Raw genomic sequence first — 57,671 nt, 5'->3', positions numbered from 1 at the left:
TCTTCATCCCCGGCGGGCGGATGTTCCGCGACCTGACCCGCCTGTCGGCCGCCGGCATCCCCACCATCGCCCTGGTATTCGGCAACTCCACCGCCGGTGGTGCCTACATTCCCGGCATGTCCGACCACGTGGTGATGATCAAGGAACGCTCGAAGGTGTTCCTCGCCGGCCCGCCGCTGGTGAAGATGGCCACCGGCGAGGAGTCAGACGACGAATCGCTGGGCGGGGCCGAAATGCATTCCCGCGTATCCGGTTTGGCGGATTACTTCGCCGTCGACGAGCTGGACGCCATCCGCATCGGCCGCCGTATCGTCGCCCGGCTCAACTGGCGCAAAGAGGGCCCGGCGCCCGGGCCGGTCATCGATCCGTTGTTCGACGCCGAAGAGCTGATCGGCATCGTGCCCGCGGATCTGCGCATCCCGTTCGACCCACGCGAGGTGATCGCCCGCATCGTCGACGGCTCCGAATTCGACGAATTCAAGGCCATGTACGGGTCATCGCTGGTGACGGGATGGGCCCGCCTGCACGGCTACCCGCTGGGCATCCTGGCCAACGCGCGCGGCGTGCTGTTCAGCGATGAATCGCAGAAGGCGACCCAGTTCATCCAGCTGGCCAACCGCTCCAACACTCCACTGTTGTTCCTGCACAACACCACCGGCTACATGGTGGGCAGGGACTACGAAGAGGGCGGGATGATCAAGCACGGCTCGATGATGATCAACGCGGTCTCCAACTCGACCGTCCCGCACATCTCGCTGTTGATCGGCGCCTCCTACGGCGCCGGCCATTACGGCATGTGCGGGCGGGCCTATGACCCCCGGTTCCTGTTCGCCTGGCCCAGCGCCAAGTCCGCGGTGATGGGCGGCGCCCAGCTGGCGGGTGTCTTGTCGATCGTGGCGCGGGCCGCCGCCGAAGCCCGCGGCCAGCAGGTCGACGAGGACGCCGACGCCGCAATGCGAGCCGCCGTCGAGGGGCAGATCGAGGCCGAGTCGCTACCGCTGGTCCTGTCCGGGATGCTGTACGACGACGGGGTGATCGACCCGCGCGACACCCGCACCGTGTTGGGAATGTGTCTGTCCGCCATCGCAAATGGCCCGATCAAGGGGACGTCGAACTTCGGCGTCTTCCGGATGTGAGCCCCATGGTCACTCGAGTGCTGGTCGCCAACCGGGGCGAGATCGCCCGACGGGTGTTCGCCACCTGCCGGCGGCTGGGCCTGGGCACCGTCGCGGTCTACACCGACCCGGATGCCGCCGCGCCGCACGTCGCCGAGGCCGACGCCCGGGTCCGGCTGCCGAAGACCAACGACTACCTCAACGCGGAGGCGATCATCGCCGCCGCCCGCGCCGCGGGCGCCGACGCCGTGCATCCGGGATACGGGTTCCTCTCGGAGAACGCCGAATTCGCCGCCGCCGTGCAGGCCGCGGGCCTGACCTGGATCGGGCCGCCGGTGGACGCGGTGCGGGCGATGGGCTCCAAGATCGAGTCCAAGAAGCTTATGGCCGCCGCCGGAGTTCCGGTGCTCGACGAGCTCGACCCCGACACGGTCACCGAGGCGCAGCTGCCGGTGCTGGTCAAGGCCTCCGCCGGCGGCGGCGGCCGCGGGATGCGGGTCGTCCGCGAATTGGGCTCTCTCGCAAGCGAAGTAGAGGCGGCCCGCCGGGAGGCGCAATCCGCGTTCGGCGACCCGACCGTGTTTTGCGAGCGCTACCTGCCCACCGGGCACCACATCGAGGTGCAGGTGATGGCCGACGCCCACGGCACCGTCTGGTCCGTCGGGGAACGCGAATGCTCCATTCAGCGCCGGCACCAGAAGATCATCGAGGAGGCCCCCTCCCCCTTGGTCGAGCGCACACCCGGCATGCGGGCCAAGCTGTTCGACGCGGCCCGACTGGCCGCCGAGGCCATCGGCTACACGGGCGCCGGGACGGTTGAATTCCTCGCCGACGATGACGGCGATTTCTTTTTCCTCGAAATGAACACCCGGCTGCAGGTCGAGCACCCGGTGACCGAGGAGACCACCGGGCTCGACCTCGTCGAACTGCAGATCACCGTCGCCGACGGCGGTCGGCTCGACACCGAACCCCCGCCCGCGCAGGGCCATTCGATCGAGGCCCGCCTCTACGCCGAGGATCCCGCACAGGGCTGGCAGCCGCAGGCGGGCCGCGTGCACACCGTCGACGTGCCCGGCGTCGGTGCGCGGTTCACCACGTTGGCGCGCCGGACCGGCATCCGGCTCGATTCGGGCATCGCCGCCGGATCCACGGTGTCCATCCACTACGACCCGATGCTGGCCAAGGTCATCTCCTACGCGCCGACGCGCCGCCAAGCGGCGCTGGTGCTGGCCGACGCGCTCGCCCGCACCCGCCTGCACGGCCTGCGCACCAACCGCGAGTTGCTGGTCAACGTCCTGCGCCACCCCGCCTTTCTCGACGGCGCCACGGACACCGCGTTTTTCGACACACACGGCTTGGAGAAGCTGTCCGCCCCCCTGGCCGACGCCGCCACCGTCCGGTTGTCCGCGATCGCGGCCGCGCTCTCCGACGCCGCGCACAACCGCGCGGCCGCGCCCGTCCTGGGCACGCTGCCCAGCGGCTGGCGAAACCTGCCGTCCGGCTACCAGGTGAAGACCTACCGCGATGCCGACGGCGGTGAGCACCGCGTCGAATACCGCTTCACCAGAACCGGATTGCGGTTGTCCGACGACGAACAGGTCCAGCTCGTCTCGGCCACGCCCGACGAGGTGGTGCTGGCCGACGGCTCCGGGGTGGCGCGCGCCCTCACGGTCGCGCGCTACGGTGACGACGTCTACGTCGACTCGGCGCGCGGGCCCGTGCACCTGGTCGCGCTGCCGCGTTTCCCGGAACCGGGTTCGGCCGTCGAACAGGGGTCCCTGGTGGCGCCGATGCCCGGCAACGTGATTCGGATCGGTGCCGCGGCCGGCGACACCGTCGAGGCCGGCCAGGCGTTGATCTGGCTCGAGGCGATGAAGATGGAACACACCATCACCGCACCGACCGACGGGGTGCTCGTCGAACTCAACGTCAAGACCGGTCAGCAAGTCGAGGTGGGCGCCGTCCTGGCAAGGGTGGAAGCGCCGCAAGCAGAAGGAGATCCAGCATGACCGACACCAGCTTCATCGAGAGCGAGGAGCGGCGGGCCCTGCGCAAGTCGGTGGCCGCCTGGGCCGCCAACTACGGCAGTGAGTACTACCTGAAGAAGGCCCGCGCGCAGCAGCACACCGACGAATTGTGGTCGGAGGCAGGCAAACTCGGTTTCCTCGGGGTGAACCTGCCCGAGGAGTACGGCGGCGGCGGCGCCGGCATGTACGAGCTGTCGCTGGTGATGGAGGAGATGGCGGCGGCGGGCAGCGCGCTGCTGCTGATGGTGGTATCGCCGGCGATCAACGGCACGATCATCAGCAAGTTCGGCACCGACGAGCAGAAGAAACGCTGGATTCCCGGCATCGCCGACGGCACCCTGACGATGGCCTTCGCCATCACCGAGCCCGACGCCGGGTCCAACTCGCACAAGATCACCACCACCGCCCGGCGCGACGGCGGCGACTGGATCCTCAAAGGACAGAAGGTGTACATCTCCGGCATCGACCAGGCGCAGGCCGTCCTGGTGGTGGGCCGCACCGAGGAGGCCAAGACCGGCAAGCTGCGTCCCGCGCTGTTTGTGGTGCCCACCGACGCCCCCGGATTCACTTACACGCCAATCGAAATGGAGCTGATCAGTCCCGAGCGGCAGTTCCAGGTGTTCCTCGACGACGTCCGGCTGCCGGCCGACGCGCTGGTGGGTTCGGAGGACGCCGCGATCGCGCAGCTCTTCGCGGGGCTGAATCCCGAACGGATCATGGGCGCCGCCAGCTCGGTCGGTATGGGTCGGTTCGCGCTCGAAAAGGCCGCCGACTATGTCAAGACCCGCCAGGTGTGGGGCACGCCGATCGGGGCGCACCAGGGGCTGTCGCACCCGTTGGCGCAGTGCCACATCGAGGTGCAACTGGCCAAGCTGATGATGCAGAAGGCCGCCGCGCTGTATGACAGCGGTGACGACGCGGGCGCGGCGGAGGCGGCCAACATGGCGAAATATGCTGCGGCCGAAGCGGCCACCCGCTCGGTGGACCAGGCCGTGCAGTCGATGGGCGGCAACGGGCTGACCAAGGAGTACGGCGTTGCCGCCATGCTCGCCTCGGCGCGGCTGGGCCGCATCGCCCCCGTCAGCCGGGAGATGGTGCTGAACTTCGTGGCGCAGACATCGCTGGGTCTGCCCCGGTCGTACTGATGGAGACGCTGGTCGAATACGCCGGTCCCGCCGACAGCGGCGGACCGTTCGCGCGCCTGACGCTGAACTCGCCCCACAACCGCAACGCGCTGTCGACCGCGCTCGTCGAGCAGTTGCACCGGGGCCTGCGCGACGCCGCGGCGGACCCGGCCGTGCGCGCGGTGGTGTTGGGGCACACCGGCAACACGTTCTGCGCCGGGGCCGACCTCGGGGAGGCCAGCGGCGGCAGCCCATTCGACCTCGCTCTCGCCCGCGCCCGGGAATTGACGGCGGTGTTGCGGGCCATCGTGTCCTCGCCGCGGCCGGTGATCGCCGCGATCAATGGGCACGTCCGCGCCGGCGGGTTCGGGCTCGTCGGCGCGTGTGACATCGCCGTCGCCGGCCCGCGCAGCACCTTCGCCCTGACCGAGGCCCGCATCGGCGTCGCGCCGGCGATCATCTCGCTGACGCTGCTGCCGAAACTGGCGCCGCGCGCCGCGGCGCGCTACTACCTGACCGGCGAGACGTTTGACGCCGGCGCCGCGGCGGAGATCGGGCTGATCACGATGGCCGCCGAGGACGTCGACACCGCGGTCGGTGGACTGCTCGCCGACGCGGGCCGCGGTTCGCCGCAGGGGTTGGCGGCCTCCAAGGCGCTGACGACGGCCGCGGTGCTGGAGGGGTTCGACCGCGACGCGGAACGGCTGGCCGAGGAATCGGCCCGCCTCTTCGTGTCCGACGAAGCCCGCGAAGGCATGCTGGCGTTCCTGCAGAAGCGCGCCCCTAGCTGGGCAAGTTAGCCAGGTGTCAAACAACCGCCCCCGCGTGGACGCGGCGGCGCGGGGCAACATTGCAGTTTGACCAATCCTCTTGCGGCAATAGCCGGACGTCGTAGGCTCGTGGGTGATGAGCAACTCTGCACAACCCGATGCGAACGACACGCGCGACGAATCGTCGCGCGCGGCCGACACCGATCGCATCCAGATCGCGCAGTTGCTGGCCTACGCGGCCGAGCAGGGCCGCCTGCAGCTCAAGGACTACGAAGACCGCTTGACCAAGGCCTATGCCGCGACAACGTACGCGGAACTGGACCAGCTGCGGGCCGACCTGCCGGGCGCACCGGTCAACCCGCGCCGGGGCGGCAAGCCCAACCCGGCGCCGTCCACACTGCTGCTGGCCCTGCTGAGCGGCTTCGAGCGGCGGGGTCGATGGAACGTGCCCAAGAAGCTCACCACCTTCACGCTGTGGGGCAGCGGGGTGGTCGATCTGCGCTACGCCGACTTCACCTCGACCGAGGTCGACATCCACGCGATGTCCATCATGGGCGTGCAGAACATTTTGCTGCCGCCCGAAGTCAACGTCGAAATCCACGGCCGCGGGGTGATGGGCAACTTCGACCGCAGCGTCCTCGGCCAGGGCACGCCCGGCGCACCGACGGTGCGAATTCGCGGCTGGTCGCTTTGGGGCGGTGTCGGCATTCTCCGCAAGGCGCGCCGGCCGCGCGGGTAGCCGCGCGTCTCAGCTCGGCACGTAGTCGAACTTGTCGGGGTTGGGCCCGTTGCGTCCCGACTCGCCCTTGTCCAGGGCTGAAATCGCGTCCATGTCGGAATCGTCCAACTCGAAGTCGAAAAGCTCGAAGTTTTCTTTGACCCGCTCCGGGGTCACCGACTTCGGAAAGACGATGTCGCCCCGCTGAATGTGCCAGCGCAACACCACCTGCGCCGCCGACTTACCCCGGGCATCGGCGATGCGGTTGATCACCGGGTCATCGAGCACCTTGCCCTGCGCGATGGGCGCCCACGCCTCGGTGGCGATGCCGTGCTCGCGTCCGTACGCCCGGACCTCCTTATTACCGAAGTACGGATGAAGCTCGATCTGGTTGACCGACGGCACCGTGTCGGTTTCGCTGGCGAGCCGTTCCAGGTGCGCCACTTGGAAATTCGAGACACCGATGCTGCGGGCGCGCCCGTCCCGGGCGAACTCCTCGAAGACCTTCCAAGTCGAGACGAAGTCGCCGTCGTACAGCGTCGGCAGCGGCCAGTGGATGAGAAACAGGTCCACGTAATCGGATTCCAGCGCCTTCAGCGTGCGGTCGAACGCGCGGCGCGCGTCGTCGGGTTTGTGAAAACCGTTGTTGAGCTTGCTGGTGACGAAGACGTCGGCGCGATCCAGTCCGGCATCGCGAATGCCTTGTCCCACTTCGGCTTCGTTGCCGTACATCTCGGCGGTGTCGATGTGTCGGTAGCCGATCTCCAGCGCGGTCTTGACCGCCGCGGCTGTCTCGTCGGGCTTGATCTGGAACACCCCGAAGCCAAGCTGCGGGATGCTGACACCATTGTTGAGTTCGATCGTCGGAACCTTGCTCATGCGTCTCCTCCTTCTCGCTCCGTGTACCCGGTCGAGTGAGCACCTATCCCTGGGATCAGCGGCGGCGGGACCGGAGGTAGTCACCCACCACCGCCGCACCCAGGCCGTCGAGGTCGGGTACCACGACGCGACCCTCGACGCGCCGGGCGACCTGGTCGATGAAGCGGGCCAGGCCGGGGTCGCTGCCCAAGCGGAAGATGGTGATCTGCGCGCCGAGGCGGGCCATATCGTCGAACCCGCGCACGGTGTGCGCGATCGTCCGCGGATGCGGCGGGTAGTCGAAGAACACGGTAGTGCCTTCGCCCTCGAAGTCCTCCAGGTGAGCCGTGGGCTCGCCATCGGTCACCACCAGCACGACGGGCTGCGCGTTGGGATGCCGTCGCAGGTGACGACCCGCCAGCGCCAACGCGTGATGCAGGTTGGTGCCCTGCTCGTAGACGCCCTCCAGACCGGTGAGCTCGGCGGCCGTCACCGTCCGCGCGTACCGTCCAAACGCGATGATCTGCAGGGCATCCGAACGAAATCGCGTGCACACCAGATGGTTGAGCGCCAGCGCCGTCTGCTTCATCGGCAGCCACCGATTCTCCATCACCATCGAGAACGACGTGTCGACCAGCAGCGCCACCGCGGCCTGGGTGCGCGTCTCCGTCTCGGACACCTCGACGTCGTCGACCGTGATGTTCAGCGATCCGGCGGCGCCGTCCAGCGTGGCGGTGCCCGCACGCCTCAGCACCGCGTTGGTCAGGGTGCGGGAGATGTTCCACGGCTCGGTGTCGCCGAACTGCCAGGGCCGGGTGGCACCGGTCAGTTCACCGGCCGCGCCCGCCCGCCGATGGTCCCGCTCACCGCGTCGGCCGGAAAGCTGTTGCGCCACATCGCGCAACGCCGTCTCGCCGAGCCGGCGCATGGCCTTGGGTGAAAGCCGCCACTGGCCGTCGGAACCGCGGTCCAGGAAGCCCTGATTGACCAGGGCGCGTTCCAATTCGGCGAGGGTGCGGGCGTCGACGGCGGCCTGGTCCCCGAGTTGGCGCGCCAGCGCGTCGAGATCGACGTCGTCCATGGTGGCGCCCGGGTAGCTCTGCGAAAGCTGCTCGGCCAGTTGCTCGAGCTCCGCGATGTCGGCCAGCGCCTGGGTGCCCTCACCCATGCCGAACGGATTGTCGCCGGAGAACTGCTCGGACCCCGTCCAGTCCTCCCCCGGCCGGGCGGCCTGCAGGTGCGCGTCGAGCCGGTTCAGCGCCTGCACCAGCGAGGGCGACCCGAATGCCTGCTGCGCCAAGGCATCCAGCTCGGCGCGCTGATCGGGGCTCAGGCTGTTGCGGAAGCGTTGCGCGGCGGCTGCGCGCTTGGCCAGCGAGTCCAGCAGCTCGTCGACATTGCGCGGGTTCTCCGGGAAGAACTCGCCGTGCTTGTCCATGAATTCGTCGAAGTCCTGCTGGGTGTCGTCACCGCGGGCGTGCTTGTCGAGCAGCTCGTTGAGGTCGTTCAGCATCTCGTTGACGCGCTGACGGTCCTCGTCGGTGGCGCCCTGCAGCGCCTCCTTCATGCCGGCGAAGCGCTGATCGAGCATCTCGCGTCCGAGCAGATCCTTGATCTGGTCGTACTTTTCGCGGGCCTCGTTGCTGCGCCAGTTGTAGTCGGAGAGCTCCTGGACGGCCTTGGCGGGTGAGGCGGGCAGCGCGTCGAGCTGCAGTTCGCCGAAGCGGGCGTCGTCGTCGAGTGCCCGCGCCAGTTCCTTGCGCTCGGCCAGCACGGCCTCGTCGAGCAGCTTCTTGATCTCCTGCAAGGTGCCGTCCAAGTTGTTGCGACGCAACAACTCCCGTCGCCGCCGGTTCGCCTCGGCCGCCAGCCGGTCGGCGCCGGTCATGTTCTTGTTGCCGCGGCGCAACAGCTCGGACAACGCGCGGCGCGGCGACGTGCCGGCCATGACGTCCTGGCCGATCTGCTCGAGGGCCTCGCGCAGGTCCACCGGCGGGGCCAGCGGGTCGGGCCCGCCGGTGTACGCCGAGTACCTGGAGGAGTGACCCCTCGAAACAGGGTTAGCCATAGACGGTTTGGCCCTCCCCGGACACCTTGTCGATGCGCTTGGCCAGATAGAGCGCCTCCAGCGCTAGCTCCAGCGCTGCGGCGCGCTCGCCCTCGGACTGGGCGTTGACCTTGGCCGCGATCTTGTCCACCACCGGCAGGGCCGGAACCGCGGCCAGCACGTCCTTGGCCGACACCCGCTCGCCCGTCGTGACCGCCGAGCCGCCCTCGACCGCGGACACCAACGATCCGACATCGATGCCGCCGAGCACCCGCGACGCGGTATCGGCCGTCGCGCGGCGCAGCAGGTGTTCGAGCACGGCCTGCTCGCGGCCCTCCTCGCCGGACTCGAATTCCAGCTTGCCGCGCAGCACGTCGATCACCGTGCCGAGGTCCACCACCCGGGCCACCGGGTCGGTCTCCCCCAGCACCGCGCCGCGATGCCGGGCGGCCGCCGCCACGGTCTCGGCCGCCGCGATCGCGAACCGCGCCGACACCCCGGAGCGTTGGTCGACGGAGTTGGACTCCCGCAGGTACCGGGCGAACCGGGCGATCACCTGCATCAGGTAGTCGGGCACCTGCGCGGACAGGTGCGCCTCCTGGACGATGACCCCGACCTCCGCCTCGAGCTCCAGCGGGTAGTGGGTGCGGATCTCCGCGCCGAACCGGTCCTTGAGCGGGGTGATGATGCGGCCGCGGTTGGTGTAGTCCTCGGGGTTGGCGCTGGCGACCACCAACACGTCCAGCGGCAGGCGCAGGGTGTACCCGCGGACCTGGATGTCGCGCTCCTCCATCACGTTGAGCATCGACACCTGAATGCGCTCGGCGAGGTCGGGGAGCTCGTTGACCGCGACGATGCCGCGGTGGGCGCGGGGGATCAACCCGTAGGCGATGGTTTCCGGGTCGCCGAGGCTGCGGCCCTCGGCCACCTTGATCGGGTCGATGTCGCCGACCAGGTCGGCGACGCTGGTGTCGGGGGTGGCCAGCTTCTCGGTGTACCGCTCGCTGCGGTGCCGCCACTCGATCGGCAGGTCGTCGCCCAGCGTCGCGGCCTTGCGGATGGATTCCGGTGTGATCGGCGAATAGGGATGCTCGCCCAGTTCGGCCCCGGCGATCACCGGCGTCCACTCGTCGAGCAGGCCGACGAGGGCCCGCAGCAGCCTCGTCTTGCCCTGGCCGCGCTCGCCGAGCAGGACGAAGTCGTGACCCGCGATGAGTGCCCGCTCCAGCTGGGGCAGCACGGTGTCGTCGAAACCCAGGATCCCCGGCCAGACCTCGTCACCCTCGGCCAACGCCGTCAGCAGGTTTTCCCGGATTTCCTGTTTGACTCCCCGCTCGCGGTGACCGGCGGCACGCAGTTCGCCGACGGTGCGGGGCAGATTGCTGGGTGATGGCACCACTCCACGCTACGCGTTGCCCAACCGGCTCACGCGCTGAGCGTTCAGTGGGCGAAGTGGCGGGCCCCGGTGAGATACAACGTGACGCCGGCGTTGGCTGCCGCCGCCGTCACCTCCTCGTCGCGCACCGACCCGCCCGGGTGCACGATCGCCTTCACCCCGGCGGCGGTCAGCGTCTCGAGGCCGTCGGGGAACGGGAAGAACGCGTCCGAGGCCGCGACCGCGCCGCGCACCCGGTCGCCGCCGCGTTCGACCGCCAACCGGGCGGCGTCGACCCGGTTCACCTGGCCCATGCCGACGCCGATGGTCGCGCCGCCGCCGGCGATCACGATGGCGTTCGACTTGACCGCGCGGCACGCGCGCCACGCGAAGACCAGGTCCGTCAACGTGGCCGGATCGGCCGGTGATCCGGTCGCCAGCGTCCAGTTCGCCGGGTTGTCGCCGTGCGCGTCGAGCTCGTCGCGTTGCTGCACCAGCAGCCCGCCGCTGATGGGCCGCAGCTCAGTGCCGCCCGTCAGCGGCTCGGAGGCCACCAGCACCCGGACGTTCTTCTTGCGCGTCAGGGCCTCCAGCGCCCCGGGCGCGTAGGCGGGGGCGATGATCACCTCCGTGAAGATGGTGCTCACGTACTCGGCCATCTCGAGGCTGACCTCGGTGTTGGCGGCGATGACGCCGCCGAAGGCGCTCAGCGGGTCGCATTCGTGGGCCTTGCGGTGCGCGTCGGCCACCGATTCCGACGAGATGGCGATCCCGCAGGGGTTGGCGTGCTTGATGATGGCGACACAGGTCTGTTCATGGTCGAAGGCGGCCCGCCAGGCCGCGTCCGCGTCGGTGAAGTTGTTGTAGGACATCTCTTTTCCGTGCAGCTGCTCGGCCTGCGCCAGGCCCGGCCAGGCGCCGGGGTCGCTGTAGAGCGCCGCCTGCTGGTGCGGGTTCTCCCCGTAGCGCAGCATTGTCGAGCGACTCCAGCTGCGCCCCAACCACTTTGGGAACGCCGTCGGGGGATGCTCGGGCGCCAGCGTCGACTCCATCCACCCCGCCACCGCGATGTCGTATTCCGCGGTGTGCGCAAACGCCAGCGCGGCCAGCTTTTTGCGCTCGGCGAGGGTGAAGCCGCCGTGGCGCACCGCCGCCAGCACGCCGTCATAGCCGCGCGGGTCGGTGATCACCGCCACGCTGGGGTGGTTCTTCGCGGCCGCGCGGACCATCGACGGGCCGCCGATGTCGATCTGCTCGACGCACTCGTCGATGCTGGCGCCCGAGTCGACGGTCTCGCTGAACGGATACAGGTTGACGACGACCAGTTCGAACGCCGCGATCCCGAGTTCCTCGAGCGCCGCGGCGTGTTCCGGTTTGCGCAGATCCGCCAGCAGGCCGGCGTGCACCCGCGGGTGCAGCGTCTTGACCCGGCCGTCGAGCACCTCGGGGAAGCCGGTCAGCTCCTCGACCCGGGTGACCGGAATGCCTTTGTCGGCAATGGTCTTCGCCGTCGACCCGGTCGAGACGATCTCTACGCCCGCGTCCGCCAGTCCCCGGGCGAGTTCGACGAGCCCGGTCTTGTCGTAGACGCTGATCAACGCGCGGCGGATCGGCCTTTTCGCCGTCTCCGGCCAGTCGTCGGTGCTCATCGATTGGTCGCCTTTCGTCCGATCGTCGCTGTTCTCCCGACCAGGGTCAGGCCGCCGGTCGCGATCTCGGCCACCACGTCCACCAGGAGCTTCCGTTCGGTGACCTTGATGCGTTCGTGCAGGGTCTCCTCGCTGTCACCGTCGAGCACCGGCACGGATTGCTGCGCCAGGATCGGCCCGGTGTCGGTCCCGGCATCCACCAGGTGCACCGTACAGCCTGTGACCTTGACGCCGTAGGCCAACGCGTCGGCCACGCCGTGTGCGCCCGGGAAGGCCGGCAACAGCGCGGGGTGGGTGTTGATGATCCGCCCGTAGAACCGGGAAAGAAATTGCGGCCCAAGTATTTTCATGAAGCCCGCGGACACCACCAAATCCGGGGAGTGCGCGGCGGTGGCTTCGGTGATGGCCGCGTCCCAGGCGCCCCGGTCGGAATGATCGCCGAGCCGGGCCGTGAAGGTGGGTAGCGCCGCCCCCGCGGCGATCTCGGTGGCCAGGCAATCGCGGTCGGCGCCGACCGCGACCACGCGGGCCGGGTAGTCGCCGACGGCGGCCTCGAGTAGGGAGCTCAACAACGAGCCGGTGCCCGATGCCAGCACCACCACCCGTGCCGGCGCACTCGGGGGCACCTGAAGCTGTTCGGCCACAGGGACAGAGCCTAGTGGGAGCTACTCGCCGGTCTCGCGGTCGGGCGCGGTCGGCTTCGCCTCGTCGGGGGGCGGCCCGTCGTCGTCGCCCACCGGGGCGTCGTCGTCGCTGACCGGCGCGTCGTGCTCGGCGACATCGTCCGGGTCGGGAACACCGGTCGGCGCCTCGTCGTCCGGCCCTTCGAACGCCTCCGCGAAGTCCGCCGGTTCCTGCGGCGGCGCGGGCTTGGGCCGCCGCGGCCGCGCCCGGATGCCCCCGCTCATCACCACCGTGATCCCGCCGACGACCGCGAACCAGAAGAACACCCCGCCCAGCAGGGTCCCCTGGTCGACGCCGACGTCACCGAAGTTTCCCAGCCGGCCGCTGCCGCCGTAGGCGAGCAGGGACATCGCCAGCGCCCCGATCACCGACGCGACCAGAAGCTTGGCCATCGCGGGGATCAGCGGCAGCGCCCGCCGGGCGCACTGCTGCCCGACGGCCACCCCGGCCGAGGCGCCGATGATCAGCAGCGCCACCCATACCGGCCCGAGCGGCGGCCGGGGGGTCGCGGCCAGGATCGGCAGCGCCGGAATGTCGCCACCGAAGACGGTGAACGAACTGAACGCCGCGAAGCCCACATGAGCGCTGGACCCGACCGCCATCGCCGCGGTGCCCACAATGACGTTGGGCGCGTACAAGATCGACAGCACCGTGAGGCTGAACTGCCCGAAGATCGAATCGGTGATGCCGTAAAGGTCCTGCATCGTTGCCCAATGCACCACCAGCGAGCCCGCGGTCACCAGGCCGGAAAGCCCGAGCAGCGCGAGCACCCCGGCCGACGCGGCGCGCAGCGCATCGCCCAGCCAAAGCGGCAGCGACGCCGCCGCCAACGCCCGCCGCCCCACCCGCGACCACAGGCCGATCGCGGCGCCGAGGGCGTGCACGACGAGCACGCTGGCGAATGCGCGCAGGGCGCTGGGCGTCTGCAGCTCGGTGATCACCGACGACGCGTCGTGAATGACCGCCAGAGCGATGGCCGCGATCAGCAGCGGCCCGCCCAGCGCCGACGCGACGACCCAGCGGATCACCAGCCAGGAGGAATACGGGGAGGTGGCCCGGGCGGTGCTGCGCGCGGTCGCCCAGATCATCAGCAGCACCGGCAGCAACGGCATGACGCCCAGCTCGCGGCCGCCGATCGAGATCGGCACCTGGTGCACGCCGAGCCACATGCTGGCGATCGCGCCCAGCGCACCGGTCATGTCGCTGTTGGCGATCAACAGCTGCAATAGCGTGACGGCGGCGATGATGACCAGGGCCACCACCGCCGGGCCGAACGCGACCCGGACGAGGTCACGCGCCTGGCGAGCGCCCGCCGGCCGGTTGTCCGCGCCTTCCGACACCCTCTTCACTCTTTGGCGTACGTCCCGACTAGCCGCGAGGGCGCACGGTTAGGAGGGCGCTGGACCAGACGGCGACGAGGGCGGCTGCTGCTCCTGGCCGTAGGGCTGCTGGCCGCCGCCCTGTCCAGAGTAATTGGGCGCCGAACCCTCGGAACCGGCCGCGGGCGGCGGGCTGAAGCTGGGAAAGCCGGTGGGCGGCGTGTTGGGTCCTTGCTGCGCGGCCGGCTGGGGGCCCGACTGCGGCTGGGCGCCGAAGCCGCCGGTCTGCACCGCGGTCTGAGTCGGGGCCTGGCTGGGCTGGTAGCCGCCGTACTGCGATCCGTAGCCGGGGTGCTGGGGCGACTGCTGCTGACCGTAATAGGGCTGCTGGCCGTACTGGCCGTACTGCCCGTACTGGCCGTACTGGGCGTAGGGGTCGTATTTCGGCCGGGGTGCCGGCGCGGTGATGACGCCGGCCTCCAGCAGGACGGCGACGACGGCGGCGATCGCCTGCAGCACGCTGCACGCCACCAGCGGCCACATCGCCCAGCCGATCGAGACGCCGGTGGGCAGGTTGATCGTCTCGGTGATGGCCAACAACGCACCCAAAACCGCGATGACCGCGACGATTCCGGTGTAGCTCTTGGCCTTGGGCACCAGGCTCAGCCCCGCGAGCAGCGCGGCCAGGAGCGCGACGATGACGGCGGTGCCCGCGTCGCCGGCGCGTCCGCCGACGCCCGGGCCCAGGTCGGCGCCGATGGTGAACGTCGGCCCGAAGTTCAGCAGATACACCGCCAGGCCCAGCACTACCACCGCGATGGTCAGGTAGAGCGGGAGCTTCGACGTGCCGTCGTCGTCCTTGGTGAACGACGGCGTGCCGCCGGTGTAGGAGCCGCCGGGCTGCGCGGGCGGGTATCCGGGGCTACCGGGCGAGTAGGTCATTGGCTCCTCCTGTTGCTGTGCCTTTGAAGTGCCGGTGCGGCCACCGCGGTTGCATCGCGGCGCTGTGCTTGCGGGCGCGCCGTTCCGTAACCGCCGTGCCCGGCGGGTGCGTCGCGACGCGATCGATCAACCACGCTAGCGCACTTCCGAACGCCCGCGCCGTGACCACCGGCTTGGGCACCGATCCATGCCGTCAGGGCGGCCGCTTGCTCCGCGGAGGTAGAACACGTTCTAATTCTCTGCATGGATTACGGGCTTGTGCTTTTTACCAGCGACCGTGGCATCTCCCCGGCGGCGGCCGCGAAGCTTGCCGACGAACACGGCTTCACCACCTTCTACGTGCCGGAACACACCCACATCCCGGTCAAGCGGGAGGCGGCCCATCCGACGACGGGTGACGAATCGCTGCCCGACGACCGCTACATGCGGACACTAGACCCATGGGTAAGCCTGGGCGCGGCCTGCGCCGTGACGTCGCGGGTGCGACTGTCCACCGCGGTGGCGCTGCCCGTCGAACATGACCCGATCACGTTGGCGAAAAGCATTGCCACGCTCGATCATTTGTCCGGCGGGCGGGTGAGCCTCGGCGTCGGATTCGGATGGAACACCGACGAGCTCGCCGACCACGGCGTGCCGCCCGCCCGGCGCCGCACGATGTTGCGCGAATACATCGAGGCGATGCGCGAGCTGTGGACCAAGGAGGAGGCCGCCTACGACGGCGAGTTCGTGAAGTTCGGGCCGAGCTGGGCGTGGCCCAAGCCCGTGCAGGCCCACATTCCCGTGCTGGTCGGCGCGGCCGGCACGGAGAAGAACTTCAAATGGATCGCCCGCAGCGCCGACGGCTGGATCACCACCCCGCGCGACTTCGACATCGACGAGCCGGTGAAGTTGCTGCAGGACACCTGGGCGGCGGCCGGCCGCGACGGCGCCCCGCAGATCGTGGCGCTGGACTTCAAGCCGGTGCCCGAGAAGCTCGCCAAGTGGGCCGAGCTCGGGGTGACCGAGGTGCTGTTCGGCCTACCGGACCGCTCGGAGGACGAGGTCGCCGCCTACGTCGAGCGGCTGGCCGGCAAGCTGGCCGCCCTGGTCTGACGCCGGGTCGGATCCGCGAGGCATAAACCACGGCCGGGCCTACCCCAGCGAAGCCCGGTTGCCGTTGTCGGTTGACCACACGAAGATCTCCGCGCCGAGGGGGTCGCCGTCGCACATCAACGCCACGAGATCGTCGTCGTCGGTGGTGGCCATGAATCGCGTGTTGTCCGCGGCGAGCCTGCCGACGATGATGCCGGTGCGGACCGGCCAGTCGTAGCGCACGGAGTACGTCTCGATGGTTGCCGCACCGTCGGCCTTCTTCGTGACGGCGACCTTCGGGAGTGCGGCGATCTGCGTTCTCAGCTCCGCGCAGTTGTCGCTGCGCCAGTCCACCGGCGTGGTCGAGTAAATACCGACCGAGTACTTGCTCATGATGCCGCCATTGGCGCCGACGAACCCGAATTGCCCTGGCCTGTCCCGCATCTGGGTGACCGTCTCGGCGATACCATGCAGCGAATAGCTGTTGCCGGGGCCGCCGAAATACGGCAATCCGCCGGTCAGGGTCAGGCCGCGCGGGTCGTCGCCGGCGATGCCCAGGGCTTCGCAGATGACGAACACCGGAAACGGAAAGCAGCTGTACAGATCGAAGGTGGCGACGTCGTCGACGCCGATTCCGGCCACCCGCAGCGCTTCGCGCGCCGCATGGACGGCGGCCGGGCTGGCGCCCAGGTCGGCGCGATCGAGCATCGCCTGCTCGACCATGTCCGAGTGGCCGTGCAGATAGACCCAGTTGTCCTCGGCCACCCCGAGGCTCCTCGCCGCCTGGACCGACATCAACACCGCCGCGGCGCCCTGATTGACCTGATCGCGGGCGACGAGCAGACGCGGGTACGGGTCACTGATCATCCTGTTGTCGTCGGTGATCGTGATGATCTCCTCGATCGACCGCTCGACCGGTGATGACGAAAACGGGTTCTTGGCAGCCACTTTCGACATCGGGGCGAACAGTTCGGCCATTTCGCGCCGGTAGTCGGCCACGCTGCGCCCAAGGCGGGCGCGGCGGGCATTCTCCAGAAGCCCGTACTGCACGGGGGCGCCGGTCAGGCCGTGCTGGATCGTGTACTCGTCGATGTAGCTGGAGATCTGGTGACCCCGGTCCTCCAGCTGACCCTCGACGTGCTCGGTGAAGTCGGGCTTGTCATCACGGTTGGCGAAGTAACGAGCCGTCGACCCCGGCTCCGAGCCCATGATCAGCACGACTTCGGCGTCGCCGGCCACGATGGCATTGCCCGCCTCGGTGACAAGCTTCTGCGGACCCTGCCCCCCGACCGGTTCGAGCACCACGCGGGCCGGGTCGCCGCCCAGCCGGTTCATCACCGAACGCGGGTAGTTGTTGGACCTGCCCAGCGTCGCCGGCATCGGTCCGGAGATCTCGAATTGCCGCAGCCCGAAGATGGTGTCGACGGCCTTGGCGACGCCTTTGGCGCCGGTATCCGCAAGAGCCGCTCGCGCGGCCGCGGTCGCGAGATCGACCGCCGACATGCCCCGATAGTCGGGATCGTCGATGCGCTCGGTGAACTGGCCGACCCCGACGAGCACCGGAGTACGCGGATCCACCGGCATGACGAACCTCCTGGCAACTGTTAGTTCGACAGGCTAACGGATGGCTGAGGCCGAAACGAAACCGTGGCCAGTTCGCGGATTCGCGATCTGACCACGGTCCCAGTGGGTAACTACAGGCTCTGCAGGATCTCCCGGGCCAGGGCCGCGGTCTCCGACGGGGTCTTACCGACCTTGACGCCGGCCGCCTCCAGGGCCTCCTTCTTGGCGGCCGCGGTGCCCGACGAGCCGGACACGATGGCGCCGGCGTGGCCCATCGTCTTGCCCTCCGGCGCGGTGAATCCCGCGACATAGCCGACGACCGGCTTGGAGACGTTGGCCTTGATGTAGTCGGCGGCCCGCTCCTCGGCGTCCCCGCCGATCTCGCCGATCATCACGATGACCTTTGTGTCGGGGTCCTTCTCGAAGGCCTCGATGGCGTCGATGTGCGTCGTCCCGATCACCGGGTCACCGCCGATGCCGATCGACGTGGTGAACCCGAAATCGCGCAGCTCGTACATCATTTGGTAGGTCAGGGTGCCCGACTTGGACACCAGCCCGACCGGTCCCGGACCGGTGATGTTGGCCGGGGTGATACCCGCCAGCGCCTCGCCCGGCGTGATGATGCCGGGACAGTTCGGCCCGATGATGCGGGTCTTCTGCCCCTTATCGACGTTGTAGGCCCACGCAAAAGCGGTGTCCTGCACCGGGATTCCCTCGGTGATGACGACCAGCAGCGGGATCTCGGCGTCGATCGCCTCGATGATCGCGTCCTTGGCGAATTTCGGCGGCACGAAGACCACGGAAACGTTGGCGCCGGTCTCCTTCATCGCCTCCGCGACGGTGGCGAACACCGGCAGTTCGACGTCCTTGCCGACTGGGTCGACGTGCGAGACCGTGGTGCCCGCCTTGCGGGCGTTCACGCCACCGACCACCTGGGTGCCGGCCTTCAGCATCAGCGCGGTGTGCTTGGTGCCCTCGCCGCCGGTGATGCCCTGGACGATGACCTTGGAATCCTTGTTCAGGAAGATCGACATGTGTTGGCTCCCTTACTTGTTCGCCAGCTCGGCGGCTTTGTCGGCTCCGGCGTCCATCGTGTCGGCCTGGATCACCAGCGGGTGGTTGGCCGCGGCCAGGATGCGCCGGCCTTCGTCGACGTTGTTGCCATCCAGCCGCACCACGAGCGGCTTGTTGGCCTCGTCACCGAGCATGTTGAGGGCGGTCACGATGCCGTTGGCGACGGCGTCGCACGAGGTGATGCCGCCGAACACGTTGACGAACACGCTCTTGACCTGCTTGTCGTTCAGGATGACGTCCAGCCCCGCCGCCATCACCTCGGCCGACGCGCCGCCACCGATGTCGAGGAAGTTGGCCGGCTTCACTCCGCCGTGCTTCTCGCCCGCGTAGGCGACGACGTCGAGGGTCGACATGACCAGGCCGGCGCCGTTGCCGATGATGCCGACGGCGCCGTCGAGCTTGACGTAGTTGAGGTCGTGCTCCTTGGCCTTGAGCTCGAGCGGGTCGGTGGCGTCGCGGTCCTCGAACTCGGCGTGGCCGGGCTGGCGGAAGTCGGCGTTGGCGTCCAGGGTGACCTTGCCGTCCAGCGCCAGGATCCGGTCGTCGGGGGTGCGCACCAGCGGATTGACCTCGACCAGCGTGGCGTCCTCGGCGACGAAGAGCTCCCAGAGCTTCTGGATGGTGATCGCGGCGGCGTCGAGCACCTCTGCGGGCAGGTGGCCCTGTTCGGCGATGGAGCGCGCGGTCGCCAGGTCGACCCCCTGGACGGCGTCCACCGGGACCTTGGCCAGCCGCTCGGGCTTGGTGGCGGCGACCTCCTCGATTTCCATGCCGCCCTCGACCGAGCACATCGCGAGGTAGGTGCGGTTGGCGCGGTCGAGCAGGAAGGAGATGTAGTACTCCTCGGCGATGTCGCTGGCCTCGGCGACCAACAGCTTCTTGACGACGTGGCCCTTCATGTCGAGACCGAGGATGTTCTTGGCGTGTTCGTAGGCGTCGTCCGGGGTCGCCGCGTATTTGACGCCGCCCGCCTTGCCGCGCCCACCGACCTTGACCTGCGCCTTGACCATTACCGGCGCGCCGACCTCGGTGGCGATTTCCTTCGCGCCCTCTGCGGTGTCGGTCACCCGCCCCGGCGTGGTCGGTACGTTGTGCTTGACGAACAATTCTTTGGCTTGATACTCGAAAAGGTCCATGGGCTCTCTGTCTTCGCTCGACTCAACTGCTAGGCCTCTTGATGGGCGGTGCCGCGTTCGGCAACTCGCACGGACGAACTGTATCCACTGGCCAACCGGCTCTTACGGGCGCGTCCGGCGATGTGGCACAGCTCACGGCGTAGCGGCGTACCCGGTTCGTGACCCAAATCACAATTTCGACCGGATTGCGCGACGAGGTTGCCAGTTCCGCGAGTCAGCGGATACCGTCCTAGGGTCCAGATAACGTTATGGTCACGATACGAGGACATTTCAGCTTGTCCCAGCACCGTTTGGCACCTTTTGCTGCCGAAACAGCAGGCGTGGTGAGGGTTGGTCGTGCCGCCGGCGGCCGGGGTATCGAGCCCCATCGGAACGAAGTCACCGAAATCCTCCCACTCGACGGCTTCGACTTCGACGACCTCGATTGGCGTGACGAGGCGGGCGATCTCGGCGACCTCGACTACAGCAACGACTCCACGTTCGACAACGCGGCGCAGGTGCTGCTGGCCCCCGAGCTCGACGACCTGAACGACGACGACGAACCGTCCCCCCGGTGGCTGGCCGCACCCGTGACCGAGGTGCTGCCGCGCGTGGCCATCGCACCCGCCGCCGCGCCGCGGCTCGGACGCGCGCACACCACCGACGTGGTCGGGGTGGCACGGCAGGGCGGGCAGCATCGCAAGCAACCGACCAGCGCGGCCCGGGGTCGCCTGCTGATCTCCGCGATGGCCGCCGGCGCTGCCGCCGCTGCGGCCCACACCGCCACCAGCCACGCCGACACCCCCAAGACCGAGGCCGTGCTGACCGCGAACGCGTCGGCGCTCACCGGCGGCTCCGGCAACAACACCATTCGCGGCGCCCAGGTGGTCGCCCTCGAGCCGGCCGCGACCGCCGCGCTGCACAACCAGGAGCTCGCCAAGGGCGTCGCGTTCGCCAACGACCGCGCCCAGCGCGAGGCGCGGTTGCAGCAGCCGCTCTACGTGATGCCGACCAAGGGCATCTTCACCTCCAACTTCGGTTACCGCTGGGGGGTGCTGCACGCCGGCATCGACCTGGCCAACTCCATCGGGACGCCGATCTACGCGGTGTCCGACGGCGTGGTCATCGATGCCGGTCCCGCCGCCGGCTACGGGGCGCTGGTCAAGCTGCGCCACGCCGACGGCACGGTGACCCTCTACGGCCACGTCAACACCACCCTCGTCAGCGTCGGCCAGCGCGTGATGGCCGGCGACCAGATCGCCACCATGGGCAACCGGGGCAACTCCACCGGTCCGCACCTGCATTTCGAGGTGCTCCAGGGCGGCACCGAACGCATCGATCCCGTGCCATGGTTGGCTAAGCGGGGTCTTATGGTCGGTAACTACGCTGGTTGAGGTGACCGCGCCGAACCAGCCACCTCCCGGTCCGCAACCGCCCGAGTCGACGTCGCCGTCGGACTCCAAGACGCGGATCATCCGCCGTGCACCCACCGGACCGCTTCCCATCGCGCCGGAGTCACCGACCACCCATATTCCGCCGCAACCGCCGCCCTATGCCGCTCCCGGCGCCGGGCCCCGACCCGCTCTGGCGGGCGAGCCGGGCGGCCGGACGGCCGCCGCCGCGTGCGCCGTCAGCATCGTCAGCGGCTGGGCGACCTCGGTGGTGGCGACCGACCTGATCGCCGGCTGGTGGCGGTCCGACCGGCTGTTCTGCACCGCCGTCGCGTTTCTGGCCCTGGTGTTCGCCGCGGCCACCATTTCGGGCGTGATCATGTTGCTGCAGCGCCGGCCCTTTGGGCGCTGGCTCATCGTGGTCGGCGCGGTGGTCGCGGTGTTGACCTACATCGGGGTGTTCATCGCCGGCGCCCGCGTCGCGTGGATCGTGCACCTGCTGCCGCTACTGCCGATCGCCAGCGTGGTGCTGGCCCTGCACCCGCGAACCAAGCGCTGGCTGGAGGCCTAGCGGGCCCGGCGCCCGCGGCTGCTAGAGCTTGCTGATCGGGGCGTGGTTGTGCATCAGCTTGACCCGCCCCGCGCTGCCGAAGTCGATGAGCGACATGGCCGATTCGCCCACCCCGGACACTTCCTCGACGCGGCCCAGCCCGTACTTGTCGTGCGTCACCCGGTCGCCGGGCTCGAGCACCAGCAGCGGGCGCTTGCCCGCGCCCGACCGGGTAGGCGCGGCGCGCGGCGCGCCGAATCGGCCCGCGCCGCTCACCGGCGCGCTGAACGACGGGGCCGGCGCGGTGCGCCGCCACTCGATGAGTTCCTGCGGAACCTCGCGCAGGAAGCGCGATTCCGGGTTCAGCATCGGCTGCCCCCAAGACGACCGGACGATGGCCCTGCTCAGGTAGAGCCGCTGGCGGGCGCGGGTGATGCCGACGTAGGCCAGCCGCCGCTCCTCGGACAGTTCCGTCGGATCGTCCAGCGCCCGCATGTGCGGGAACATGCCGTCCTCCCAGCCGGTGACGAACACCACCGGGAACTCCAGACCCTTGGCGGTGTGCAACGTCATCAGGGTGACCATGCCGGCGCCGTCGTCGGGGATGTCGTCGCTGTCGGAAACCAGCGAAACCCGCTCCAGAAACTCCGCCAGCACACCGGTGTCCGGCACGTCTTCGTCGTCGGGCGCCTGCAACGACTCGTCCAACGCGGCCGCGTTGGCCCTGTCGGTGCTGAATTCGTGTGCGACGCTGACGAGTTCGTTGAGGTTGTCCAGGCGGGCCAGGTCCTGGGGATCGGTGGAGGACTCCAGCTCGCGGCGGTATCCGGTGCGCTCCAGCACCGACTCGACCAGGTCACCGAGATCCTCGTCGAGGCGGCCCCTGAGCTCGTCGAGCAGTTCGACGAAACCGGCGATCGCCTTCTCCGCGCGCGAATTCAGCATCGGCACTTTGCCTTCGGCGGCGGCCACCAGCGCGTCGGCGAAACTGGCGCCGGTGTTCTCGGCGTACACCGCGACGCAGGCCTCGGCGCGATCCCCGATGCCACGGCGCGGGGTGTTGAGGATGCGTCGCAGGCTGACCGCATCGCCGGGGTTGTCCAGCACCCGCAGATAGGCGACGATGTCGCGGATCTCCTTGCGCTCGTAAAAGCGCACTCCCCCAACGACTTTGTACGGAATGCCCGCGCGGATGAACACCTCTTCGAACGACCGCGACGAGTTGTTGGTGCGGTAGAACACCGCCACGTCGTTGTAGGTGATCTCGCCGCGGTCGGCGAGCGCGTCGATCTCCTCGGCGACGAACCTGGCCTCGTCGTGCTCGTTGTCCGCGACGTAGCCGACGATCAACTCGCCGGCGCCGGCGTCGGTCCACAGCCGTTTCTCCCGGCGCCCGGAGTTGCGGGCGATCACCGAGTTGGCCGCCGAGAGGATGTTCTGCGTCGAGCGGTAATTCTGTTCCAGCAGAATGGTTGTCGCGTCCGGGTAGTCGCGCTCGAAGTCCTCGATGTTGCGGATGGTGGCGCCGCGGAAGGCATAGATCGACTGATCGGCGTCGCCGACCACACATAACTCCGCCGGGGACACATCGTCGGCCGATTCCGTGACGCCGTGACCGACGAGTTCGCGCACCAGGACGTACTGCGCATGGTTGGTGTCCTGGTATTCGTCGACGAGGACATGGCGGAATCGACGCCGGTAGTGCTGGGCGATCTGCGGGAAGGCCCGCAGCACGGCGACGGTTTCGCCGATCAGGTCGTCGAAGTCCAACGCGTTGGCCGCGCGCAGCCGCCGCTGGTATTCGCCGTACACGGAGGCCACGGTGCGAACCAGGTCGTCGGACTCATCCGTCAGTTTGGCCACGGCGTCCGCGGGATCGATCAGCTCGTTCTTCAGATTGGAGATGGCGTTGGCCAGCAGCCGGGGCGAGTAGCGCTTGATGTCGAGCCCCATGTCCCGCCCGATCATCTGCAGCAGCCGGCGGGAATCGTCGGCGTCGTAGATGGAGAAGTTGGAGTTGAGGCCCTCGATCAACGACGCCTGGTTGCGCAGGATCCGCACACACGTCGAGTGGAAGGTGGACACCCACATGGCGCGGGCCCGGTTGCCCACCAGCCGCACCACCCGCTCGCGCATCTCCGCGGCGGCCTTGTTGGTGAAGGTGATGGCCAGGATCTGGCCGACCCCGACTCCGCGCGCCGCGATCAGGTAGGCGATGCGGCGGGTGAGCACCGCGGTCTTGCCCGAGCCCGCCCCGGCCACGATCAGCAGCGGCGAACCCTCGTGCACCACCGCCTGGCGCTGTTGCGGGTTGAGGCCTTCCAGCAGCTGATCTGCTTCGGAGGCCAGATTGGGATCGGTTACGTACACACTCATGTTGGTCCAAACTTACCGCCGCCCACCGACGCAACGCGCCCAGGCGTGAGACCAGGCTAGTGCCCCGAGCGGCCTTCGCCCGCCAAATCCGCCCATCGGAAATGGCGTGTTTCGCGTGGTAATGCCCGGCCCTTTCAAATTGGCGACGCAATTACACGCGAGTACAAAAAGCCGCGCTAAACGCATCCGAGTTTCTCGCCGGCGCTGACGGGGTGGAATCGAAATGGGCGCGAACTTCGCGCATTGTTAAGGGAATCCACAACGGCACGCCACCGCGGCGCCCGCGGAAGGCGGCCTCGGAAGCCGGCGCGGCGCCCGGATGTAATCACCAGTTCACGCATACATTTTTGCGCGTAAGCCGTTTTTAGTGGCACACTCGTTTTGTGCTCAACGCGCAGTGCCGTCGGCAGGCCTTCACCCCGAACTGCCGCCGATTTTTCTACGGGTACCGGTTCGCGGTCCCCGTGGTCTAGCTGCTTCACCTGAGCCCCGTGGTCCGCTTCGGCGAAATCGGGGCTCGTCTCTTCTTGTGAGGCCCGAAACCGGATGAGACCACAACCCCCACATCCCGACAATGCGGAGTTAGCAGAGATGAAGGTTGACACGGTGGAAACCCCACAGACCGCCGCCGAAGAGTTGAGCATCGACGACCTGCGCCACGAGATCGACCGGTTGGACGCCGAGATCCTCGCCGCGGTGAAGCGGCGCACCGAGGTTTCGCAGGCGATCGGCAAGGTACGGATGGCGTCCGGCGGCACGCGGCTCGTGCACAGCCGCGAGATGAAGGTGATCGAGCGCTACAGCGAGCTGGGTCCCGACGGCAAGGACCTCGCGATCCTGCTGCTGAGGTTGGGCAGGGGCCGGCTCGGCCACTGAGGTGCCCCCAACGCCGCGCTTGCGACCGTCACTAGGGTCGAAAGCATGAGCTCCCTGCAAAGCCTGCCCGACATCACCGCCACCCCAGCGTGGGACGCCCTGCGCAGGCATCACGAACAAATCGGCGCGACCCATCTGCGCAAGTTGTTCGACGAGGATCCCGACCGCGGCCGCGACCTCACCGTCTCGGTGGGCGACCTCTACATCGACTACAGCAAACACCGCATCACCCGAGAGACGCTGCGGCTACTGATCGATCTGGCACGGACGGCTAACCTCGAAGACCGTCGCGACGAGATGTTCGCCGGCGCCCACATCAACGTCTCGGAGGACCGGGCGGTGCTGCACACCGCGCTGCGGCTGCCCCGGGACGCCGAGCTGATCGTCGACGGCCACAACGTGGTCGAGGACGTGCACGAGGTACTCGACCGGATGGGCGACTTCACCGACCGGTTACGCAGCGGTGAATGGACCGGGGCGACCGGGAAAAGAATCAGCACGGTGGTCAACATCGGCATCGGCGGTTCGGATCTGGGTCCGGTGATGGTCTACCAGGCGCTGCGCCACTACGCCGACGCCGGGATTTCGGCCCGGTTCGTCTCCAACGTCGACCCGGCCGACCTGATCGCCACCCTGGCCGACTTAGACCCTGCCACAACGCTTTTCATCGTCGCATCGAAAACGTTCTCCACACTGGAAACGCTGACCAACGCGACCGCCGCGCGCCGCTGGCTCACCGACGCCCTCGGCGACGCCGCGGTGTCCAAGCACTTCGTGGCGGTTTCCACCAACAAGCGCCTGGTCGACGACTTCGGCATCAACACCGACAACATGTTCGGCTTCTGGGACTGGGTCGGCGGACGGTACTCGGTCGATTCGGCGATCGGCCTGTCGGTGATGGCGGCCATCGGTAAGGAGGCCTTCGCCGATTTCCTGTCCGGATTCCACATCGTAGACCGGCATTTCAAGACCGCCCCGCTGGAATCGAACGCGCCCGCGCTGCTGGGGCTGATCGGGCTGTGGTACTCGAACTTCATGGGCGCGCAGTCACGCGCGGTGCTGCCCTACTCCAACGACCTGGCGCGGTTCGCCGCGTATCTGCAACAGCTGACCATGGAGTCCAATGGCAAATCCACCCGCGCCGACGGCACGCCCGTCACCACCGACACCGGCGAAATCTTCTGGGGCGAGCCGGGAACCAACGGCCAGCATGCGTTCTACCAATTGCTGCACCAGGGCACCCGGTTGGTGCCGGCCGACTTCATCGGCTTCAGCCAGCCCCTCGACGACCTGCCCACCGTCGAGGGCACCGGCAGCATGCACGACCTGCTGATGAGCAACTTCTTCGCCCAGACGCAGGTGCTGGCGTTCGGCAAGACCGCCGAGGAGATCGCCGACGAAGGCACGCCGGCCGACATCGTGCCGCACAAGGTGATGCCCGGCAACCGGCCGACGACCTCGATCCTGGCCGACCGCCTCACGCCGTCGGTGCTGGGCCAGCTGATCGCGCTCTATGAGCACCAGGTCTTCACCGAGGGCGTGGTGTGGGGCATCGATTCGTTCGATCAGTGGGGCGTCGAGCTGGGCAAGACGCAGGCCAAGGCGCTGCTGCCGGTGATCACGTCGGACGACTCACCGGCGCCGCAGTCGGACAGCTCGACCGACGCGCTGGTCCGCCGCTACCGGACCGAACGCGGCCGCACCAGCTAGGCGAACCACTTGGTGAGCGGGGGCGGCAGCACCCGCATCACCTGCACCAGCGGGGCCCACGGCCACCATGGCACCGCCGCCCGGCCGGGCTCGCGTTCCATGGCGGCGACGAGCGCGTTCACACCAGTCTCGTTGTCCACCATCAGCATTGTGCTGTTGGACTTGGCGGTCATCTCCGACTCGATATAGCCGGGCTCGATGACGGAAACCTTGATGGGGCCCTTGGCGTATTCGGCGCGCAGGGATTCACCCAGCGAGCTCAGCCCGGCCTTGCTCGCGGCGTAGGCGGCCTTGACGCCCGGCACCCCCTTGTTGCCGAGCACCGAGGAGATCAGCACCAGGTGGCCCGAGCCCGCGTCGTTGAACATTTCCAGCGCGGTCTCGATCTGCACCAGTGCGGCCACCAGATTGGTCTCGATGGTGGCCTTGTTGGCCCACAGCTTGCCCGAGCCGAGCTTCGCGCCCTTGCCGATGCCGGCGTTGACGATGATCCGATCGATCCCGCCGAGCTCGTCGCGCAGTTCGCCGAAGACCTTGGGCACCTGCTCGTGGTCGTTGACGTCCAGCGCGGCCACGGCGATCTTGATGCCCGGATACTTTTGCGACAGTTCGGCTTTCAGCTCGTCGAGCCGGTCGGTGCGCCGGGCGCACAGCGCCAAGTCGCGGCCCTTGGCGGCGAAGGCGCGAGCCATGCCGGCGCCCAGTCCGGAGCTGGCTCCCGTGATGAGGATCTTCTGACGAGTCACCCGGGCAGCATATCGACAGGTGTCAACTCGCGGGCCGCCGCCTACTTGAGCAGCCGCGACATCCGCCGGTCGGCCAGCACCTTGCCCCCGGTCTGGCAGGTGGGGCAGTACTGAAAAGACTTGTCCGCGAAGGAAACTTCGCGCACGGTGTCCCCGCACACCGGGCAGGGCAGGCCGGTGCGGGCGTGCACCCGCAGGCCGGAACGCTTCTCGCCCTTGAGCGTGGCCGCCCCCTGGCCCACGGAGCGGGTCACCGCGTCGCGCAGCACCGACACCATCGCGTCGTGCAGCGTGGCGAGCTGCTCGTCGGTCAGCTTGCCCGCGGTGGCGAACGGGGAGATCTTGGCGACGTGCAGGATTTCGTCGCTGTAGGCGTTGCCGATGCCGGCGATCACCTTCTGATCCGTGATGACGGTCTTGATCCGCCCGGTGTTTCCGGCCAACAGGCCGGCGAGGTCGTCGGCGCTGAGTTCCAGCGCGTCGGGCCCGAGGGCGGCGATCCCCGGCACCAGCTGCGGATCGTCGACGAGCCAGACGGCCAGCCGCTTTTGGGTGCCGGCCTCGGTGAGGTCGAAACCGGGCGCCTCGCCGGGCGTGCCCAGGTGCACGCGCAGCGCGATCGGGCCCTTACCCGGTCGTAGCGGCGCGGCGGCCAGCTTTTCCGACCACCGCAACCACCCCGCCCGCGACAGGTGTGCGATCAGGTACAGCTCGCCGGCCTGCAGTCCGAGGTACTTGCCCCAGCGGTGGGCCCCCGTCACGGTTTGGCCGTGCAGCGCGCTGATGGGTGGGTCGAAGGTTTTCAGCACGGACAGCGCGCCGACGTCGACGCGTCCGATCGTCAGGCCGACGGCGTGGCGGCGCAGATGGTCGGCCAGCGCTTCGACCTCGGGCAGTTCGGGCACGCTCTTCAGTCTGCCGGTCGCAGTAAATAGGTGTCCATGATCCAGCCGTGCCGCGCGCGGGCTTGCGCCCGCAGCTCCGCGATGCGCGTCGCGACCTCGCCGATCGTTCCCGCCACCAACAGCTCGTCGTCGGTGCCCAGGTAGGCGCCCCACCAGATCCGGGTGTCGGGCGGGCACGCCGCAAAGGAGCACTCGGCGTCGAGCATGACGACCGCGGAGCCGGCCAGCCCGTGCGCGCGCAGCTTCCTGCCGGTGGTGATCAGGACCGGCTCGCCGACCTCATTGAGCGGGATGCGGTGCCGGGCGGTCAGCGCCTGCACCGCGGTGATTCCGGGGATGACGTCGAAGGTGAAGTCGAGCTGCGCACCGACGGCGTCCAGGATGCGCAGCGCGCTGTCGTAGAGCGAGGGATCGCCCCAGGCCAGGAAGGCGCCGACGCCGTCGGGTCCCAGTTCGGCGGCGATGGCCGCTGCCCAGACCCGCGCCCGCGCCGCGTGCCAGTCCGAAACCGCCTCGCGGTAGTCGGCGTCGGTCGCCCGTTCGGGGTCGGGCAGCTCGACGAAGCGGTAGCCGGGCTCGCGGATGAATCGGGCGCAGACGGCCCGGCGCAGCGCCACCAGGTCGCTCTTGCGCTCGCCCTTGTCCATCGCGAAGAACACCTGGGTGTCGTTGAGCGCCTCGATCGCCTGGACGGTCAGGTAGTCGGGGTCGCCGGCGCCGATGCCGATGACGTGGATGTGCCGGCCCACGAAAACCTCCTCCTCGCTGAGCCCAGATTGCCGAATCGATATCGAAAGGGCCTAGTCGGGACCAAAAGTACCCAGTACCATGGGTACCGTCTGCAGCACCCAATGAAGGGACGCCAGCGAGAATGACTACTGCGGTAAAACCGGATGGGCCCAGCCGGGAGGAGTTCTCGGAGCGTCTGCTGAAGGGCTCGGTCAAGAAGTCTTACGAGCCGGTCGTCGACATCGACTGGGACGCCCCGCTGGATCCCGACAAGTTCTACCTGCCGCCTCGGCTGGTGTCGCTGTACGGCACGCCGATGTGGGACGAGATGACCCGCGAACAGCAGATCGAGCTGTCGCGTCAGGAGTTGGTCAACACCCTGTCGGCCGGGATCTGGTTCGAGAACATGCTCAATCAGTCGTTGCTGCGGACGATCCTGCACGAGGACCCGACCAGCCGGTCGACGCACTACAAGCTGACCGAGCTCGGCGACGAGACCCGACACATGGTCATGTTCGGTAAGGCCATCGAGCGCATTGGCGCAAAGCCGGTGCGCCCCGGGCGGTTTCACCGCACGATCATCAACGCGCTGCCCCTGGCCTTCCAGCGCGGCTCGATGCTGTGGGTGGCGGCGCTGATCGGTGAGGAGATCTTCGATTCGCTGCAGCGGCAGATGATGGACGACCCGGAGTTACAGCCGATCATCCAGCGGCTCATGCGAATTCACGTCACCGAGGAAGCGCGCCACATCCAGTTCGCCCGCGACGGCGCGCGCAAGCGCGTCGCCGAGATGCCGCGCCTCAACCGGTGGTTCATGGCCAACATCAACGGGCTGGGCGGGTACTTCTTCAATTACCTGTTCAGCAACCCCATCCCGTACGCGCGCACGGGCCTGGACCCGAAGCGGGCGCGGCGGGCCGCGCGGACCAGCCCGCATCGCCGCGACATGCAGGTCGCCGGCTTCGCCCCGCTGGCGGCGTTCCTGACCGAAGTGGGGCTGCTGGGCCCCCTCGCACGCCGCGGCTGGAAGCGCAGCAGGTTTCTGTGACGCGGCCGCCCGGCCCCGGCGAGCCCCGCCACCCGATCGCCGTCCTCGGCGCGCCCGACGGCCCCCGCTCGGCGTTGCTGGCGGCCGGCCTCACCGACTTCGTCGTCGTTCCCTCGGCAGTCCAATGCACGTTCGACGACGCCACCGATACCTGGCTGTTGACCACGGCCGACGGGGAGGACGTGCAGGCGCGGGCCGTCGTCGCCGCCGGCCCGGCGCCGTTCGTGCCCTGGCTGCCGGACATCGCGGGCCGCGATGAGTTCCTTGGCGCGTCGTTTCACGCCGCCGCCTGGGACCCGGATTTCGATCCGTCCGGCAAGCGCATCGCCGTCGTCGGCGTCGACGCCACGGCCGGCCACCACATCCGCGGGCTGATCGAATCGGCGGCGTCGGTCACCGTCTTCGCGCACTCGCCGCGCCGCGTTGTCACCGAACTCCCGCGGTGGCCGACCCGCGCCAAACGCTGGCTGCGGCGCCGCATCCGGCCGGCCGCCGAGCTCCCGGCTTTGGCCGCCGCGCCGATCGACGCGGTGACCGCGACGGGCCTGCGCACCCGCGACGGCGTCGAGCACCACCTCGACGCGATCGTCTACGGCACCGGGTTCTCGATCGCCGACGAACTGCCCGATCGGGCCCTCGTCGGTTCCGGCGGGCTGACCCTCCGGCGGGCGTGGCGCGACGGCATGGAGCCGTTCTACGGGGTGGCGGTGTGCGGATTTCCCAACTACTTCTTCCTCACCGGCCCCGACACCGACGCGCAGGCCCGCTACCTCGCCGAGTGCCTGCGGCTGATGGAGCGCACGTCCAGCAGCCGCATCGAGGTGCGCGCCAGCAGCCTGCGGGTGTTCAACGACCGCGCCCAGCTGGCACCCGACCGGCCTCCCGCGGCCGCGGCGGTCTTCGACGTGTCGGCGAGCGCACCCGAGCGCGACGACACCTATCACGGGGCGGCGACGCTGGAGATCGCCGGCGCCCGTCATCCGGTCCGGGTGCGGCTCGCCGGCCACCTCGACCCGATCGACGGCCGCTACCACTGGCAGGGAACGGTGTCCGGTTCGCCGTCGCGGCCGCTGCCCGACGATGCGCTCAAGCAAGCACGGACCGCGACGCTGACGGTCGGCCGGAGCAGCGCCGCCGCGCGCATCGTCGAACAAACGCCGTGGGGCACGCACTCGATCGCCGGCGTGGGCGCGCCGCCGTACGCATCCCGCTGACCTCTTTTCGCCTGCTTATCGCGATATTTTCCGGGCGTTTGGGGACCCCCGTAACGGGGTAACCCCGGCGAGTGCGCGTGCTGCGCAGCGAATTCGAACGATATGTTCGGTGCGGTAGAGGCGGGGGCCTCGAACGGGTGGGGACTCGCACGCGCCTCACTCATACCGCGCCCCCTGCGTTGCGCGCTCGGGGCGCCGCGCCCGTGGGCTGCTCTTTCCGTTGGCGTCTTGGCCGCTGCACCCGAATTAGACTTTTGCCGCTGAGGGCGGATACTCAAGCAGTCGGCCCGGCAGCGATTCGAGGAGCAGCGATGGAACCCGACGGCAGGACCCAGGTGGGCAGCCGCGTTGCGACGTCCCATCCGTCGTCGCCCGCCCGGGTATTCGAGCGCCTCGACACCACGCGGTCCGGCCACGGAGAGGGGTCGCGGTGGCGAGCTCGGTAGCTGAGTCCCCCAGCACGCTGGCCGTCGCGACACGGACGGACGAATCGGTCACCGTGCTGACCGTCGACGGCGTGCTCGACACCACCAACTCCGCGGCCCTGCGCGACCACATCCTGCAGGCCACGCTGGACGAACCCGCCGCCGTCGTCGTCAACATCTCGGCGCTCAAGGTGATAGCCGAACTGGCGTGGTCGACCTTCATCGGGGCGCACTGGCAAGTCCGCAGCAACCCCAATGTGCCGATCGTGTTGGTCTGCGCGCACCGCGGCACCCGCGAGGCGATCGCCCGCAGCGGCGTCGCCTACTTCATGCCGGTCTACTCGACCGAGAAGGCGGCGATGAAGGCACTGGGTCAGCAGAGCCGGCGGGCGGTGCGCCGCGCCGACGCGCAGTTGCCAGCCGACCTGACCAGCCTGCGCGAATCACGGCGCCTGGTCCGCGAATGGCTGACCGCCTGGTCGCAGTCCACGCTCATCCCCGTCGCGCTGGTCGTGGTCAACGTGTTCGTCGAGAACGTGCTGGAGCACACCGCGAGCATGCCCGTGATGCGGATCGAGAGCCACGGCGCGACCGCGACCATCGCGGTGTCCGACAGCAGCCACGCCCCGGCGCTGCGGCTGCCGTCGCCGGGCCCCGGCATCGACGTCTCCGGCCTGGCGATCGTCGATGCGTTGTCCCGGGCGTGGGGCAGCACCCCCACCTCGTCCGGCAAGACGGTGTGGGCGGTCATCGGCCCCGAAAACCAGCTCTGACGCCTTATTGTCTGGGAACCCGCGCACGGGTAGAACTAGAACACGTTCTAATCTCGTGTGACGACCCGTTCCAGGAAGGCGGATGACGTGCGGTTCACCTACGCGGAGGCGATGACCGACCACCGGTACTACATCCCGCTGGCCCAGGCGGCCGAGGCGGCGGGTTATCACGCGATGACGATCGCCGACAGCATCGCCTATCCCTTCGAGTCCGACTCGAAGTACCCGTACACGCCGGACGGCGACCGCGAATTTCTGGACGGCAAGGAGTTCATCGAAACCTTCGTGCTGACAGCGGCTTTGGGCGCGGTGACGACGAAGTTGCACTTCAATTTCTTCGTCCTCAAGCTGCCCATCCGGCCGCCGGCGCTGGTGGCCAAGCAGATCGGCTCGTTGGCGGCGATGACCAACAACCGGGTGGGTTTCGGCGTCGGCACCAGCCCCTGGCCGGAGGACTACGAGCTGCTGGGTGTCCCGTTCGCCAAGCGCGGCAAGCGCATGGACGAATGCATCGAGATCATTCAGGGCCTCACCACGGGTGACTACTTCGAGTTCCACGGCGAGTTCTACGACATCCCGAAGACCAAGATGACGCCGGCGCCCACCCAGCCGATCCCGATCCTGATCGGTGGGCACGCCGACGCGGCGCTGCGCCGCGCCGCGCGGCTGGACGGCTGGATGCACGGCGGCGGGGACCCGGAGGAACTCGACGGGCTGATCGCCAAGCTCAAGCGGTATCGGGAGGAAGCCGGCAAGACCGGGCCGTTCCAGATTCACGTCATCTCGGTCGACGCCTACACCGTCGACGGCATCAAACGCCTCGAGGACAAGGGCGTCACCGACGCCATCGTCGGCTTCCGCATTCCCTACATCAAGGGCAAGGACACCGAGCCGCTGGAGACCAAGATCCGCAATCTGGAGATGTTCGCCGAGAACGTGATCGCGAAGGTCTAGCGGCGGTCGCGAGCGCGGCCGCCATCAGGCCGGGCGGAGCGGGCCGCCGCCATCAAACCCGGCCGCTTATAGCGGGTCCCACTTCGGGGCCCGTTTCTCCCGGTGCGCCATGGCCGCCTCGACGGGATTGTTGGTGAAACCGCTGAGGATCTGGGTGCGGTTCTCGATCTCGATGGCGTGGCGCAAGCTCGGCGCGTCCAGCGCCGCGTTGAGGCCGATCTTGGTCTGCCACACGCCGTAGGCGTTGTTATCGGCGATCGAGCGGGCCACCTTCAGCGCGGCCGCCATCAGCTCGTCGGCGGCCACCACCTCGTGCACCAACTTGATGCGGTAGGCCTCGGCCGCGTCGATGATCCGTCCGGACAGCATGAGTTCGCGCGCCACCCCCGCGCCGACGATCTTCGGCAGGAGGTAGCTGGTGCCCATGTCCATCGACGAGAAGCCCGCCTTGATGAACGCGGACCCGAACCTTGCCTGCTCGGACGCGACCCGGACATCGGAGACCAGTGTGAACGCCAGCCCTCCCCCGACGGCGACGCCGTTGACCGCGGCGACCACCGGAATGGGCAACTCGTAGATCCGGACGAACAGGTCGGCGAGCCGGACCTGGGAGTCGTAGTTGACCTTGAACGGCGGGGTCGACGGCCTGGGCTTGGTCCACGGCTCGCCGGTGCCGCTCAGGTCGGCACCCGCGCAGAATCCGCGACCGGCGCCGGTCAGGATCGCGGCCCTGAACTCGCCAGTGGCGAGTTCGGCCAGGGCGTCGTCCACGCCGTCGATCAGCGATCCGTCGATGGCGTTGAGACGCTCGGGCCGGTTCAGGGTGACGAGGGCGATGTCGTCTTCGAGGGTTTCCAATTCCACTGCGGGCATGGGAGAAACCGTAGGCGACGCGGAAGTTCACGGAAGGGGCATACGGTGGTTTTGCCGCGACGTCGAAGGAGAACCATGGCGCGAACCGAAGGTGACAGTTGGGACCTGGCCAACAGCGTGGGAGCGACGGCCACCATGGTCGCCGCCGCCCGGGCCGCCGCGAGCAACCGGCCGCAGCCGGTGATCACGGATGACTTCGCCGAACCCCTGGTGCGTGCCGTCGGGTTGGACGTCTTCACCAAGCTGGCCAGCGGTGAACTCGATTCCGACGAACTCGAGCGGACCGTGGGCTTCGCCCGGATGGTCGACACGTTCGCGGCCCGCGCGCGGTATTTCGACGACTACCTCGCCGCCGCCGGCGAAGCGGGGCTGCTGCAGGTGGTGATCGTGGCCTCGGGTCTGGATTCGCGCGCCTACCGGCTGCGCTGGCCGATCGGAACGATCGTGTACGAGATCGATCAGCCCGAGGTGATCGCGTTCAAGGCCGCGACGATGTCGGAGATCGGGGCGGCGCCCACCGCCAAGCTTCGCGAGGTCGGGATCGATCTGCGCGAGGATTGGCCGGCGGCGCTTCAGGACGAGGGCTTCGATCCGGCCCATCCCACCGCATGGCTCGCCGAGGGGGTGCTGATCGGATGGCTGCCCCCGGAGGCCGAGGTTCGGTTGCTGGATTCCATCATCCCGCTGTCCGCCGAGGGCAGCCGGTTCGCCGCCGACTACGGAACGGTGACCGGGACTTCGCCGGAGGCCCAGGAACAAGCCCGGCTGATGAACGAGGGCTGGCGACGATGGGGACTCGACATGGACCTCGGCAAGTTGACGTACCCGGGCGAGCACACCGACGTCGCCGCGCATCTGCACGACAACGGGTGGGACACCACCCAATCCCGGCTGACCGATCTGTTCGCCGCCGCGGGGCTGCCCGAGCTGGGGCCGACGGCCCAGCAGGTTCCGGCGACTACGATCAATTTCGTTCGGGCCGTTCGGGTTTAGCCGGCGCCCCGCTTGGCCAGCCACTCGGCCTGCATCACCAGCAAGGCCATCACCTCCAGCTGCGGGGTCTCGGGGTCCAGTTCGCGGTAACGCTGGTAGACGTTGACGACGACGCGCTCCGCGTCCAGCCAGGTCCCGTACTCGCCGAGGTCGATGGTGTCCGCCGCCTCGGACCACGACAGGCCGCGGCGATACGCGGCCTCGGCCTGTTCGGACACATGCGCGAGATACCCACGGACGGCGCGGATTCCGTCCGGGTCGCTGACGGGCCCGTGGCCGGGCACCACCGTCGGCGCGTCGAGCCCGATCATGGTGTCGCACGCGGTGATCCAGTTGGCGATCGGGCCGGCCCACACGATCGGGGTGCAGCCGATGAACAGCAGGTCGCCGCCGAACAGCACCCCGGCATCGGGCACGTGCACCACCGAATCCGCGGCGGTGTGCGCGGGACCCAGGTTCAGCAGGTCGACGCGCCGCCCGCCCACCTCGATGGTCAGGTCCCGCTCGAAGGTCTGATCGGCGTTGCGCACCGTGATGCCGCTGAAGTCGAAGTGCCCGAACCGGTCTCGCGTGTAGGGCGTCGCGACCGGCCCGAGGTTCGCGGTCTGCGCCATCGCCAGCATCTCGGGCGCCATGCCGTGCGCGATCTCCTCGGCCGTGCCCCGCGCGGCGATGATCCGCACCGAGGCGTCGAGCAGTTGATTGCCGTGGGTGTGGTCCCCGTTGGAGTGCGTGATCAGCGCGTCAGTGATGGGTGCCGTCGAGGTGAGATCTCGCATGGCGGTGAGCATTTCGCGGGTCAGCGCCAGGTCGAACAGGGTGTCGACGAGCAGCGACGCCCCGTCGCCGGCGACCAGCCCGGCGTTGCTCCAGCCGTAGCCGCCGTCCGGCAGCGTCCAGGCCCACACCCGGTCGGCGACCAGGTGCAGGCCGCGGGTGTAGGGCACCTTCGCCGGCGCGCGGTTCACCCGGGGCGCGGCGGGCGCGGCGTCCGGATTGGGCCGGGCCGCCAGCGGGTGCGGCGCGCCGCTGGCGCGCACGGTCTGCCGGGTCTCGCCGAGTCCCTGGACTTGCAGCGTGACGACGTCACCGTCGTGCAGCCAGCCGGGGAACGCGTCCAGCGCCGACGGGTTCAGGTGCTCGACCAGCGTGCAGGTCGGCACGGTGCCCGACCCGATGACGTCGCCGGGGGCGAGCGTCACGCCGCGCGAGGCGTAGGAGATGACTTCGCCGAAGCTCCAATCCATTTGGGCGGTCGAGCCCGATCCGATCACGGCGCCGTTGACCAGGGCGGTGACCTGCAGATCCAACTTGCCGTTTCGTCGATACGGCTCGAGCTCGTCCGGCGTCACCAGGTACGGGCCCAGCGTGACGCCGCTGTCCTTGCCCTTGCCCTGGCCGATCCCCAGTTGGCTCTCCATTTGCTGCAGGTCCCGCGCCGACCAGTCGTTGAAGATGGTGTAGCCGATGATGGCCCGTTCGGCCTCGTCGACCGAAAGGTCCCGCCCGCCGGTGCCGATGACCGCGGCGATCTCCAATTCGAAGTCCTGCCACGCGCTTCCGGGCGCGGTCGGCGCGTCGTCGTAGGGGCCCAAAACGGTTGCAGGGCAGGCGAAGTAGAACGCCGGAATGCGATACCAGGTGTCGGCGAGCGTCCGCCCGGCGCCCAGCGCCGCCTGGCAGTTGCGCATGTGATCCAGAAAGCACAACGAGTCGCGGATGGACGGCGGGCGCGGGATCGGCGCCAGCAGCCGCAACCCATTCACGGGCACCGGCGCCGTGACGCGCAGCGCCTCCTCGCCCGCCGCGCGCAGGCCGTCGGCGCCGCGCCCGATCAGCTCGAGCAGCGTCACGCCCGCGGGCATGGCGTGGATGGCGTCACCGGAGAGCACCCCGGTGCGTTCAACGTCGGCGTCGGCGTAGGTCACCCATTTCATTCGCGCACCACCTCACTCGGATCCTTGTCCGGCCGCAGCCCGCGCCAACTCGATTGGCGCAACCGGTCATCCGGGGTCCACTCGCTATAGCGCACCTCGCCCACCAGCACGGGCTCGACGTACGTCACGCCGCGGGCCTCGCTGCGGGGAAGGGGCGGGTCGAACGGGGATCGGTCGGTGTGCAGCGGCGCGAGGGTCTTCTTCAGGTTGGCCAGGTCGCGTTCGGTGAAGCCGGTCCCAACCCGCCCGGCGAAGTGCAGGCCCCCGTCGGTCGGGATGCCCATCAGCAGTGAGCCGATGCCACTGCTGCGCCCGCCCTCCCCGGCCTTCCACCCGCCGATCACGACTTCCTGGGTGTTCCAATGTTTGTCCTTGATCCACGACGCCGAGCGGCGGCCGGGCTGATAGGTGGAGTCGCGCTTCTTGGCGACCACGCCCTCCCAACCGTGCTTGCGGGAATGCTCCAGGGCCTGCTTGCCGTCGCCCGGCAACAACTCGGGGACGATGAGACCGCCGCCACTGGCCAGCGTTTCCAACAGCTTTCGGCGGTCCTGGTAGCGCGCCCGCAGCAACGACCGGCCGTCCAGGTACAGCAGGTCGAACGCCCAGAATTCCACCCGGCTCCCCCGCCCCCGGTTCTGCATCGCGTGAAAGCTCGGCACCCCGTGCGCGTCCAAGACGACGGCCTCGCCGTCGAGGACCACGTGGTGGTCGGCGAGATCGGCTGCCAGCGCCCGCAATTGGGGATACTCGTTGGTCACCTCGCGGCCCCGCCGGGACCGCACCCGCAGGTCGCCGTGGTCGATCTCGACCAACAGCCGGTAACCGTCCCATTTGCCTTCGAAGGCCCATTGGCCCGCCTTGCGCGCCGCGATCGAGCCGTGGGCGGCGAGCATGGGCGCGATCCCGTCGAAGTCGAAGGCCTTCTGCTCCTTCATCCGGTGCGCCAGCCACTGGTTGCCGTTCGTTTGAATCAGCGCGTAGCGGCCGGAGACCTTGCTGCCGTGCAGGTTGACGATGACCTCGTCCTCCAGGAACTTCTCCGCCTCGTAGGTGCCGGCGTCCCAAATGATCACCTTCCCGGCGCCGTACTCCCCTTTGGGGATGTTGCCCTCGAAGGTGGCGTATTCCAGCGGATGATCCTCGGTGTGCACCGCCAGGTGGTTCACCGAGGTGGTTTCGGGCAGGTTCTTCGGCACCGCCCACGACACCAGCACGCCGTCACGTTCCAGCCGAAAGTCATAATGCAGACGGCGGGCGTGGTGCTCCTGGATGACGAACGAATTGCCTTGTCCGGTGGTGGGTTTGGTCCGCGGAACCGGCTCTGGGGTTTTCGACGCGTCCCGCATACTGCGGTACTTGCTCAGCCGGTCCGGGACGGCGACGTCCTGGTCGAGGGCCGCCAGCAGATCGCCGTCGCGCGCCACCCGCTCCAGCACCTCGTCGTAGCGCAGCTGGCGCAGCTCCGGATCGCCGATCTCCGCCCAGGTGCGGGGCGCCGCGACCGTAGGATGTTCGCGTCCGCGCAACGAATACGGTGCGATGGTCGTCTTGGATCCGTTGTTCTGGCTCCAGTCGAGGAACACCTTTCCCGCCCGCAGGCTGCGGGTCATGGTCGACGTGACCAGCTTGGGCATCGACTGCTCCAGTTGCTGGGCAACCCGTTTCGCCAACACCGTGGCGCCCTTGCTGCTCACCGGCTCCGCCAGCGGCGCGTACAGGTGCAGGCCCTTGCTGCCGCTGGTGAGCGGGAACAGCGTCAACCCGATCCCGTCCATCAGATCGCGGACGGCGTGGGCCACCTCGCACAGCTGCGCCATGGTCACGCCTTCGCCGGGGTCCAGGTCGAACACCAGGCGGGTGGCCGGGCCGGGCTTGAGCTCCTCGGCCTTGCTCCGCGTCCACTCGGCGACGAATCGCCACTGGGGCACGTGCACTTCCAGGGCGGCCTGTTGCGCGATCCAGGCCAACCCCTCCGGGGTGTCGATGATCGGATACGTCGTGGTGCCGGACCGGTGCGTCACGCTGGCGCGCGGCAGCCAGTCCGGCGCCGACGAGGCCAGTTGTTTTTCGAAAAACGAATCCTGCTCGACGCCGTTGGGCCAGCGCTTGCGGGTGGCCGGGCGCCCCGCGACGTGCGGGATCATCACCTCGGCGATCCGGGTGTAATAGTCGAAGACGTCGCGCTTCGTGGTACCGGTGGCGGGGTACAGCACCTTCTCGGCGTTGGTCAGCCGCACCAGGGGCGCCGCCGTCGCACTCATAGTGTCAACGTACGTCGTCTGGCGAGGGGTGAGGTTATGGCCCGCGGGCTGGTGATCGGCGAGGCGCTGATCGACAGGGTCGAAAACCCCGGTGACGCCGAGCGCGGAATCGCCGAGCATGTCGGCGGCAGCCCGCTCAACGTCGCGGTCGGGCTCGCCCGCCTCGGCCACGAAATCGACTTCTTGACCCACATCGCCGACGACGAAGCCGGGCGGCGCATCGCCGAACACCTCACATCCGCTGGCGTCCAGCTGGTTCCGGGAAGCACGTCGGCGCGCCGGACGCCGACCGCGCGCGCGACGATCGGTGAGGATGGCACGGCTACCTACACATTCGACCTGGATTGGCGGCTCGCCGGTACGCCCGAGGCCGCGCCGCCGCTGTTGGTGCACACCGGGTCCATCGCCGCCGTGCGCGAGCCCGGCTGCCTCGCCGTCGCGGCGCTGCTCGACGCCTACCACGTGTCGGCCACCGTGAGCTTCGATCCCAACGTGCGCCCGTCGCTGATCGCCGACCCGACGCTCGCCCGCGCGCGCATCGCGCACCTGGTGGAGCGCAGCGACATCGTCAAGGCCAGCGACGAGGACCTGAGGTGGGTCGACCCCGATCACCAACCGGAACGCACCGCGAGAAGCTGGCTGGCCTCGGGGCCGGCGATCGTCGTCGTGACGATGGGCGCCCGCGGGTCGTTGGCGTTCTGCGCGGCCGGCGAGGCGCGGGCGGCGGCCCGGCCGGTGCGGGTGGTTGACACCGTCGGCGCCGGCGACGCCTTCACGGTCGGCCTGATCGACGCGCTGTGGGGAATGGGAGTGTTGGGCGCCGACCGGCGAGCCGCCCTGCGCAACATTCCCGTCGACGCCCTGACGGCCGCGCTCGAGGCGGCCGGCCTGTCGTCGGCGCTGACCGTCGGCCGCGCCGGGGCGGACCTCCCCGATAGCGCCGCGCTGCGCGCCCAGGCAAACGGGCCCTAGCCCGCCGGCAGGCTTCGATGCGGTCACGAGCTGCGGCGCAACGGCCCCGCGTCCTGTTAGCCGGCGAACTGTATGGGCATACTGACTTACATGCGCTCCATCTGGAAGGGCTCGATCGCGTTCGGACTGGTCAACGTCCCGGTGAAGGTGTACAGCGCCACCCAGGACCACGACATCAAGTTCCATCAGGTGCACGCCAAGGACAACGGCCGCATCCGGTATCAGCGCGTGTGCGAGTTGGACGGCGAGGTCGTCGAATACCGCGACATCGCCCGCGCCTACGAATCCGACGACGGCCAGATGGTCATCATCACCGACGACGACATCGCCACCCTGCCCGAGGAGCGCAGCCGCGAGATCGAGGTGCTGGAGTTCGTGCCGGCCAGCGAAGTCGATCCGATGCTGTTCGACCGCAGCTACTTCCTGGAGCCCGATTCCAAGTCATCGAAATCCTATGTGCTGCTGGCCAAGACGCTCGCCGAGACGGATCGGATGGCGATCGTCCACTTCACGCTGCGCAACAAGACGCGGCTGGCGGCGTTGCGCGTCAAGGACTTCGGGAAGCGCGACGTGATGGTGGTGCACACCTTGCTGTGGCCCGACGAGATCCGCGACCCGGATTTCCCGGTGCTGGACAAGAAGGTCGAGATCAAGCCGGCCGAACTCAAGATGGCCGGTCAGGTCGTGGAGTCGATGGCCGAAGACTTCAACCCCGACCGCTACCACGACACCTACCAGGAGCAGCTGCAGGAGCTGGTCGACGCCAAACTCGAAGGCGGAGAGGCGTTTACCACCGAGGAGCAACCCAAGGAGCTGGACGAGACCGAGGACGTCTCGGACCTGCTGGCCAAGCTGGAGGCCAGCGTCAAGGCGCGCTCCGGTGGCGCAAAAGCTCCGGCCAAGAAGGCGCCGGCCAAGAAAACGGCCGCGAAGAAGACCGCCGCCAAGAAGACCGCGGCGAAGAAGGCACCGGCCAAAAAGGCCGCTTCGAAGTCCTGACCCCGCGCGCTCAGCGGCGTCGGGTCGCCAGGAACCGGGTCGCCGCAGCGATCAGGTTGATCACCGCGACGATGATGATCAGGCTCAGCGCCGCACCCCAGATGCGCAGGAAACCGGCGTGTTCGGGGTTGGTGAGCTCGGTGTAGATCAGCAGCGGCAGGGAGGCCATGTTGCCGTGGAAGATGTCGACGTTGATCGACCGGCTGTATCCGACCAGCACCAGCACCGGGGCGGTCTCGCCGACGACCCGGGCGACCGACAACAAGACCCCGGAGACGATGCCGGGCATGGCGATCGGGAACACGATCCGCATGATGGTCTTCCATTTGGGCACGCCCAGCGCGTAGCTGGCTTCCCGCAGATCGTCGGGCACCAGCCGCAGCATCTCCTCGGCGGACCGCACCACCACGGGCAGCATCAGCAGCACCAGCGCCAGCGACACCGCGAACGAGCTCTGCTGGAATCCCAGGGTGGCGATCCAGAGGCTGAAGATGAACAGCGCCGCCACGATGGAGGGCACCCCGGCGAGCACGTCGACCATGAAGGTCGTCAGCCGCACCAGCCGCCCGGAACCGTATTCCACCAGGAAGACGGCCGTCATCAGCCCGAGCGGCACGGACAGCAGGGCGGCCACCCCGGCCTGCACCACGGTTCCGTACAGCGCGTGATAGATGCCGCCGGCGAACTGCTCCGGTAGCACGCCGTGCAGCGAATGCGTCCACCAGCCGGTCCGGGTGACCGCATACCAGCCGCGGGCCACCACGACCGACAGCACCCAGACCAGCGGGACCAGCGCGATGAGGAAGGAGGCGACGAAGAAGACGGTGGCCGCGCTGTTGGTGATCCGGCGCCGGAAGCTCACGGGCCGGAACGCCTGGGTTTTGACCGGCCGGTCGAACACGCTGGCCGTCATCCGTTGACCTTCCCGCCGGCGATGGCCCGCGCGAGTGCGTTGACGACGAAGGTCAAGACGAACAGCGCGAATCCCGCGGCGATGTAGGCGCCGGTGGGCAGCGGTTCGCTGAATTCGGCTGCGGCGGAGGCGATCTTGGAGGCGAAGGTGTAGCCGCCGTCGAACAGCGACCAGTTTCCCGGGCGCGCGGCCGAGCGCAAGATGATCAGCACCGCCACCGTCTCGCCGAGCGCGCGGCCCAGCCCCAACATCGACGCGGCGATGACACCGCTGCGGCCGAACGGCAGCACGGTCATCCGCACCACCTCCCACTTGGTGGCTCCCAGCGCCTGCGCCGCTTCCATCTGGATGTGCGGGGTCTGACGGAACACCTCGCGGGACACCGAGGTGATGATCGGCAGGATCATCGCCGAAAGGACGATGCCCGCGGTGAAGATGGTTCCGCCGCCGGCCAGCGACACGTTGCCCTGCCTGAACAGGAACAACCAGCCCAGGTTGCGGTTGAGGAACGCCGCGACGGGCTCGATCTTGGGCGCCAGCACGAAGATGCCCCACAACCCGAAAATGATCGAGGGCACCGCGGCCAGCAGGTCGACGACGGCGCCGAACGGGCGGGCCAGGCGCTTGGGCGCGTACTGGGTGAGGAACACCGCGATCCCGACCGCCACCGGCACCGCGAGCACCAGCGCGGTCAGCGAGCTCAGCACCGTGACCATCAACAGATCGCGGATGCCGAAGGCGAGCTTCGCCGGGTCGGTGGTGCTGAACTGTGCGCTGGTGAAGAAGTTCGCGTGGTTGACCCGCAACGACGGAACGGCACGAATCAGCAGAAACACCGCGATCAGCAGGATCGCGACCACGATCGTCGACCCGGCGGCGGCGGCCGTCAGCTTGAAGAGCCGGTCCCCCCGCCGAGCGGAGGGCGCGCCCAGCGCCTTGAGCCCGGGTTTTTTCGGGGTCGACGGGCTGGCTACCGCTCCTCGGGTCACTACCACCTCAAATCACGTGATGGCGTTAATAGCGGCCGACAGTCTCGACTTGAACGAGTCGGGAATGGGAATGTACCCGTTGTCGGCCAGGCCACTCTGCCCCGCACCGATCGTACTTTGCAGGAACGCCTTCACGGCGGTGCCGACCTGTGAATCGGGATACTTCGAGCAGACGATCTCGTACGTCGCCAGCACGATCGGGTAGGACCCGGCTTGGGTCGGCTTGTAGAAGGACAGCGTGTCGAGCACCAGGTCGTTGCCCTGGCCGCTGATCTTGGCCCCGGAGATGGTCTTGCCGACCGAGTCGGAGCTGATCGCGACGGCGTCCGGGCCCGCCGACGTGACGACCTTGGCCATGCTCAATTTCTGCGCCTGGGCGAACGACCACTCGTTGTAGGTGATCGACCCCTCGGTGGCCTTGATCGCCGCCGACGTGCCGTCGTTGCCCTTGGCGCCCTCGCCGACGCCGCCCTTGAACGTCTTGCCGGCGCCCTTACCCCACGCGCCGTCGGAGGCGGCGTCCAGGTACTTCTGGAAGTTGTCCGTGGTGCCGGACTCGTCGTTGCGGAACACCACGTGAATCGGTTCGGCGGGCAGCGTGACGCCGGGGTTCAGCGCCGCGACGGCCGGGTCGTTCCAGGTCGTGATCGCGCCGTTGAAGATCTTCGCCGCCGTGGGACCGTCGAGACTCAGCGAGCTCAGCCCCTTGACGTTGTAGGTGATGGCGATCGGGCCGAACACCACCGGCAGGTTCCACGCCGGCGAGCCGCAGCGCTGCTGTGCCGCGGCGTATTCCTTCGCGGCGAGCGGCGAATCGGAACCACCGAAATCGGTTTGGTTGCCGTTGAATTCGCTGATTCCGGCACCCGAGCCGTTGGCCGTGTAGTTCAGCGTCTGGCCGGAGCAGGCCTGTTCGAAGGCGTTGACGAACCGCGTCATGGCGTTGGCCTGCGCGGTCGACCCGCTGGCCTTCAGCGTCTTCTTCCCGCCGCAGCTGACCTTGCCCGACGAGCCACTCGTCGCACCGCTCTCGCCCGTGGCGTTCTTGTCACTTCCGCACCCCGACAACACCAGCGCGCCGGCGGTCACGACGCTCAGCGCGGCACCGAATCGGTTGAGTTTCAAGTCACTTCCTAACGGTAGGGAGGAAACAGGTGTGCCGACGTCCTGATGGCAATCGAGCGTCGACCGGCGTCTCTCGCAGCAAGGAAGCTAACAGCAAGAAGGTTAACGTTGGGCAAATTGCTGTCGGCTGATTGTCGCTGGCCAAGGCGGCTTGAGGGAAGCCCCGCACGCCCGCGCGAGGGTGCTCACGAAATGGCGTCGATCGCCGCCGACAGCCGGGACTTGAACGACTGCGGGACGGGAACGTAACCGTTGTTCGTCAAGCCGTCCTGACCGGCACCGACGGTGCTCTGCAGGAACGCCTTTACGGCCGTGGCGACCTGCGGGTCGGGATATTTCGAGCAGACGATCTCATACGTCGCCAGCACGATGGGGTAGGAGCCGGACTGGGTCGGCTTGTAGAAGGAGAAGGTGTCGACGACCAGGTCGTTTCCCTCCTCGGTGAAGTCGGCGCCGGCGATCGTCTTGCCGACCGAGTCGGCGCTGATGGCCACGGCGTCCGGCCCGGCCGAGGTGACGACCTTGGCCATGTCGAGCTTTTGCGCCTGGGCGAACGACCACTCGACATAGGTGATCGAGCCCTCGGTGGCCTTGACCGCCGCGGACGCGCCGTCGTTGCCTCTGACCCCCTCACCGACGCCGCCGTTGAACGTCTTTCCGGTGCCCTTGTCCCAGACGCCGTTGGCGGCCGAGTCCAGGTACTTCTGGAAATTGTCGGTGGTGCCGGACTGGTCGTTGCGGAAGATCACCCGGATCGGCTCGGCGGGAAACGCGACGCCCGGGTTCAACGCCGCAATGGCCGGATCGTTCCACGCGGTGACCGCGCCTTTGAACATTCGGGCGGCCGTGGGGCCGTCCAGGTTCAGCGACGCGACGCCGGCAACGTGGAAGGCGATCGCGATCGGGCCGAACACCACCGGCAAATTCCAGGCCGGCGAACCACAGCGCTGCCGGGCCGCGAAGTATTCGATGGACGCGAGCGGCGAGTCGGATCCCGCGAAATCCGTTTGATTTCCCGTGAATTCGCCGATACCCGCGCCCGACCCGTTCGGCGTGTAGTTCAGCGTCTGGCCGGGGCAGGCCTGCTCGAAGGCCCTGATGAAGCGGGTCATCGCGTTGGCCTGGGCGGTCGAACCGCTCGCCTTCAGCGACTTCGTCCCGCCACAGCTCACCTTGCTGGTCGACGTGCCCGGCCCGCCGCGGTCTCCGGCCCCGTTCTCGTTACTTCCGCAGCCCGACAACGCCAGGGCAACAACGGTCGCGACGCCCAGCGTCGCTCGAAATTGCTTCAGCCGCAATATGATTCCCGACGGGAGAATTCAACCATGATCGCCACCATTCGCTAGCCGCCGCGCGCCGGCAAACTTTTCAGCACTAAGGCTAACGCCGCGCGAATGATCTCGCAGTGGACGCGAAAGGCGGCCGGACCGTCCGGCGGCCGATGGGCAGGGGGCGTTACATCGCCCCGCCGATGTGCAAAAGTAGAACCTGTTCCAGAAATGCCGCATCCGAGACGGCCGGGCTTGCTACCGTGTCGGCTGACAACTTGGGCGAAGAGAGGCCGCAATGATCCTTGACAGATTTCGTCTCGACGACAAAGTCGCCGTCATCACCGGTGCCGGCCGCGGCCTCGGGGCGGCCATGGCGGTGGCTTTCGCCGAGGCGGGCGCCGATGTGCTGATCGCCTCGCGCACGGAATCGCAACTAGAAGCCGTCGCCGATGAGGTCCGCGCCGCCGGCCGCCGAGCGCACATCGTCGCCGCCGACCTGGCCCACCCGGAGGCGACCGCGGAGCTGGCCGGCCAGGCCGTCGAGGCCTTCGGCAAACTAGACATCGTCGTCAACAACGTCGGCGGCACCATGCCCAACACGCTGCTGACCACCTCGACCAAAGACCTCAAGGACGCGTTCACCTTCAACGTCGCCACCGCCCACGCGCTCACCATCGCGGCGGTGCCCCTGATGCTGGAGCACTCCGGCGGCGGCAGCATCATCAACATCACCTCGACCATGGGCCGGCTGGCCGGACGGGGTTTCGCCGCCTACGCCACCGCCAAGGCAGCGCTGGCGCACTACACCCGGTCGGCTGCGCTGGACCTGTGCCCGCGCATCCGCGTCAACGCGATCGCGCCGGGATCGATCCTGACCTCCGCGCTGGATGTGGTCGCGTCCAACGACGAACTGCGCGCACCGATGGAAAAGGCGACCCCGCTGCGCCGCCTCGGCGATCCCGTCGACATCGCCGCCGCCGCAGTCTATTTGGCGTCACCGGCGGGCAGCTTCCTGACCGGCAAGACGCTCGAGGTCGACGGCGGCCTCACCTACCCCAACCTCGACATCCCCGTCCCGGACCTGTGACCCCTTGACGCGCGAGTAGACGCAAACTCGCCTGCGCGCCCCCCAGTTCATGCGATTTTGCGTCTGCTCGCGGTCGTGAACCAACCACCCCGAAGGAGCCCGTCATGCCCATCCCCGTCGTCCAGTTGGGTACCGGCAATGTCGGCGTCCACGCGCTGCGGGCGCTCATCACCAACCCCGAGTTCGAGCTCAGAGGCGTCTGGGTGTCATCGGAGGCCAAGGCCGGCAAGGACGCGGCTGAGCTTGCCGGACTTGACGATTCGACCGGCGTGCTGGCCAGCACCGACCTGGACGCCGTGCTGGCCACCGGCCCGCAGTGCGCCGTCTACAACGCGCTGGCCGACAACCGGTTGCCCGAGGCGCTGGAGGATTACCGGCGCGTCTTGGCCGCCGGGATCAACATCGTCGGCAGCGGTCCGGTCTTTCTGCAGTACCCGTGGGAGGTGATCCCCGAGGAGCTCATCAAGCCCATCGAAGACGCCGCGCGCGAAGGGAATTCGAGCGTGTACGTCAACGGGATCGATCCCGGCTTCGCCAACGACCTGCTGCCGATGGCGCTGGCCGGCACCTGTCAGAACATCCAGCAGATCCGCTGCATGGAGATCATCGACTACGCCACCTACGACAGCGCGGCCGTCATGTTCGACGTGATGGGCTTCGGGAAGCCGCTCGACGAGATACCCATGCTGCTGCAGCCCGGCGTGCTCAGCCTGGCGTGGGGATCGGTGGTGCGGCAACTGGCGGCGGGCCTGGGTCTATCCCTCGACTCGGTCGCGCAGGAGTACGTGCGCGTGCCGGCGCCCGAGGACTTCGACATCGCGTCGGGGCACATCCCCAAGGGCAGCGCCGCCGCGCTGCGGTTCGAGGTGTTCGGCATGGTCGACGGCGACCCCGTCGTGGTTCTCGAGCACGTCACCCGGCTGCGCGAGGACCTGTGCCCGGATTGGCCGCAGCCCGCCCAGCACGGCGGCTCCTACCGGATCGAGATCACCGGCGAACCGTCGTATGCCATGGACGTCTGCCTGAGCAGCCGCAAGGGCGACCACAACCACGCCGGGCTGGTCGCCACCGCGATGCGGGTAGTCAACGCGATCCCCGCCGTGGTGGCCGCCCCGCCGGGAATCGTGACCACGCTGGACCTCCCCCTGATCACCGGCAAGGGGCTCTACCTGCCCGGTTGACTGGCGCACCGACGGCCGAGGCTTATTCGGCCGAATGACGGGTAGCCCTCCGGTGAACCCGTAGTGTTCGGCTAACCTCACTTTTCTATTCGGCCGAAGGAATCGAGGGGCGAGACGTTGACGCGGAGCAGCCAGGACTCGCTCAAAAGCAGTTGGTATCTGCTCGGGCCCGCCTTCGTCGCCGCGATCGCCTACGTCGACCCGGGCAACGTCGCGGCCAACGTCAGTTCCGGCGCGCAGTTCGGGTACCTGCTGCTGTGGGTCATCGTGGTGGCCAACGCGCTGGCCGGGCTGGTGCAGTACCTGTCCGCCAAACTCGGTCTGGTGACCGGGCGCTCGCTGCCCGCGGCCATCGGCAAGCGGATGGGCCGTCCGGTGCGGCTGGTGTACTGGGTTCAGGCCGAACTCGTGGCGATCGCCACCGATATGGCCGAAATCGTCGGCGGCGCAATCGCTTTGCGCATCCTGTTCGAGTTGCCGCTGCTGCTCGGCGGGATCATCACCGGGCTGGTATCCCTGCTGCTGCTGGCCATCCAGGACCGGCGCGGGCAAATCATCTTCGAGCGCGTCATCACCGGGCTGCTGCTCGTCATCGCCGTCGGGTTCGCGGCCAGCTTCTTCGTGAAGACGCCGCCGCCCGACGCCGTGCTCGGCGGGCTGGTGCCGCGATTCCAGGGCACCGAAAGCGTGCTGCTCGCCGCCGCCATCCTGGGCGCCACCGTCATGCCGCACGCGGTGTACATGCATTCCGGGCTGGTCCTGGACCGGCACGGGCATCCCGCCGAGGGCTCGCATCGACGCCTGCTGCTGCGGGTCACCCGACTGGACGTGGTGCTCGCCATGGCCGTCGCGGGAACGGTGAACGCCGCGATGCTGCTGGTCGCCGCGATCAACCTGCAGCACCGCGACGTCAGCGCCTCCATCGAGGGCGCCTACTCGGCGATCCACAACACGCTGGGCGCCACGATCGCGGTGCTGTTCGCGGTCGGATTGCTGGCGTCGGGGCTGGCATCGTCCTCGGTGGGCGCCTACGCCGGCGCCATGATCATGCAGGGGTTGCTGCACCGCAAGATTCCGATGCTCGTGCGCCGCTTGGTCACGGTGTGCCCCGCCCTGGTGATCCTGGCGTTCGGGTTCGACCCCACCCGCGCGCTGGTGCTGTCCCAGGTCGTGCTGTCCTTCGGCATACCGTTCGCGGTGCTGCCGCTGGTGAAGCTGACCAGCGATCGCGAGCTGATGGGTGAGGACACGAATCACCCCGTCACGACGGTTATCGGTTGGGGCGTCGGCGTGATGATTAGTCTGCTTAACATGGTGCTCATCTGGCTGACGGTGACCGGCTAAATGCCGGCCCGCCGGCACGCCTACTTCGCATACGGGTCGAACCTGTGCGTCGGGCAGATGGCGCTGCGGTGTCCCGACGCCGCCGATCCACGGCCGGCGGTGTTGTCCGATCACGATTGGCTGATCAACCAGCGGGGTGTGGCCACGGTCGAGCCGTGCGCCGGCAATCAGGTGCATGGCGTGGTCTGGCAGATCTCCGACGGCGACCTGGCGACGCTGGACAGCGCCGAGGGCGTGCCGGTGCGCTACCGGCGCGACCGGCTGACCGTGCACACCGACGACGGGCCAGCCCCGGCCTGGGTCTACATCGACCACCGGGTGACGCCGGGTCCGCCGCGGCCGGGTTACCTGCCGAAGATCATCGACGGCGCGGTTCAGCACGGGTTGCCGCAACGCTGGATCGACTTCCTGCGGCGCTGGGATCCCTCCCGCTGGCCGCGCCGGGTGTCGTCGTCCGGGCCTGCGCCGCAATCGCTTTCGGCGTTGCTGGCCGAACCCGGAGTGACCGAGTCCAGCCAATTGCGGTCGCGGTTCGGCTTTCTCGCCATCCACGGCGGCGGGCTGGAAGAGATGACCGACGTGATTGCCGAGCGCGCCGCCGACGCCGCCGGAGCGTCGGTGTACGTACTGCGCCACCCCGATCGTTACCCGCACCACCTGGCGTCGGCGTTGTTCGACCCGGCCGAATCGCCCCGGCTCGCCGAATTCCTCGACCATGTCGACGTCGCGGTGTCGCTGCACGGCTACGGCCGCATCGGGCGCAGCACGCAACTGCTGGCCGGTGGCCGCAACCGCGCACTGGCCGCGCACCTGGCCCGGCACATCCAGTTGACCGGCTATCAGGTGGTCACCGATCTCGAAGACATCCCGCCGGAGTTGCGGGGCCTGCATCCGGGCAACCCGGTTAACCGCGTGCGCGGCGGCGGGACACAGCTGGAGCTCTCCCCGCGGGTGCGCGGGATCAGCCCGCGCAGCCCGCTGCCCGGGTCCGACGGCCTGTCGCCGGTCACCAGTGCCCTGGTGCACGGATTGGCCGAAGCGGCGCGTAGTTGGTAATTGTCCCCATTGGTTGAACGGAGTTGTTGGTGGCCAAGGATTTTCGCTTCGGAATGAGCATGCGCTTCATCAAGTCGCGCGAGGCATTCGTCGAGAAGGTGAAGCGTGCCGAAGACGTCGGATTCGACATTCTTTGTGTGCCGGACCATTTGGGCGCGGCCTCCCCGATCGCCGCGCTGACCGCGGCCGCCATGGTCACCACGCGACTCAAGCTCAGCATGTATGTGCTCAACGCCGCCTTCTACAAGCCGGCCCTGCTCAGCCGGGACCTCGGCGACCTGGACAAGCTCAGTGACGGCCGCCTCGAGATCGGGCTCGGCACCGGATACGTGAAGGAAGAGTTCGATGCCGCCGAGCTCCCCTACCCCAGCGCAGGCGCCCGGGTCGACTACCTCAAGCACATGACGAAATACCTGAAGGAACATCACCCGAAGACGCCGATCCTCATCGCCGGCAATGGCGACCGGGTGCTGACCATCGCCGCCCGGCACGCCCACATCATCGGGCTGACGGGTTCGCGGGTGAAGGAGGCCGACGACCCGCTGACCGAACGCATCGAGTTCGTCCGCAGCGCCGCCGGCGACCGATTCGACTCGCTGGAGTTGAACCTGGCGATCACCGCTCTGCCGGCCGAGGGTGAGACCATGCCCGACCTGAGGATGACCCGGCAATACGCCCCGGGGCTATCCGACGAGGAGTTGCTCGAGCAGACCTCGGTGCTCAGCGGGACGCCGCGTGAGATGGCCGACAGGTTGAACTTCTACCGCGAGAAGTACGGGGTCACGTCCGTCACCGTGCAGGACAACCACATCAAGAACTTCGCGAAGGTCATCGCGGAACTGCGCTGACCCGTCGCACCAACGGTCTCCCGGTAAGCTCAGGCGGTCCGCCCTCGTAGCTCAGGGGATAGAGCACGGCTCTCCTAAAGCCGGTGTCGCAGGTTCGAATCCTGCCGGGGGCACCAGAGTTGTCGCAGCTCAGAGCCTATTTCAGTTGGCACATCGGTCGGGCACGCGGATGTCCGCGATGCTTCCCGATCAACCAGATTCGGTCGCGGCGTGGGGAACGCCCAGCCCCTCGGCAAGATTCCGCAGAGCGATCTGCGCCAGCGGCAGGTCCACTCCCACTTCCCCGCCAAGCCCCAGCGCCAGGCCGAGATCCTTTTCTCCCAGTTCCCTGGTGTGCAGGAAGGGTTGGTAGAGGAAGTGGTCCGGGGCGAGCGGCTTGCTCATGTCGTCGCGGAACATCATCGCTCCGGTGCCGCCGCTGTGCGCATCGGTGTGGCGCACGACCCGACTGAAGGCTTGCACATCGAGACCCGCCCGCTCGGCGAGCTTCATTGCTTCACAGGCGGCCGCAAAAGACGTGAAAGTCAACATGTTGCGCGCCAGCTTCATCCGGGTCCCCGTGCCGGGTTCTCCGGCGTGAACCACCATAGACGCCCACTGCTTGAACGCCGGCTTGACGCTCTCGTAGACCTGGCGTTCGGCACCCACCATGACAGCCAGATCACCCGTCTTGACCGCTTCCACGCCACCGCTGACCGGTGCATCGATGACGTGAATGCCGTTGGGCTCCAGCTCCGCGGCCAGTTCGACCGCGGTCCGGTGGTCGATCGTCGAGTGGATCGCGATGACGGTCCCGCGCTTGGCCCGCGGGGCGAGCCGCGCCACCACGTCGCGCACCTGCTCGTCGTTGAGCACCATCACACTGATGATGTCGGCGACGGCCACCTCGGCCACGTCGTCGGCCACCTGCACACCGGCGTCGGCGAACGACGTTGTGGCATCGGGCCGGACGTCGAAGACGATCAGGCCACCGGGCCAGTCGACCAACCGCTTGGCCATCGGCGCGCCCAGATTGCCCAGCCCGATGAAGCCCACCTTCGAATCTTCGGCCACGGGTATCCTCCTCGGAGTCGCGTGATCATTGTGCACGACGGCATGCTCACGCCCGCCGCAGCAGCATTGCGGTGGTGCCGCTGTTGGCCGCCCCCACCCCAACCGCGGCGAGCGACGCACCGTCGACCTGTCGCGCGGCGGCCTCGCCACGGATCTGCAGGCACGCCTCATGGAGATGCCCGAAGCCGTGCAGACGTCCTCCGGATAGCTGCCCCCCGGCGGTGTTGATGGGTAAGTGCCCGCCCAGCGAGATGCGCCCCGGATCGGCGACCCACGCGCCGGATTCGCCGACCGGGCAGAAGCCGAAGTCCTCCAGCCAGCAGAGGACGAAGACGCTGAACCCGTCGTACAAGGACGCCACGTCGACATCGGCGATCGTGAAATCGGTGCGCTCCCAGATCGTGGACCAGCGCGAACTGATGCGGGTGATGTCTTCCCCGCCCTCCCAGGTGAACCGGTCGTGGTGGGCGCAGTCGAGGGCCTCGACGGCCACGGCCGGGTGATCCAGCGCGGCGACGTGCTCGGCGCGGGAGACGACGAACGCGGTCGCCCCGTCACAGGCGATGTCGCAGTCGAACATGCACAACGGGTCGGACACCATGCGCGCGCTCAAATACGCGTCCAGGTCGAGCGGCTCGCGATAGATCGCCGTGGGGTTGCGCGCGGCGTGGGCTCGCTGCGTGATCGCTATCGATGCGAGCTGCTCTCGCGTCAGGCCGTATCGCAACATCCGCGCGCGGATCTGGAGCGCGGCCAGGTTGGCCGCCGTCACACCAAATGGCATCTGCCAGCCCAGCATTCCGGCGGGACGCCCGCCGCCCGACCCGTAACCCTTGCGCCGGCCGGCGCCCTGAGCGGTGCCTTCCCAGATGCTGCGCCAACACAAGACATGATTGGCAAGCCCGCCGGCCACGGCGATCATCGCGTCCACCACCGCGCCCAGCTGCCCCGGGTATTCGACTCCCCCGGCGACCCAGTTCGGCTGAATTCCCAGCGCGTCGTGGATGTCCCGCAGCGACGCCCCGGAGAACCCGAGGCCCGGTTGCGACGACCCGGGATAGGTTGTGAGCCCGTCGATGTCGGCCAGCGACAGACCCGCGTCGGCAACCGCTGCCAGACACGCCTCGGCGGTCAGCTCCAGCGGATCACGCCCCAACCGGCGGCCGATTGCCGACTGACCGATGCCGCTGATGATCGCCCGGTCGGTTACCGCGCTCTTCACCAGCGCTCCGGCTCGAACAATGGAATGAACACCTCGTCTTCGCCGTCTACGCATCGGTCGAACACGACCCGAACGGGCATGTCCGGGGTGACCTCGTCGGGATGAACGTTCACCAGGTTGGTCAACAGGCGGGCCTGCCTGTCCTCGACCGGAGTGACGAATGCGATCAGGTAGGGCGGCGTGAAACCCGGAAACCATTGGTGGCGATTTACCGTCCAGGATTCGACGAACCCGCGGCCGCTGAGGTCGACATACTCGATGGACGCGCGGTCAACGGGGCATCGCAGCGCGGGCGGGTGACACAGCCGCCCGCAGTTGGTGCAACGTTGCATGCGCAGCACCCCGTCGGCGCCGGCGGTGAAGAAGGGCCGATTCAGGGCGGTCAGCGCCGGAACCGGCCGATGTGCGTCTGGCATGAGAGTCATGCGTTGTGGGCGATTCGACTGCTAGCCAAACACTCCCGGCGATTGCGAGTAATCCACCGTCGACAGTTCGGTCATGCCCCCATCGACGTGGAGCACCGTGCCGGTCACGAATGCCGCGCCGTCCCCCGCCAGGAAGGCCACGGCGGGCGCGATCTCCACGGGGCTGGCGCCGCGCTTCATGGGTGAGGCCGCGGCGGTCCGCGTGTAGTTGTCCCACTCGGTGCCGATCAATTTCTCCTGGGCCTCCGTGAGGGCGAACGGGCAGACCGCGTTGACGCGGATGCGATGGCGAGCCCACTCGTTGGCGGCCACCTTGGTCAGCGCCGCCACCGCGCCCTTCGCCGCCGAGTAGGGGGCGGTGTAGGCGATGCCGGCGAGTGCGGAGCCCGACACGAAGTTGATCACCGACGCCCGCCCCGACTCGCGGAGGAACGGAAAGCAGAGTTGCATGAACCGGAATGTCGCCTTGGGCCCCGTGGCCTCGGACAGCTCCCAATCCTTGTCGGTGACCAATTCCAGAGCCTTTGGCATCGCGAAGAACTGCGCCGCGTTGACCAAGACGTCGATGCGGCCGCCCCCGGTTTCCGCCGCCTCCTGGACGGCGGCTTCAATGGCATCGCGGTGGGCGACGTTGGCCCTGATGAAGGCGGCCCGCCCGGAATTGCCACGTATGCGCTCGACGCGCTCGAGGCCCTTCTCCCCGTTCAGATCGACGATCGAAACGTGAGCGCCCAGGCTGGCCAACTCCTCGGCGATGGCCCCTCCCAACCCCTGAGCCCCGCCGGTAACCAGCGCGTATCTGTCCTCCAGACGAGACAAGACCACTCCTTGCTGCGATGTAACAATAGAACACTAACCGTTCAATCATCCAATAATTGCAGACGGCCGCCGCCGCTGCCTAGTGGGCGTGCACTCATGCGGCTGGACGGGCACACGCAGGGACACGGCCGTACTAGCAGGCCGGTGCGGTTCCCGAGCGCAACGGCGCACCTCGCGTAGCATGAACTGCTGAAACCACTGCCCTCGGCCTGGTAGGAGTGAGATGTTGACTGATCCGGTCACCAGCGAATCGGCGGTCGGCGCCGAGGTCGACCGCCGTGACCAGATCCTCGACGCGGCAAACGAATGCTTTGCTCAGCTGGGCATCCAGCGCACGAGTGTGCAGGACGTGGCGCGCATGGCGAAGGTCTCGCGAGGCACCATCTATCGATACTTCGTCGATCGCGATGTCCTCATCCAAGCCGCCATCGAGCATGGCGCACAAGGCTTCTACCGCGAAGTCGCCGCGGCGATGGCCAAGAAATCGACGCTCGCCGAACAACTGGGCGCGATGGCCGAGACCCACGCAAAAATTCTGCTCGACCACCGGACTCGCAACCGGCTGATGGCCGACGACGCCGAGCTGATGCGCCACATGGTCGCCGACGGCGACGCTGCCGTCCGCCGAACCACAAAGTTCCTCGAACCCTACGTGCGCGACGCCCAGAAACGCGGCGAGGTCGGCGCCGGGGTCGACGTGACCGCCGGCAGCGAATGGCTGGCGAGAATCATCTATTCTTTTTCGACTGTCAATCAAGGTCTGACCTTCGATATGACCAAGCCGGCCACGGTCCGCCGCTACGTCGAGAAATTCGCGATCAACGGCCTGCGCTGACGCGGCCACGCCGCATGCCCATCACATAGCCGTGCGGCTGTCGCGACCCATCGCCGCGGGCTCGGTCGCGAACTCTCGCACCATCGCCTCGATCGTGTATGACGCGGCGAGCCGTCCATCTCGGGCGAACACCCGGCCGTCGCCCTGCACAAGCCCGCGTCCCGACCAGATGGCGTGGTTGGTGTACAGCAGCCAGTCCGTGACATCGACGTCGTCGTGAAACGCGATGGTGGCCTTCATGATTCCGGTCGACAGGGTGGCATGCGCGCGCGCCTCACCCAAGCCCGGGTGCGGCAACATGCCTGCGGCGATGGTCCAATGCGTCGTCGACTGGGCCAGCAACGCGGCGTTCAGTTGGGCATTCGGCGGCCCATCCCGGAATCGCACCCACGCGTTGATGATCGGCGGGCCTACCCGATCGGGATCCGGATCGTAAGCTCCATCGACCACCCGAATCTCGCGTCCGGTCATCCCGAAGCCCTGGAACGACACCGCCGACTCGGGTCCCGGAACCTGCGGCATCGGCTCGGAGTCGCGCATGACGTCTTCGGCCCCGGAGTCCGCAAGCACGATGCCTGCGCTGCGCAACACGCCCAGCTGGCTGATGCGGATTTCGGCCGACGAGAACGACCTCCCTCGGCGAAGCATGTCGACGGAAAGGTCGACGGGCGCGTCGAACGAGGCCGCTTTGATGAAGATCATCGATACCGACGTGACTCGTTGCCCGGGAAGTGCTTTCGATGCGGCGACGATCGCCTCACCGAGCAGCTGACCGCCCTCGACCACATTTCGACGCGTCGGCCCATGAGCTGGTCCGATGAACCCGCTTTCGGACACCTGCTGAACATCGATGATTCTGCACAGCTCGTCGGCGTCTCCCCACAGCGGGAATCGCACAGGGACCTTCGAGCCGTCTGGCCAGTCTTCGACGATGACCACACGCAGCGCGTCGTCGTAGAAACTGACGTGGCCCGCGATCGCCGAGACCTCAGGCAACGGAGTGGGGTAGGCCCACACGACGTTCTCGACACCGGAATCCGCCCCGTCAAGGCTCCAGTAACTTGCCCGGCCCTTGAACGGGCAGACGGTGCTGTGGTCCGACGGGCGGAGCAGCTCCCACCGCACGTCGGATTCGGGAAAGTACAAGCGGTCCTCGTGGTCGGTCTCGGTCACCACGAGGCACCGGTCGCTCTGGGCAACGAGCACATCACCGAACCACACCTGGCCCCGGTATGGACACGGGGTCGCCTCGATCCGGTAATCGGGGTAATCGGGCCACGCCGATTCGACTTGCGTTGACATCACTACCCTCTCGTCGCCGGCCTCATCCCGTCACCGTGCGCCGCGGCGACGACGGTGGACGAATTACCAGCTGCTCGAGGCCGACGGCGGGAAAGTTCAATGCGCTGGCGAATGTTCCCGCCAGCATGTCGGCGACGTCGTCGGGCGACATCAATGTCTCCTGCAAGAGGCCGCGCGCCACCCAATCCTCTACGACCACGCCCAGCAATTCGGGGTCGAACGCCGCGGTGAACTCCGTCGGAACGGTGCCGCCCACGGTCACACAGCAGTAGCGAAAGCGGGGATGCTCAGTGCGCCAGGCATTCAGGCTTTCTGACAGCGCGGCTTTGCTGGACGAATAGGCGCCCAGCGCGGTCCGCGGCTGGCCGACGGTTTCGGAGGAGAGGGCGCCGACGATCGCGGCGGGCGCGAGCACCGGCAGGCAGCACTTGATGACCTGATGCACACCGACGACGTTGGTCTGCATCACCTCCATCCAATCGTCGACAGAGGTGTCGGCGAACATTCTCAACGGCGCGTACCCCACCGAGATGAACAGCAGGTCGATTTCGCCAAGGCTCTCGCGGGCCATATCGGCGAGCCGCGCGCAGTCGTCAGCGTTACGCACATCCGCGCTGATGGCCGCGCCGCAGCCGGCGGCGGCGGCGACCTCGTCGAGACGGTCTCGTCGGCGCGCCGCGATAAGCAGGTCGGCGCCCTCCTTGCCGGCACGGACGGCGAATGCCCGCCCGATCCCGGCCGATGCGCCCACAACCACCACCCGCTTGCCGGCCAATGTCCGTTCGCCCATGCGCTGACCACCGATCGAGAATCCACGTGTCGAAAGCCATCCGACGTTGGAGAACAATAGTACATCTATTGTTCAGTTGAGCGGCGCTGGCCCGTTCTTCAGCGAAGCCCGTTGATCGCGAACGTTTCCACGTAGCGCCGGACAGTATCCGGCTTGGACATGTCGAACGTCTGAGCCTCGTTGACGGTCGAGAACGACCAGATGATGCGGGCCAGCCATTCGCTG

At 68.2% G+C, this 57,671-nt stretch carries 50 protein-coding genes, 1 tRNA gene and 1 pseudogene (1 of these 52 running past the window's edge); 24 read left to right on the top strand and 28 right to left on the bottom strand.

Translation table 11 applies throughout. From position 1 onward, the window contains the following. From A5680_RS19085 to A5680_RS19065, 5 genes are all read left to right on the top strand, one after another. Nucleotides 1-1,136 carry the 3' portion of an acyl-CoA carboxylase subunit beta gene (locus A5680_RS19085; protein WP_067822238.1) on the top strand. Its footprint begins 460 nt before the window's first position, so the window shows 1,136 of its 1,596 coding nt (coding positions 461-1,596); its start codon lies beyond the left edge, outside the window; it ends in the stop codon at nucleotides 1,134-1,136. Between the two features lie 5 nt (nucleotides 1,137-1,141). Next, complete coding sequence (locus A5680_RS19080; protein WP_067822094.1) at nucleotides 1,142-3,124, top strand: biotin carboxylase N-terminal domain-containing protein; 1,983 nt, start codon at nucleotides 1,142-1,144, stop codon at nucleotides 3,122-3,124. Next, a complete protein-coding gene (locus A5680_RS19075) occupies nucleotides 3,121-4,287 on the top strand; it encodes an acyl-CoA dehydrogenase family protein (protein WP_067822086.1) in 1,167 nt (388 codons plus the stop codon). The genes A5680_RS19080 and A5680_RS19075 overlap by 4 nt, the downstream gene beginning before the upstream one ends. Next, the gene (locus A5680_RS19070; protein WP_067822083.1) at nucleotides 4,287-5,066 is read left to right on the top strand and encodes an enoyl-CoA hydratase family protein; all 780 of its coding nucleotides are present in this window, start codon (nucleotides 4,287-4,289) and stop codon (nucleotides 5,064-5,066) included. Before A5680_RS19075 ends, A5680_RS19070 begins: the two co-directional genes overlap by 1 nt. A 106-nt stretch (nucleotides 5,067-5,172) precedes the next feature. Beyond that, nucleotides 5,173-5,775, top strand: coding sequence for a DUF1707 domain-containing protein (locus tag A5680_RS19065; protein WP_055402732.1), 603 nt, complete (start codon nucleotides 5,173-5,175; stop codon nucleotides 5,773-5,775). Between the two features lie 9 nt (nucleotides 5,776-5,784). Here A5680_RS19065 and A5680_RS19060 read toward each other — a convergent pair whose 3' ends face one another. Genes A5680_RS19060 through A5680_RS19030 form a run of 7 tightly spaced genes read right to left on the bottom strand, consistent with a single transcriptional unit; the run spans nucleotide 5,785 to nucleotide 14,628 of the window. Next, a complete protein-coding gene (locus A5680_RS19060; protein WP_067822080.1) occupies nucleotides 5,785-6,633 on the bottom strand; it encodes an aldo/keto reductase in 849 nt (282 codons plus the stop codon). Nucleotides 6,634-6,688: 55 nt separating this feature from the next. Then, nucleotides 6,689-8,680, bottom strand: a complete 1,992-nt coding sequence (locus A5680_RS19055) for a VWA domain-containing protein (protein ID WP_067822077.1) — start codon at nucleotides 8,678-8,680, stop codon at nucleotides 6,689-6,691. Continuing rightward, nucleotides 8,673-10,058, bottom strand: coding sequence for an ATP-binding protein (locus tag A5680_RS19050; protein ID WP_067822074.1), 1,386 nt, complete (start codon nucleotides 10,056-10,058; stop codon nucleotides 8,673-8,675). Before A5680_RS19050 ends, A5680_RS19055 begins: the two co-directional genes overlap by 8 nt. A 41-nt stretch (nucleotides 10,059-10,099) precedes the next feature. Then, nucleotides 10,100-11,683, bottom strand: a complete 1,584-nt coding sequence (purH, locus tag A5680_RS19045) for a bifunctional phosphoribosylaminoimidazolecarboxamide formyltransferase/IMP cyclohydrolase (protein WP_067822072.1) — start codon at nucleotides 11,681-11,683, stop codon at nucleotides 10,100-10,102. Beyond that, on the bottom strand, nucleotides 11,680-12,327 hold the full coding sequence (gene purN / locus A5680_RS19040) for a phosphoribosylglycinamide formyltransferase (protein WP_067822070.1): 648 nt from the start codon (nucleotides 12,325-12,327) through the stop codon (nucleotides 11,680-11,682). Before purN ends, purH begins: the two co-directional genes overlap by 4 nt. 21 nt (nucleotides 12,328-12,348) lie before the next feature. Beyond that, nucleotides 12,349-13,716 carry a DUF6350 family protein gene (locus A5680_RS19035; protein ID WP_082970421.1) on the bottom strand — a complete coding sequence of 456 codons (1,368 nt, stop codon included), beginning with the start codon at nucleotides 13,714-13,716 and terminating at the stop codon, nucleotides 12,349-12,351. A 39-nt stretch (nucleotides 13,717-13,755) separates the two neighbouring features. Continuing rightward, nucleotides 13,756-14,628 (bottom strand): DUF5336 domain-containing protein, encoded by an 873-nt coding sequence (locus A5680_RS19030; protein WP_055402720.1) that lies wholly within the window; start codon nucleotides 14,626-14,628, stop codon nucleotides 13,756-13,758. 243 nt (nucleotides 14,629-14,871) lie between these two features. Between A5680_RS19030 and A5680_RS19025 the strand changes: the two genes are divergently transcribed. Beyond that, nucleotides 14,872-15,720 (top strand): LLM class F420-dependent oxidoreductase, encoded by an 849-nt coding sequence (locus tag A5680_RS19025; RefSeq protein WP_067822066.1) that lies wholly within the window; start codon nucleotides 14,872-14,874, stop codon nucleotides 15,718-15,720. Between the two features lie 39 nt (nucleotides 15,721-15,759). Here the strand turns inward: A5680_RS19025 and A5680_RS19020 are convergent, their stop codons facing one another. The 3 genes from A5680_RS19020 to sucC all read right to left on the bottom strand — a co-directional run bounded on the left by A5680_RS19020 (nucleotide 15,760) and on the right by sucC (nucleotide 19,472). Then, the gene (locus tag A5680_RS19020; RefSeq protein WP_067822064.1) at nucleotides 15,760-17,283 is read right to left on the bottom strand and encodes an acetyl-CoA acetyltransferase; all 1,524 of its coding nucleotides are present in this window, start codon (nucleotides 17,281-17,283) and stop codon (nucleotides 15,760-15,762) included. A 110-nt stretch (nucleotides 17,284-17,393) separates the two neighbouring features. Then, nucleotides 17,394-18,296: a succinate--CoA ligase subunit alpha gene (gene sucD, locus A5680_RS19015; RefSeq protein ID WP_055402714.1), complete on the bottom strand. Its 903-nt coding sequence runs from the start codon at nucleotides 18,294-18,296 to the stop codon at nucleotides 17,394-17,396. Between the two features lie 12 nt (nucleotides 18,297-18,308). After that, nucleotides 18,309-19,472 (bottom strand): ADP-forming succinate--CoA ligase subunit beta, encoded by a 1,164-nt coding sequence (gene sucC / locus A5680_RS19010; RefSeq protein ID WP_067822062.1) that lies wholly within the window; start codon nucleotides 19,470-19,472, stop codon nucleotides 18,309-18,311. Between the two features lie 323 nt (nucleotides 19,473-19,795). Between sucC and A5680_RS19005 the strand changes: the two genes are divergently transcribed. Both A5680_RS19005 and A5680_RS19000 read left to right on the top strand, forming a co-directional pair. After that, nucleotides 19,796-20,845 (top strand): M23 family metallopeptidase, encoded by a 1,050-nt coding sequence (locus A5680_RS19005; RefSeq protein WP_156675171.1) that lies wholly within the window; start codon nucleotides 19,796-19,798, stop codon nucleotides 20,843-20,845. 1 nt (nucleotide 20,846) lies between these two features. Beyond that, complete coding sequence (locus A5680_RS19000; RefSeq protein ID WP_067822058.1) at nucleotides 20,847-21,413, top strand: hypothetical protein; 567 nt, start codon at nucleotides 20,847-20,849, stop codon at nucleotides 21,411-21,413. A 21-nt stretch (nucleotides 21,414-21,434) separates the two neighbouring features. Here A5680_RS19000 and pcrA read toward each other — a convergent pair whose 3' ends face one another. Next, a complete protein-coding gene (gene pcrA / locus A5680_RS18995; protein ID WP_067822056.1) occupies nucleotides 21,435-23,768 on the bottom strand; it encodes a DNA helicase PcrA in 2,334 nt (777 codons plus the stop codon). A gap of 546 nt (nucleotides 23,769-24,314) precedes the next feature. On the opposite strand from pcrA, the gene A5680_RS18990 reads away from it, so the two are divergent. Together A5680_RS18990 and pgi are read left to right on the top strand one after the other, a co-directional pair. Next, entirely contained in the window at nucleotides 24,315-24,644 is a 330-nt protein-coding gene (locus tag A5680_RS18990) for a chorismate mutase (RefSeq protein WP_082459827.1), read from the top strand. Nucleotides 24,645-24,689: 45 nt separating this feature from the next. Next, the gene (gene pgi / locus A5680_RS18985; RefSeq protein WP_067822054.1) at nucleotides 24,690-26,354 is read left to right on the top strand and encodes a glucose-6-phosphate isomerase; all 1,665 of its coding nucleotides are present in this window, start codon (nucleotides 24,690-24,692) and stop codon (nucleotides 26,352-26,354) included. Here pgi and A5680_RS18980 read toward each other — a convergent pair. The 4 genes and pseudogenes from A5680_RS18980 to cobF all read right to left on the bottom strand — a co-directional run bounded on the left by A5680_RS18980 (nucleotide 26,351) and on the right by cobF (nucleotide 28,754). Continuing rightward, nucleotides 26,351-27,100 carry an SDR family oxidoreductase gene (locus A5680_RS18980; protein ID WP_067822052.1) on the bottom strand — a complete coding sequence of 250 codons (750 nt, stop codon included), beginning with the start codon at nucleotides 27,098-27,100 and terminating at the stop codon, nucleotides 26,351-26,353. The two genes, pgi and A5680_RS18980, sit on opposite strands and share 4 nt — an antisense overlap. Before the next feature lie 41 nt (nucleotides 27,101-27,141). Further along, nucleotides 27,142-27,612 (bottom strand): zinc finger domain-containing protein, encoded by a 471-nt coding sequence (locus A5680_RS26340; protein WP_231633807.1) that lies wholly within the window; start codon nucleotides 27,610-27,612, stop codon nucleotides 27,142-27,144. A 150-nt stretch (nucleotides 27,613-27,762) separates the two neighbouring features. Next, nucleotides 27,763-28,005 (bottom strand): annotated as a pseudogene (locus A5680_RS26335) (DNA-formamidopyrimidine glycosylase family protein); the annotation flags it as partial. Nucleotides 28,006-28,010: 5 nt separating this feature from the next. Further along, nucleotides 28,011-28,754: a precorrin-6A synthase (deacetylating) gene (gene cobF, locus A5680_RS18970; protein ID WP_067822048.1), complete on the bottom strand. Its 744-nt coding sequence runs from the start codon at nucleotides 28,752-28,754 to the stop codon at nucleotides 28,011-28,013. A gap of 122 nt (nucleotides 28,755-28,876) precedes the next feature. Here cobF and A5680_RS18965 point away from each other — a divergent pair, with 122 nt between their 5' ends. From A5680_RS18965 to A5680_RS18950, 4 genes are all read left to right on the top strand, one after another. Then, entirely contained in the window at nucleotides 28,877-29,782 is a 906-nt protein-coding gene (locus tag A5680_RS18965) for a diiron oxygenase (protein ID WP_055402692.1), read from the top strand. Nucleotides 29,783-30,006: 224 nt separating this feature from the next. Beyond that, nucleotides 30,007-30,996, top strand: coding sequence for a DUF4873 domain-containing protein (locus A5680_RS18960; protein ID WP_231977658.1), 990 nt, complete (start codon nucleotides 30,007-30,009; stop codon nucleotides 30,994-30,996). 430 nt (nucleotides 30,997-31,426) lie between these two features. Next, the gene (locus A5680_RS18955; RefSeq protein ID WP_231633805.1) at nucleotides 31,427-32,194 is read left to right on the top strand and encodes an STAS domain-containing protein; all 768 of its coding nucleotides are present in this window, start codon (nucleotides 31,427-31,429) and stop codon (nucleotides 32,192-32,194) included. Between the two features lie 87 nt (nucleotides 32,195-32,281). Further along, entirely contained in the window at nucleotides 32,282-33,148 is an 867-nt protein-coding gene (locus A5680_RS18950) for an LLM class flavin-dependent oxidoreductase (protein ID WP_055402690.1), read from the top strand. A 66-nt stretch (nucleotides 33,149-33,214) separates the two neighbouring features. Here the strand turns inward: A5680_RS18950 and A5680_RS18945 are convergent, their stop codons facing one another. After that, nucleotides 33,215-34,012, bottom strand: coding sequence for an enoyl-CoA hydratase/isomerase family protein (locus A5680_RS18945; protein ID WP_197499816.1), 798 nt, complete (start codon nucleotides 34,010-34,012; stop codon nucleotides 33,215-33,217). An 84-nt stretch (nucleotides 34,013-34,096) separates the two neighbouring features. Between A5680_RS18945 and A5680_RS18940 the strand changes: the two genes are divergently transcribed. Then, nucleotides 34,097-35,014: an SAM-dependent methyltransferase gene (locus tag A5680_RS18940; protein WP_067822044.1), complete on the top strand. Its 918-nt coding sequence runs from the start codon at nucleotides 34,097-34,099 to the stop codon at nucleotides 35,012-35,014. Here A5680_RS18940 and A5680_RS18935 read toward each other — a convergent pair. Both A5680_RS18935 and A5680_RS18930 read right to left on the bottom strand, forming a co-directional pair. Continuing rightward, nucleotides 35,011-36,951: a fumarylacetoacetate hydrolase family protein gene (locus A5680_RS18935; RefSeq protein WP_067822042.1), complete on the bottom strand. Its 1,941-nt coding sequence runs from the start codon at nucleotides 36,949-36,951 to the stop codon at nucleotides 35,011-35,013. The genes A5680_RS18940 and A5680_RS18935 overlap by 4 nt on opposite strands. Further along, nucleotides 36,948-39,215 carry an ATP-dependent DNA ligase gene (locus tag A5680_RS18930; protein ID WP_067822040.1) on the bottom strand — a complete coding sequence of 756 codons (2,268 nt, stop codon included), beginning with the start codon at nucleotides 39,213-39,215 and terminating at the stop codon, nucleotides 36,948-36,950. The genes A5680_RS18935 and A5680_RS18930 overlap by 4 nt, the downstream gene beginning before the upstream one ends. Nucleotides 39,216-39,251: 36 nt before the next feature. On the opposite strand from A5680_RS18930, the gene A5680_RS18925 reads away from it, so the two are divergent. Next, nucleotides 39,252-40,187, top strand: a complete 936-nt coding sequence (locus tag A5680_RS18925) for a carbohydrate kinase (RefSeq protein WP_067822038.1) — start codon at nucleotides 39,252-39,254, stop codon at nucleotides 40,185-40,187. Between the two features lie 90 nt (nucleotides 40,188-40,277). Continuing rightward, nucleotides 40,278-41,186, top strand: coding sequence for a Ku protein (locus tag A5680_RS18920; protein WP_055404766.1), 909 nt, complete (start codon nucleotides 40,278-40,280; stop codon nucleotides 41,184-41,186). Between the two features lie 10 nt (nucleotides 41,187-41,196). On the opposite strand, the gene pstA is transcribed toward A5680_RS18920, so the two are convergent. From pstA to pstS (A5680_RS18900), 4 genes are all read right to left on the bottom strand, one after another. Continuing rightward, nucleotides 41,197-42,099 carry a phosphate ABC transporter permease PstA gene (gene pstA, locus A5680_RS18915; protein ID WP_055404760.1) on the bottom strand — a complete coding sequence of 301 codons (903 nt, stop codon included), beginning with the start codon at nucleotides 42,097-42,099 and terminating at the stop codon, nucleotides 41,197-41,199. Continuing rightward, a complete protein-coding gene (gene pstC / locus A5680_RS18910; protein ID WP_067822036.1) occupies nucleotides 42,096-43,094 on the bottom strand; it encodes a phosphate ABC transporter permease subunit PstC in 999 nt (332 codons plus the stop codon). The genes pstA and pstC overlap by 4 nt, the downstream gene beginning before the upstream one ends. A gap of 6 nt (nucleotides 43,095-43,100) precedes the next feature. Then, a complete protein-coding gene (pstS, locus tag A5680_RS18905) occupies nucleotides 43,101-44,213 on the bottom strand; it encodes a phosphate ABC transporter substrate-binding protein PstS (protein WP_067822034.1) in 1,113 nt (370 codons plus the stop codon). 185 nt (nucleotides 44,214-44,398) lie between these two features. Beyond that, nucleotides 44,399-45,511 carry a phosphate ABC transporter substrate-binding protein PstS gene (gene pstS / locus A5680_RS18900; protein ID WP_067822032.1) on the bottom strand — a complete coding sequence of 371 codons (1,113 nt, stop codon included), beginning with the start codon at nucleotides 45,509-45,511 and terminating at the stop codon, nucleotides 44,399-44,401. 268 nt (nucleotides 45,512-45,779) lie between these two features. Between pstS (A5680_RS18900) and A5680_RS18895 the strand changes: the two genes are divergently transcribed. The 6 genes from A5680_RS18895 (at nucleotide 45,780) to A5680_RS18870 (ending at nucleotide 51,116) form a co-directional block, all read left to right on the top strand. Then, entirely contained in the window at nucleotides 45,780-46,571 is a 792-nt protein-coding gene (locus tag A5680_RS18895) for an SDR family oxidoreductase (protein WP_055404756.1), read from the top strand. Nucleotides 46,572-46,675: 104 nt separating this feature from the next. Continuing rightward, nucleotides 46,676-47,752, top strand: a complete 1,077-nt coding sequence (locus tag A5680_RS18890; RefSeq protein ID WP_067822030.1) for a diacylglycerol kinase — start codon at nucleotides 46,676-46,678, stop codon at nucleotides 47,750-47,752. A gap of 87 nt (nucleotides 47,753-47,839) precedes the next feature. After that, entirely contained in the window at nucleotides 47,840-49,096 is a 1,257-nt protein-coding gene (locus A5680_RS18885) for an Nramp family divalent metal transporter (protein WP_255380427.1), read from the top strand. Then, nucleotides 49,097-50,152 carry a poly-gamma-glutamate hydrolase family protein gene (locus tag A5680_RS18880; RefSeq protein WP_067822026.1) on the top strand — a complete coding sequence of 352 codons (1,056 nt, stop codon included), beginning with the start codon at nucleotides 49,097-49,099 and terminating at the stop codon, nucleotides 50,150-50,152. A 23-nt stretch (nucleotides 50,153-50,175) separates the two neighbouring features. After that, a complete protein-coding gene (locus A5680_RS18875) occupies nucleotides 50,176-51,000 on the top strand; it encodes an LLM class F420-dependent oxidoreductase (protein ID WP_082970419.1) in 825 nt (274 codons plus the stop codon). 40 nt (nucleotides 51,001-51,040) lie between these two features. Beyond that, nucleotides 51,041-51,116, top strand: a tRNA-Arg gene (locus tag A5680_RS18870). Between the two features lie 73 nt (nucleotides 51,117-51,189). Here A5680_RS18870 and A5680_RS18865 read toward each other — a convergent pair. The 4 genes from A5680_RS18865 to A5680_RS18850 are packed head-to-tail and all read right to left on the bottom strand — an operon-like array spanning nucleotide 51,190 to nucleotide 54,519. Then, the gene (locus A5680_RS18865; RefSeq protein ID WP_067822024.1) at nucleotides 51,190-52,053 is read right to left on the bottom strand and encodes an NAD(P)-dependent oxidoreductase; all 864 of its coding nucleotides are present in this window, start codon (nucleotides 52,051-52,053) and stop codon (nucleotides 51,190-51,192) included. A 46-nt stretch (nucleotides 52,054-52,099) separates the two neighbouring features. Further along, nucleotides 52,100-53,275 carry a thiolase family protein gene (locus tag A5680_RS18860; RefSeq protein WP_067822022.1) on the bottom strand — a complete coding sequence of 392 codons (1,176 nt, stop codon included), beginning with the start codon at nucleotides 53,273-53,275 and terminating at the stop codon, nucleotides 52,100-52,102. Then, nucleotides 53,272-53,691 (bottom strand): Zn-ribbon domain-containing OB-fold protein, encoded by a 420-nt coding sequence (locus A5680_RS18855; RefSeq protein WP_231977654.1) that lies wholly within the window; start codon nucleotides 53,689-53,691, stop codon nucleotides 53,272-53,274. Before A5680_RS18855 ends, A5680_RS18860 begins: the two co-directional genes overlap by 4 nt. 30 nt (nucleotides 53,692-53,721) lie before the next feature. Next, nucleotides 53,722-54,519, bottom strand: a complete 798-nt coding sequence (locus A5680_RS18850; protein ID WP_082459950.1) for an SDR family NAD(P)-dependent oxidoreductase — start codon at nucleotides 54,517-54,519, stop codon at nucleotides 53,722-53,724. 223 nt (nucleotides 54,520-54,742) lie between these two features. Here A5680_RS18850 and A5680_RS18845 point away from each other — a divergent pair, with 223 nt between their 5' ends. After that, on the top strand, nucleotides 54,743-55,354 hold the full coding sequence (locus A5680_RS18845; RefSeq protein ID WP_067822018.1) for a TetR/AcrR family transcriptional regulator: 612 nt from the start codon (nucleotides 54,743-54,745) through the stop codon (nucleotides 55,352-55,354). Nucleotides 55,355-55,375: 21 nt separating this feature from the next. Here A5680_RS18845 and A5680_RS18840 read toward each other — a convergent pair whose 3' ends face one another. Continuing rightward, nucleotides 55,376-56,656 (bottom strand): DUF427 domain-containing protein, encoded by a 1,281-nt coding sequence (locus A5680_RS18840; RefSeq protein WP_067822016.1) that lies wholly within the window; start codon nucleotides 56,654-56,656, stop codon nucleotides 55,376-55,378. Between the two features lie 22 nt (nucleotides 56,657-56,678). After that, nucleotides 56,679-57,503 carry an SDR family oxidoreductase gene (locus tag A5680_RS18835; RefSeq protein ID WP_231977653.1) on the bottom strand — a complete coding sequence of 275 codons (825 nt, stop codon included), beginning with the start codon at nucleotides 57,501-57,503 and terminating at the stop codon, nucleotides 56,679-56,681. Nucleotides 57,504-57,671: the final 168 nt, after the last annotated feature.

This window comes from Mycobacterium sp. E2989 (genome assembly GCF_001667595.1).
GTDB lineage: Bacteria > Actinomycetota > Actinomycetes > Mycobacteriales > Mycobacteriaceae > Mycobacterium.
This window is presented reverse-complemented; position numbering and strand designations above follow the sequence as displayed.

Excerpts from the sequence above, each read along its gene's own strand:
- A5680_RS19060 (WP_067822080.1), bottom strand. The coding sequence starts at position 6,633 with ATGAGCAAGGTTCCGACGATCGAACTCAACAATGGTGTCAGCATCCCG.
- A5680_RS18855 (WP_231977654.1), bottom strand. The coding sequence starts at position 53,691 with ATGCCAGACGCACATCGGCCGGTTCCGGCGCTGACCGCCCTGAATCGG.
- A5680_RS18935 (WP_067822042.1), bottom strand. The coding sequence starts at position 36,951 with ATGAAATGGGTGACCTACGCCGACGCCGACGTTGAACGCACCGGGGTG.
- A5680_RS18880 (WP_067822026.1), top strand. The coding sequence starts at position 49,097 with ATGCCGGCCCGCCGGCACGCCTACTTCGCATACGGGTCGAACCTGTGC.
- A5680_RS18925 (WP_067822038.1), top strand. The coding sequence starts at position 39,252 with ATGGCCCGCGGGCTGGTGATCGGCGAGGCGCTGATCGACAGGGTCGAA.
- A5680_RS19080 (WP_067822094.1), top strand. The coding sequence starts at position 1,142 with ATGGTCACTCGAGTGCTGGTCGCCAACCGGGGCGAGATCGCCCGACGG.
- pcrA (WP_067822056.1), bottom strand. The coding sequence starts at position 23,768 with ATGAGTGTGTACGTAACCGATCCCAATCTGGCCTCCGAAGCAGATCAG.
- A5680_RS18840 (WP_067822016.1), bottom strand. The coding sequence starts at position 56,656 with ATGTCAACGCAAGTCGAATCGGCGTGGCCCGATTACCCCGATTACCGG.
- sucD (WP_055402714.1), bottom strand. The coding sequence starts at position 18,296 with ATGTCGATCTTCCTGAACAAGGATTCCAAGGTCATCGTCCAGGGCATC.
- pgi (WP_067822054.1), top strand. The coding sequence starts at position 24,690 with ATGAGCTCCCTGCAAAGCCTGCCCGACATCACCGCCACCCCAGCGTGG.
- purH (WP_067822072.1), bottom strand. The coding sequence starts at position 11,683 with ATGAGCACCGACGACTGGCCGGAGACGGCGAAAAGGCCGATCCGCCGC.
- A5680_RS19030 (WP_055402720.1), bottom strand. The coding sequence starts at position 14,628 with ATGACCTACTCGCCCGGTAGCCCCGGATACCCGCCCGCGCAGCCCGGC.
- A5680_RS19075 (WP_067822086.1), top strand. The coding sequence starts at position 3,121 with ATGACCGACACCAGCTTCATCGAGAGCGAGGAGCGGCGGGCCCTGCGC.
- A5680_RS18895 (WP_055404756.1), top strand. The coding sequence starts at position 45,780 with ATGATCCTTGACAGATTTCGTCTCGACGACAAAGTCGCCGTCATCACC.
- sucC (WP_067822062.1), bottom strand. The coding sequence starts at position 19,472 with ATGGACCTTTTCGAGTATCAAGCCAAAGAATTGTTCGTCAAGCACAAC.
- A5680_RS18845 (WP_067822018.1), top strand. The coding sequence starts at position 54,743 with ATGTTGACTGATCCGGTCACCAGCGAATCGGCGGTCGGCGCCGAGGTC.
- A5680_RS18990 (WP_082459827.1), top strand. The coding sequence starts at position 24,315 with ATGAGACCACAACCCCCACATCCCGACAATGCGGAGTTAGCAGAGATG.
- A5680_RS18920 (WP_055404766.1), top strand. The coding sequence starts at position 40,278 with ATGCGCTCCATCTGGAAGGGCTCGATCGCGTTCGGACTGGTCAACGTC.
- A5680_RS19065 (WP_055402732.1), top strand. The coding sequence starts at position 5,173 with ATGAGCAACTCTGCACAACCCGATGCGAACGACACGCGCGACGAATCG.
- A5680_RS19020 (WP_067822064.1), bottom strand. The coding sequence starts at position 17,283 with ATGCCGGTGGATCCGCGTACTCCGGTGCTCGTCGGGGTCGGCCAGTTC.
- A5680_RS19055 (WP_067822077.1), bottom strand. The coding sequence starts at position 8,680 with ATGGCTAACCCTGTTTCGAGGGGTCACTCCTCCAGGTACTCGGCGTAC.
- A5680_RS18940 (WP_067822044.1), top strand. The coding sequence starts at position 34,097 with ATGGCGCGAACCGAAGGTGACAGTTGGGACCTGGCCAACAGCGTGGGA.
- A5680_RS19070 (WP_067822083.1), top strand. The coding sequence starts at position 4,287 with ATGGAGACGCTGGTCGAATACGCCGGTCCCGCCGACAGCGGCGGACCG.
- pstA (WP_055404760.1), bottom strand. The coding sequence starts at position 42,099 with ATGACGGCCAGCGTGTTCGACCGGCCGGTCAAAACCCAGGCGTTCCGG.
- A5680_RS18890 (WP_067822030.1), top strand. The coding sequence starts at position 46,676 with ATGCCCATCCCCGTCGTCCAGTTGGGTACCGGCAATGTCGGCGTCCAC.
- A5680_RS19025 (WP_067822066.1), top strand. The coding sequence starts at position 14,872 with ATGGATTACGGGCTTGTGCTTTTTACCAGCGACCGTGGCATCTCCCCG.
- A5680_RS18965 (WP_055402692.1), top strand. The coding sequence starts at position 28,877 with ATGACTACTGCGGTAAAACCGGATGGGCCCAGCCGGGAGGAGTTCTCG.
- A5680_RS18930 (WP_067822040.1), bottom strand. The coding sequence starts at position 39,215 with ATGAGTGCGACGGCGGCGCCCCTGGTGCGGCTGACCAACGCCGAGAAG.